General features: G+C 68.0%; 50 protein-coding genes (2 of these 50 only partly in view). 22 read left to right on the top strand and 28 right to left on the bottom strand.

What is annotated here, in order from left to right; translation table 11 throughout:
• From xseA to CCUG20998_RS21670, 4 genes are all read left to right on the top strand, one after another.
• A protein-coding gene (gene xseA, locus CCUG20998_RS21655; RefSeq protein WP_020729817.1) for an exodeoxyribonuclease VII large subunit crosses the window boundary here: on the top strand, window positions 1-1,045 show its 3' portion. Its footprint begins 203 nt before the window's first position; 1,045 of the gene's 1,248 nt are visible here — the last part of the coding sequence; its start codon lies off the left edge, out of view; its stop codon occupies window positions 1,043-1,045.
• Window positions 1,035-1,283: an exodeoxyribonuclease VII small subunit gene (locus CCUG20998_RS21660; protein ID WP_036456138.1), complete on the top strand. Its 249-nt coding sequence runs from the start codon at window positions 1,035-1,037 to the stop codon at window positions 1,281-1,283. Before xseA ends, CCUG20998_RS21660 begins: the two co-directional genes overlap by 11 nt.
• A gap of 54 nt (window positions 1,284-1,337) precedes the next feature.
• A complete protein-coding gene (locus tag CCUG20998_RS21665) occupies window positions 1,338-2,432 on the top strand; it encodes a 3-beta-hydroxysteroid dehydrogenase (protein ID WP_020729815.1) in 1,095 nt (364 codons plus the stop codon).
• Window positions 2,433-2,609: 177 nt separating this feature from the next.
• Complete coding sequence (locus CCUG20998_RS21670; RefSeq protein WP_036456136.1) at window positions 2,610-2,867, top strand: DUF7218 family protein; 258 nt, start codon at window positions 2,610-2,612, stop codon at window positions 2,865-2,867.
• 94 nt (window positions 2,868-2,961) lie between these two features.
• Here the strand turns inward: CCUG20998_RS21670 and CCUG20998_RS21675 are convergent, their stop codons facing one another.
• Window positions 2,962-3,363, bottom strand: a complete 402-nt coding sequence (locus CCUG20998_RS21675; RefSeq protein ID WP_036456483.1) for a heme-binding protein — start codon at window positions 3,361-3,363, stop codon at window positions 2,962-2,964.
• A 691-nt stretch (window positions 3,364-4,054) separates the two neighbouring features.
• On the opposite strand from CCUG20998_RS21675, the gene CCUG20998_RS21685 reads away from it, so the two are divergent.
• The gene (locus CCUG20998_RS21685; protein ID WP_116269140.1) at window positions 4,055-5,620 is read left to right on the top strand and encodes a PE family protein; all 1,566 of its coding nucleotides are present in this window, start codon (window positions 4,055-4,057) and stop codon (window positions 5,618-5,620) included.
• Between the two features lie 269 nt (window positions 5,621-5,889).
• On the opposite strand, the gene CCUG20998_RS21695 is transcribed toward CCUG20998_RS21685, so the two are convergent.
• Window positions 5,890-7,458, bottom strand: coding sequence for a carboxylesterase/lipase family protein (locus CCUG20998_RS21695; RefSeq protein ID WP_036456132.1), 1,569 nt, complete (start codon window positions 7,456-7,458; stop codon window positions 5,890-5,892).
• Between the two features lie 209 nt (window positions 7,459-7,667).
• On the opposite strand from CCUG20998_RS21695, the gene CCUG20998_RS21700 reads away from it, so the two are divergent.
• On the top strand, window positions 7,668-8,825 hold the full coding sequence (locus tag CCUG20998_RS21700; protein ID WP_020729808.1) for an AI-2E family transporter: 1,158 nt from the start codon (window positions 7,668-7,670) through the stop codon (window positions 8,823-8,825).
• Here the strand turns inward: CCUG20998_RS21700 and CCUG20998_RS21705 are convergent.
• Entirely contained in the window at window positions 8,803-9,603 is an 801-nt protein-coding gene (locus tag CCUG20998_RS21705) for a dienelactone hydrolase family protein (RefSeq protein ID WP_012395928.1), read from the bottom strand. The genes CCUG20998_RS21700 and CCUG20998_RS21705 overlap by 23 nt on opposite strands.
• 27 nt (window positions 9,604-9,630) lie before the next feature.
• Window positions 9,631-10,278: a DUF4245 domain-containing protein gene (locus CCUG20998_RS21710; protein ID WP_036456130.1), complete on the bottom strand. Its 648-nt coding sequence runs from the start codon at window positions 10,276-10,278 to the stop codon at window positions 9,631-9,633.
• A gap of 68 nt (window positions 10,279-10,346) precedes the next feature.
• On the opposite strand from CCUG20998_RS21710, the gene glpX reads away from it, so the two are divergent.
• The 3 genes from glpX to CCUG20998_RS21725 all read left to right on the top strand — a co-directional run bounded on the left by glpX (window position 10,347) and on the right by CCUG20998_RS21725 (window position 13,980).
• Window positions 10,347-11,435, top strand: coding sequence for a class II fructose-bisphosphatase (gene glpX, locus CCUG20998_RS21715; protein WP_012395930.1), 1,089 nt, complete (start codon window positions 10,347-10,349; stop codon window positions 11,433-11,435).
• 37 nt (window positions 11,436-11,472) lie between these two features.
• Window positions 11,473-12,903 carry a class II fumarate hydratase gene (locus CCUG20998_RS21720; RefSeq protein WP_012395931.1) on the top strand — a complete coding sequence of 477 codons (1,431 nt, stop codon included), beginning with the start codon at window positions 11,473-11,475 and terminating at the stop codon, window positions 12,901-12,903.
• Window positions 12,904-12,999: 96 nt separating this feature from the next.
• Entirely contained in the window at window positions 13,000-13,980 is a 981-nt protein-coding gene (locus CCUG20998_RS21725) for a DUF3824 domain-containing protein (protein WP_011738560.1), read from the top strand.
• Window positions 13,981-14,009: 29 nt separating this feature from the next.
• Here CCUG20998_RS21725 and CCUG20998_RS21730 read toward each other — a convergent pair whose 3' ends face one another.
• The 5 genes from CCUG20998_RS21730 to glyA all read right to left on the bottom strand — a co-directional run bounded on the left by CCUG20998_RS21730 (window position 14,010) and on the right by glyA (window position 20,238).
• Window positions 14,010-15,458 (bottom strand): adenylate/guanylate cyclase domain-containing protein, encoded by a 1,449-nt coding sequence (locus tag CCUG20998_RS21730; RefSeq protein WP_051155102.1) that lies wholly within the window; start codon window positions 15,456-15,458, stop codon window positions 14,010-14,012.
• 52 nt (window positions 15,459-15,510) lie between these two features.
• A complete protein-coding gene (locus CCUG20998_RS21735) occupies window positions 15,511-16,386 on the bottom strand; it encodes a polysaccharide deacetylase family protein (RefSeq protein WP_020729805.1) in 876 nt (291 codons plus the stop codon).
• A gap of 71 nt (window positions 16,387-16,457) precedes the next feature.
• On the bottom strand, window positions 16,458-17,759 hold the full coding sequence (locus CCUG20998_RS21740) for an RNA 5'-3' helicase PhoH2 (RefSeq protein ID WP_012395935.1): 1,302 nt from the start codon (window positions 17,757-17,759) through the stop codon (window positions 16,458-16,460).
• 314 nt (window positions 17,760-18,073) lie between these two features.
• Window positions 18,074-18,901: an acyl-ACP desaturase gene (locus CCUG20998_RS21745; RefSeq protein WP_011738563.1), complete on the bottom strand. Its 828-nt coding sequence runs from the start codon at window positions 18,899-18,901 to the stop codon at window positions 18,074-18,076.
• A gap of 56 nt (window positions 18,902-18,957) precedes the next feature.
• A complete protein-coding gene (glyA, locus tag CCUG20998_RS21750; RefSeq protein WP_012395937.1) occupies window positions 18,958-20,238 on the bottom strand; it encodes a serine hydroxymethyltransferase in 1,281 nt (426 codons plus the stop codon).
• 161 nt (window positions 20,239-20,399) lie between these two features.
• On the opposite strand from glyA, the gene coaA reads away from it, so the two are divergent.
• Window positions 20,400-21,338, top strand: a complete 939-nt coding sequence (gene coaA, locus CCUG20998_RS21755) for a type I pantothenate kinase (RefSeq protein WP_011738565.1) — start codon at window positions 20,400-20,402, stop codon at window positions 21,336-21,338.
• 49 nt (window positions 21,339-21,387) lie between these two features.
• On the opposite strand, the gene CCUG20998_RS21760 is transcribed toward coaA, so the two are convergent.
• The 4 genes from CCUG20998_RS21760 to CCUG20998_RS21775 all read right to left on the bottom strand — a co-directional run bounded on the left by CCUG20998_RS21760 (window position 21,388) and on the right by CCUG20998_RS21775 (window position 26,106).
• The gene (locus CCUG20998_RS21760; protein WP_116269141.1) at window positions 21,388-22,917 is read right to left on the bottom strand and encodes a PE family protein; all 1,530 of its coding nucleotides are present in this window, start codon (window positions 22,915-22,917) and stop codon (window positions 21,388-21,390) included.
• Between the two features lie 197 nt (window positions 22,918-23,114).
• Window positions 23,115-23,528, bottom strand: coding sequence for a hypothetical protein (locus CCUG20998_RS21765; protein WP_020729802.1), 414 nt, complete (start codon window positions 23,526-23,528; stop codon window positions 23,115-23,117).
• A gap of 189 nt (window positions 23,529-23,717) precedes the next feature.
• Window positions 23,718-25,088 carry a hypothetical protein gene (locus tag CCUG20998_RS21770; RefSeq protein WP_020729801.1) on the bottom strand — a complete coding sequence of 457 codons (1,371 nt, stop codon included), beginning with the start codon at window positions 25,086-25,088 and terminating at the stop codon, window positions 23,718-23,720.
• Window positions 25,089-25,317: 229 nt separating this feature from the next.
• On the bottom strand, window positions 25,318-26,106 hold the full coding sequence (locus CCUG20998_RS21775) for a (2Z,6E)-farnesyl diphosphate synthase (RefSeq protein ID WP_020729799.1): 789 nt from the start codon (window positions 26,104-26,106) through the stop codon (window positions 25,318-25,320).
• A gap of 146 nt (window positions 26,107-26,252) precedes the next feature.
• Here CCUG20998_RS21775 and trhA point away from each other — a divergent pair, with 146 nt between their 5' ends.
• A complete protein-coding gene (gene trhA, locus CCUG20998_RS21780) occupies window positions 26,253-26,993 on the top strand; it encodes a PAQR family membrane homeostasis protein TrhA (RefSeq protein ID WP_036456480.1) in 741 nt (246 codons plus the stop codon).
• Window positions 26,994-27,017: 24 nt separating this feature from the next.
• Here trhA and CCUG20998_RS21785 read toward each other — a convergent pair whose 3' ends face one another.
• The 4 genes from CCUG20998_RS21785 to mca are packed head-to-tail and all read right to left on the bottom strand — an operon-like array spanning window position 27,018 to window position 30,594.
• Window positions 27,018-27,401, bottom strand: coding sequence for a nuclear transport factor 2 family protein (locus tag CCUG20998_RS21785; protein ID WP_036456128.1), 384 nt, complete (start codon window positions 27,399-27,401; stop codon window positions 27,018-27,020).
• Between the two features lie 13 nt (window positions 27,402-27,414).
• Complete coding sequence (locus CCUG20998_RS21790; protein WP_036456126.1) at window positions 27,415-29,439, bottom strand: thioredoxin domain-containing protein; 2,025 nt, start codon at window positions 29,437-29,439, stop codon at window positions 27,415-27,417.
• Window positions 29,426-29,725: a hypothetical protein gene (locus tag CCUG20998_RS21795; protein WP_011738573.1), complete on the bottom strand. Its 300-nt coding sequence runs from the start codon at window positions 29,723-29,725 to the stop codon at window positions 29,426-29,428. Before CCUG20998_RS21795 ends, CCUG20998_RS21790 begins: the two co-directional genes overlap by 14 nt.
• Window positions 29,722-30,594 carry a mycothiol conjugate amidase Mca gene (mca, locus tag CCUG20998_RS21800; protein ID WP_012395944.1) on the bottom strand — a complete coding sequence of 291 codons (873 nt, stop codon included), beginning with the start codon at window positions 30,592-30,594 and terminating at the stop codon, window positions 29,722-29,724. Before mca ends, CCUG20998_RS21795 begins: the two co-directional genes overlap by 4 nt.
• 141 nt (window positions 30,595-30,735) lie before the next feature.
• Here mca and CCUG20998_RS21805 point away from each other — a divergent pair, with 141 nt between their 5' ends.
• Together CCUG20998_RS21805 and greA are read left to right on the top strand one after the other, a co-directional pair.
• Window positions 30,736-31,170, top strand: coding sequence for a DUF4307 domain-containing protein (locus CCUG20998_RS21805; RefSeq protein ID WP_036456124.1), 435 nt, complete (start codon window positions 30,736-30,738; stop codon window positions 31,168-31,170).
• Between the two features lie 231 nt (window positions 31,171-31,401).
• Window positions 31,402-31,896, top strand: a complete 495-nt coding sequence (gene greA, locus CCUG20998_RS21810) for a transcription elongation factor GreA (protein ID WP_011738576.1) — start codon at window positions 31,402-31,404, stop codon at window positions 31,894-31,896.
• Between the two features lie 82 nt (window positions 31,897-31,978).
• Here greA and CCUG20998_RS21815 read toward each other — a convergent pair whose 3' ends face one another.
• The 4 genes from CCUG20998_RS21815 to CCUG20998_RS21830 form a co-directional block, all read right to left on the bottom strand.
• Window positions 31,979-33,145: a cystathionine gamma-synthase gene (locus CCUG20998_RS21815; protein WP_012395946.1), complete on the bottom strand. Its 1,167-nt coding sequence runs from the start codon at window positions 33,143-33,145 to the stop codon at window positions 31,979-31,981.
• 99 nt (window positions 33,146-33,244) lie between these two features.
• A complete protein-coding gene (locus CCUG20998_RS21820; RefSeq protein ID WP_116269142.1) occupies window positions 33,245-34,045 on the bottom strand; it encodes an RDD family protein in 801 nt (266 codons plus the stop codon).
• A 195-nt stretch (window positions 34,046-34,240) separates the two neighbouring features.
• Entirely contained in the window at window positions 34,241-35,635 is a 1,395-nt protein-coding gene (locus tag CCUG20998_RS21825; RefSeq protein WP_020729792.1) for a cystathionine beta-synthase, read from the bottom strand.
• Window positions 35,636-35,693: 58 nt separating this feature from the next.
• Window positions 35,694-36,761, bottom strand: coding sequence for an alpha/beta hydrolase (locus CCUG20998_RS21830; RefSeq protein WP_036450461.1), 1,068 nt, complete (start codon window positions 36,759-36,761; stop codon window positions 35,694-35,696).
• A gap of 245 nt (window positions 36,762-37,006) precedes the next feature.
• Between CCUG20998_RS21830 and CCUG20998_RS21835 the strand changes: the two genes are divergently transcribed.
• Window positions 37,007-37,966, top strand: a complete 960-nt coding sequence (locus CCUG20998_RS21835) for an SGNH/GDSL hydrolase family protein (RefSeq protein WP_020729790.1) — start codon at window positions 37,007-37,009, stop codon at window positions 37,964-37,966.
• A 92-nt stretch (window positions 37,967-38,058) separates the two neighbouring features.
• Complete coding sequence (locus tag CCUG20998_RS21840) at window positions 38,059-39,276, top strand: acetyl-CoA C-acetyltransferase (protein WP_015356919.1); 1,218 nt, start codon at window positions 38,059-38,061, stop codon at window positions 39,274-39,276.
• 180 nt (window positions 39,277-39,456) lie between these two features.
• Here CCUG20998_RS21840 and CCUG20998_RS21845 read toward each other — a convergent pair whose 3' ends face one another.
• Complete coding sequence (locus tag CCUG20998_RS21845) at window positions 39,457-40,299, bottom strand: Bax inhibitor-1/YccA family protein (protein ID WP_020729789.1); 843 nt, start codon at window positions 40,297-40,299, stop codon at window positions 39,457-39,459.
• A 247-nt stretch (window positions 40,300-40,546) separates the two neighbouring features.
• On the opposite strand from CCUG20998_RS21845, the gene CCUG20998_RS21850 reads away from it, so the two are divergent.
• From CCUG20998_RS21850 to CCUG20998_RS21870, 5 genes are all read left to right on the top strand, one after another.
• Window positions 40,547-41,584, top strand: a complete 1,038-nt coding sequence (locus CCUG20998_RS21850) for an enoyl-CoA hydratase/isomerase family protein (RefSeq protein WP_036456477.1) — start codon at window positions 40,547-40,549, stop codon at window positions 41,582-41,584.
• A gap of 11 nt (window positions 41,585-41,595) precedes the next feature.
• The gene (locus CCUG20998_RS21855) at window positions 41,596-42,369 is read left to right on the top strand and encodes an enoyl-CoA hydratase (protein ID WP_020729787.1); all 774 of its coding nucleotides are present in this window, start codon (window positions 41,596-41,598) and stop codon (window positions 42,367-42,369) included.
• A gap of 11 nt (window positions 42,370-42,380) precedes the next feature.
• Window positions 42,381-44,126: an alpha/beta hydrolase gene (locus tag CCUG20998_RS21860; RefSeq protein ID WP_020729786.1), complete on the top strand. Its 1,746-nt coding sequence runs from the start codon at window positions 42,381-42,383 to the stop codon at window positions 44,124-44,126.
• Window positions 44,127-44,377: 251 nt separating this feature from the next.
• Window positions 44,378-47,116 carry a PE family protein gene (locus CCUG20998_RS21865; RefSeq protein WP_116269143.1) on the top strand — a complete coding sequence of 913 codons (2,739 nt, stop codon included), beginning with the start codon at window positions 44,378-44,380 and terminating at the stop codon, window positions 47,114-47,116.
• Window positions 47,117-47,336: 220 nt separating this feature from the next.
• Window positions 47,337-50,075, top strand: coding sequence for a PE family protein (locus CCUG20998_RS21870; RefSeq protein ID WP_116269144.1), 2,739 nt, complete (start codon window positions 47,337-47,339; stop codon window positions 50,073-50,075).
• Window positions 50,076-50,107: 32 nt separating this feature from the next.
• Here the strand turns inward: CCUG20998_RS21870 and CCUG20998_RS21875 are convergent, their stop codons facing one another.
• Both CCUG20998_RS21875 and CCUG20998_RS21880 read right to left on the bottom strand, forming a co-directional pair.
• On the bottom strand, window positions 50,108-50,491 hold the full coding sequence (locus CCUG20998_RS21875; RefSeq protein WP_020729782.1) for a rhodanese-like domain-containing protein: 384 nt from the start codon (window positions 50,489-50,491) through the stop codon (window positions 50,108-50,110).
• Window positions 50,491-51,066: a cysteine dioxygenase gene (locus CCUG20998_RS21880; protein ID WP_011738590.1), complete on the bottom strand. Its 576-nt coding sequence runs from the start codon at window positions 51,064-51,066 to the stop codon at window positions 50,491-50,493. The genes CCUG20998_RS21875 and CCUG20998_RS21880 overlap by 1 nt, the downstream gene beginning before the upstream one ends.
• Before the next feature lie 124 nt (window positions 51,067-51,190).
• Between CCUG20998_RS21880 and CCUG20998_RS21885 the strand changes: the two genes are divergently transcribed.
• Both CCUG20998_RS21885 and CCUG20998_RS21890 read left to right on the top strand, forming a co-directional pair.
• The gene (locus tag CCUG20998_RS21885; RefSeq protein ID WP_172607213.1) at window positions 51,191-51,658 is read left to right on the top strand and encodes a lipoprotein LpqV; all 468 of its coding nucleotides are present in this window, start codon (window positions 51,191-51,193) and stop codon (window positions 51,656-51,658) included.
• Window positions 51,659-51,760: 102 nt separating this feature from the next.
• Window positions 51,761-52,825: a patatin-like phospholipase family protein gene (locus CCUG20998_RS21890; protein ID WP_020729779.1), complete on the top strand. Its 1,065-nt coding sequence runs from the start codon at window positions 51,761-51,763 to the stop codon at window positions 52,823-52,825.
• Here CCUG20998_RS21890 and CCUG20998_RS21895 read toward each other — a convergent pair whose 3' ends face one another.
• The 4 genes from CCUG20998_RS21895 to CCUG20998_RS21910 all read right to left on the bottom strand — a co-directional run.
• Window positions 52,826-53,695 (bottom strand): patatin-like phospholipase family protein, encoded by an 870-nt coding sequence (locus tag CCUG20998_RS21895; RefSeq protein ID WP_020729778.1) that lies wholly within the window; start codon window positions 53,693-53,695, stop codon window positions 52,826-52,828.
• A 23-nt stretch (window positions 53,696-53,718) separates the two neighbouring features.
• Complete coding sequence (locus CCUG20998_RS21900; RefSeq protein ID WP_036450465.1) at window positions 53,719-54,591, bottom strand: class II glutamine amidotransferase; 873 nt, start codon at window positions 54,589-54,591, stop codon at window positions 53,719-53,721.
• Between the two features lie 32 nt (window positions 54,592-54,623).
• Window positions 54,624-55,097 carry an SRPBCC family protein gene (locus tag CCUG20998_RS21905; protein ID WP_020729777.1) on the bottom strand — a complete coding sequence of 158 codons (474 nt, stop codon included), beginning with the start codon at window positions 55,095-55,097 and terminating at the stop codon, window positions 54,624-54,626.
• A 149-nt stretch (window positions 55,098-55,246) separates the two neighbouring features.
• On the bottom strand, window positions 55,247-57,671 hold the 3' portion of the coding sequence (locus tag CCUG20998_RS21910) for a PE family protein (RefSeq protein ID WP_116269145.1). 89 nt of this gene lie beyond the right edge of the window; 2,425 of the gene's 2,514 nt are visible here — the last part of the coding sequence; its start codon lies beyond the right edge, outside the window; its stop codon occupies window positions 55,247-55,249.

The raw sequence follows: 57,671 nt of genomic DNA on the forward strand, positions 1-57,671 counted from the left end.
CCCGCGCGACCTGGTACTGAGCGCACCGGTGAAATTGACCGAAGGCACCCAGGTGGTGGTCTGCGGAAAGCCCTCGTTCTACACCGGGCGTGGCACATTTTCGCTGCGACTCAACGAGATTCGCGCTGTCGGGGTGGGTGAGCTGCTGGCCCGGATCGAACGGCTGCGCCGGCTGCTGGACGCCGAAGGACTCTTCGATCCACGCCTCAAGCGGCCAATTCCTTTCTTGCCCAACACTGTCGGCCTGATCACCGGCAGAGCCAGCGCCGCCGAGCGTGACGTGACGACGGTTGCCGCGACGCGCTGGCCCGCAGTGCGATTCGCCGTCCGCAACACCGCCGTGCAGGGGCCCAATGCCGTCGTTCAGATCGTCGAAGCGCTCCGTGAGCTCGATTCAGACCTGGAAGTCGATGTGATCGTGGTGGCCCGCGGTGGCGGCAGCGTCGAGGATCTCCTGCCGTTTTCCGACGAGACACTGTGCCGCGCGATCGCGGCGTGCCGCACACCCGTGATCAGTGCGGTCGGCCACGAACCCGATAATCCGCTGTGCGACCTGGTCGCCGATCTGCGCGCGGCCACCCCGACCGACGCGGCCAAGAAGGCCGTCCCCGACACTGCCGCCGAGCAACGCCTGGTCGCGGACCTGCGCCAGCGCAGTGCACAAGCGCTGCGCAATTGGGTTTCTCGGGAGCAGCGGGCGTTGACCCAGTTGCGCAGCCGCCCCGTTCTTGCCGACCCGCTCAAGGCGCTGATCACCCGCTCCGATGAAATCCAGCGGGCCCGGTCAGCGCTTCGGCGTGATGTCAGCCGGCTGATCAGCACCGAAACCGAAAACATCGGCCACCTGGGTGCGCGGCTGGCCACCTTGGGTCCGGCGGCCACACTGGCCCGCGGATACGCGGTGGTGCAGACGGTTTCAGCCGCCGGTCAACCAATGGAAGTGCTGCGGTCGGTCGATGGCGCGCCCGCGGGCACCAGACTACGAGTGCGGGTAGGCGACGGTGCCGTTACCGCGGTAAGCGAGGGACGTGTTGATGGAGCTTGACGACCACAGCGGGGAAACCGACTCGGTTACACCCATTAGCCAGCTCGGCTACGAGGCGTGTCGCGACGAACTGATCGAAGTCGTGCGCCTCCTCGAACAGGGCGGACTGGACCTCGATACGTCGCTGAAGCTATGGGAAAGAGGCGAGGTACTCGCAAAAAGGTGCGAGGAACACTTAGCTGGCGCACGTCAGCGGGTGGCCGATGCGCTGGCCGCCAGCGAGGCCGAGCAGGACTGATCTTGGCCAGTATTGGGTATCGAACCATATTCCAAACTGGAACACGTTTTAGTTATGCTTCGGCCCATGGGTGATGCATCGCTGACAACCGAACTCGGCCGTGTCCTGGTTACCGGTGGCTCAGGATTTGTCGGGTCCAACCTGGTGACCACGCTGCTCGACCGTGGACATCACGTGCGTTCGTTCGACCGCGCGCCCTCGCCACTGCCCCCGCATCCGCAGTTGGAGGTGCTACAGGGGGACATCACCGACGCGGCCACCTGCGCCACAGCGGTCGACGGTGTCGACACGGTCTTTCACACCGCGGCCATCATCGAGCTGATGGGCGGCGCATCGGTGACCGACGAGTACCGCAAGCGCAGTTTCTCGGTCAACGTCGGCGGTACCGAGAATCTGGTGCGCGAGGGGCAGCAGGCCGGGGTGAAGCGGTTCGTCTACACCTCCTCGAACAGCGTGGTGATGGGCGGGCAAATCATCGCCGGCGGCGACGAAAAGCTGCCCTACACCAATCGGTTCAATGACCTCTACACCGAAACCAAGGTGGTTGCAGAGAAATTCGTGTTGTCGCAGAACGGCAACAATGAAATGCTCACCTGCGCAATCCGTCCTAGTGGAATCTGGGGAACGGGCGATCAGCTGATGTTCCGCAAGTTGTTCGAAAGCGTGATCAAGGGCCACGTCAAGGTGCTGGTTGGGCCCAAGTCAGCACTGCTGGATAACTCCTACGTAGACAACCTGATTCACGGTTTCATTCTGGCGGCCCAGCATTTGGTGCCCGGCGGCAGCGCACCCGGTCAGGCCTACTTCATCAACGACGCAGAGCCGATCAACATGTTCGAGTTCGCCCGGCCCGTGGTGGAAGCGTGCGGGGAAAAATGGCCCCGAGTAAGGGTTTCCGGCCCGATGGTGCACCGGGCGATGACTGGTTGGCAACGACTGCACTTCCGGTTCGGATTGCCCGCGCCGCTGCTGGAGCCACTGGCCGTGGAACGGCTGTACCTGGACAACTATTTCTCAGTCGACAAGGCCCGCCGCGACCTCGGTTATGAACCCAAGTTCACCACCGAACAGGCGCTCAAAGAATGCCTGCCCTATTACGTGGACCTGTTCCGCCAGATGAAAAGCGAAGTCAAAGCCGGCGGCCGGTGAATTAGCCTGCGGCCAGCAAGTCACGGTAACGCCGGTGGGCGCGACCGTGGTGATGATTCACCAGAGGCGGGCTGACTAACCACCACGTGATCGATCGACACCAACCCGGCACCGGTTTGACCACCGTCAGGCTCGGGCATCCTCGGATGGGAGTCCCATCATGCCAAGGAGGTGATCATGCCGAACCCCTCGATCAAGAACGAGAAGCTATACCAGGATCTGCGTAAAGAAGGCAGCTCCAAGGAAAAGGCAGCGCGGATTTCCAATGCGGCAGCTGCCCAGGGTACTTCCTCGGTGGGCCGTAAAGGCGGCAAGGCCGGGCCCTATCCGGACTGGACGGTGCCAGAACTGAAGAAACGAGCCAAAGAGCTTGGCATGTCCAGGTATTCGAGCCTGACAAAAGACGAGTTGATCAGCAAGCTGCGCAACCACTGAGCCCCATCGGTGCCGTGCGCCGACACACGTAGCGCCCGGATGGTGGCAGGTGCTCTCCGCACGGAGGGGCACCTGCCATCGTTGAGCACCCGGATCAACCAGCCATGAATTCGTGGTAGGCCGATTCGAGATCCGGCGGCAGCGCCGCCACATCGCATTGGCGCTCGGTATCACCGACTGGCGCCAGAATGGCACGCAGGTCGTGGTACTCCTGCGGATGCGCCGTGAAATAGCTGCGCAGGCTGGCAGCTGCTGGTGCATACGGTTGCCCATAGGCAGCCATGACTACCTGGTTGGCGCCTTCGTGGGCCGCCAAATATTGGCGCGCCGAAGCGGTCACCGACGACACGGTGGCAGATACGCCTTGCGGACTGCAGTCAGGAGCTGCGACCGCTTGGGGCGCACCCATGAATCCGATGGCTAGTTCCCCGATGAGGCAACCCGCGCTGATGGACACCACTTGCCGGCGCGCACGTATACCGATGATTTTCTTCATCATTTGATTCCTTCGGATTGGCGAATCAATCGTTGAAGGTTCCCGAATACCCAGGATCCAAAGTAGCGGAGGAATTTGGTCCAGGTCGGTGACCGGGTTCGCTCATTCGGCCGCTTCCCGGTGATCTGCCGGGCAAGCGTGGTGACTGTGCGAAGCAAGCGACCAGAGTGACGCGCGAAGCCTGAAAATCTCGGAAAAGACGGATCGGTTCTTATCGAATCGTGACACGGACCGTGACCAAACCGTAGTCATCGGCGCTGGCGGAAACGCATCGATCCACGACGGCTACGGACACAGGTCGACAAGTTCTGGTCGACCAGGCCCCAAGGGGATGGTCCAGGTAACGACCTGGGTATCGCTTCAAAAGCGAGGCCGCTGTTGCCCGGCATGCCGGGGTGGCCCGGTGCCGGTATCGTCAGCCGGCACCCCCGACCCGGTCTCCGAATTACCCGTTCCAACTCAACATCTGCCTGCGCCGCATCGCGGTCACCCGGATTCGCCTCGGCGGCCCCGCCTCACACGCCGCCTCGCCAACACCGTCTTCGCTCATCGGCACACCGACCGACAAAATCCGTCAAACCACTTGCCAACCGGTAGCGGCCTGGCATAAGAGAAATTCATAGTAGGAAGCAACAAGATGCGGTGTGTTTTCCGGCCGTCATTTCTGGTTGTTCCGCATGGGAGGCGCCCAGTGTCGTTTGTGATCGCTGAGCCCGAGCTGCTCGCTGCCACCGCTACCCACCTGTCCTCGCTCAGGACGACACTCGTTGCAGCCAACGCAGCTGCGGCAGTTCCGACCACGGGGCTCCTGGCTGCAGCCGATGACGAGGTGTCGGTGGCCATCGCCGCAGGTTTTCGCGCGTACGGCCAGGCATATCAAGCGCTGAGCGCTCAAGCCGCGGATGTTCATGCGCGATTCGTACAAGCGTTGGCTGCTGGCGCCGATCGGTATGCCAGCGCCGAAGCCGCCAACGCCGGGCAGCAACTGCTCGACATCGTCAATGCCCCCACCCAGGCATTGATTGGCCGCCCGCTGATCGGCAATGGCACCAACGGAGCACCCGGAACCGGCCAAGATGGCGGGCCGGGCGGACTATTGATCGGCAACGGCGGGTCCGGGGGCTCCGGCGCTGCGGGCACCAACGGCGGCAACGGTGGCGCCGCAGGATTGTTGGGCGCCGGTGGTGCCGGTGGTGTGGGCGGCTTCGGGCTACCTGGGGGTGCGGGCGGCAACGGCGGAGCAGGCGGAGCCGGCGGCCTGTTCGGCAATGGCGGCAACGGCGGCACCGGCGGGGGCTCCTTGGACGGCAACGGCGGCAGCGGCGGGGCAGGCGGCGCGGGCGGTTTCTTGGGTTCGGGCGGCAAAGGCGGCGTCGGAGGCGTCAGCGCGCACCAGGTCGGCGGCACCGGTGGTCCCGGTGGGACCGGTGGACTACTGGGCGCGGGCGGCGCCGGTGGTGATGGCGGGCAAGCCGATGACGCCATCGGCGGAACCGGAGGCACCGGCGGAAGCGGCGGCACGCTCTACGGATCCGGCGGGCTCGGCGGCAACGGCGGCAACGGCGGCCACCAGGGGGGCCTGGGTGGAGCGGGTGGCTCGGGCGGGCTGTTCGGCGACGGCGGCTCCGGCGGCGACGGCGGAACCGGCGGCACCAATGGCGCAGCCGGTGGAGCAGGCGGTCGTGGCGGCTTGCTCTATGGATCCGGTGGCGACGGTGGTGACGGCGGCAACGGGCAACCGGCCGATGGCGGCGCGGGCGGCGCGGGCGGCGCCGGCGGCCTGCTGGGCGCCGGCGGTAACGGTGGCGACGGCGGGGTTGGCCACGACAACGGCGGGGCAGGCGGCGCCGGCGGCCGAGCCGGCCCGCTAGTCGGAGCGGGGGGCAACGGGGGCGACGGTGGCGCCGCGGGTCTCCACGGTGGCCAGGGAGGGAGCGGCGGCAACGCGGGCATCCTGCTCGGCAATGGCGGTGCCGGCGGCACCGGCGGCTGGGGCGGCTTCAGCGTGCCTGGTCAGGGCGGGACCGGTGGAGCCGGAGGACATGCTGGGCTGATCGGCAACGGGGGAAACGGTGGCGCCGGCGGGATCACCTCGGTCGCCGGTGGCACCGGCGGCGACGGGGGCAAAGGTGGCGATGCATGGGTGATCGGCAACGGCGGCAATGGCGGCAGCGGCGGCACCGGCACCCAACCGGGTGGCCCGGGTGTGGGGGGATCCGGGGGTTCACTGATCGGCCAGCATGGGTTGAACGGGTAGCGAACGACACGGGGACCCCGCACGACACCTCGGCATCACCAGTCCGACCGTCCAGCGATGGCTCGACCGGTCCCGCTCGCGCGGCAGCCGCGCGGCGCCCGAGAGGACAACCGGCACGCCGACCGTCACCACCACGTCAAGATTTGTGACGCCGCATTGGGTGTCTTCGGCCCTCATTGCGCACACCGCGCGGCAAAGAACCGAGCAGCGTCCCGCCTTCGTCGTCTGCCCACCTTTGACGAACGTGAAACAGACACCCCATCGTCCGCCTACCGGAAACCCACGACCTCCCGGCCCCAGGCGGCGCGAATGGGTGCGTCGATATCGCGCGCAACCCTGTCGGACTTGTCGATGACCAGGCAAGCGCGGTCGCCGTCCTGGTAAGCCGGCCAGTCCGGTTCACCGGCGGGGCCCGCGGGATTGGCCTGGGTAGCAAAGTTGATCCACCGGGTCCGCATCCTCTTGGAGACGGCCCTGGCGGTCTTCGCGCCACCGAGTCGCAAGGTGGGGTCCTGCGGTCCCCCGAGATTGCCCCAAACGTAGGGCAGCTCGGTCGCGTGAGCAGCCCGCACCAGCAGCAGCTTCAGCAGCGGCGTGGAGTAGTCGAAGCGGTACAGGTACACCGGCGCCACCCTGCTGTGGCCCTCGGCCAGCCATACCGATGGCATCCGAAAGCCGACGTCGGTGGCGATGCTGAGCGGCCTGGCCCTGCGCCGCAGCCGGGAATAGGCCAGGCCGATCTCCTCTTCGGTCGGCAACTGCAGGTCGGGCTGCTCGGCGGCGATCTGGGTGAACATGGACGTGATCGCGCGTGGCGTGATCGGCATTAGCGGCGATCGCATCAGCCGGAACAGCGCGGCTTCATGCTTGTTGGTGCCGACCAGCAATGGGACCGGGTGCGAGCGGCCTTCCTGAGCGACCTTCACCGGATAGTCGGTGAGCACATCGCCGTCGACGATCGGGACGAACGCCAACGTGCCGGGGTTACGCACCGGCACTTCGTTGAACACTTCTGTCGAGGCGGCAACGATCGCCGCGGTGGGCAGCTGCGTCAGTTTGTCCACGTCGCTGGCGGCGATTCCCAGCTTGTCGAGCAGGTGCACCGCGACACGCTGCGCCCTTTCCCGGTCGTATACCGAGGTAGCCGGCGAGCTTTGGGCGATCGCGCGGGAGAACAAGCCCCGAGCCGCCGGGGTCACCAGCAGCGTCGTCACCAGACCCGCACCGGCGGATTCACCGAACAGCGTGATGTTGGCGGGATCGCCGCCGAACGCCGCGATGTTCTCGCGTACCCAATGCAATGCAGCCAGCACATCGCGCAGCCCGACGTTGGAATCAAAACTCCGTCCGGCATGGCTCAACGACGACAGGTCCAGGAAGCCCAGGGCACCGAGCCGGTAGTTCACCGTCACCACGATGACCTCACCGCTGCTGGCCAACCTCCGGCCGTCATAGAGGGCCTGACTTGCCGAGCCCAGCATGTATGCGCCACCGTGCAGCCACACCATCACCGGTTTCCCGGCACCGGGTGCGGTGTTCGCCGGCGCCCAGATGTTCAGCCGTAGACAGTCTTCGTCCTGCGGCGCGCCGAGGTCGATGGGCATGTTGGCCAGCACCGGCTGAGGGCAGACCGGCCCGAAAGCGGTGGCATCGGCGATCTCGGTCCATGGTTGGGGTGGCTGCGGGGCCCGGAACCGCAGCTCGCCCACGGGCGGCGCGCCATACCGGATGCCCTTCCACGATTTAGTCCGGACCTCGCTACCGGCCGCTGCAATGCCGTCTTCGGCGCCCCGGACCGGCCCATAGGCGGTTTCGACCACATAGCCGTCACTCGCCATTCGTCTGATGTCACTGGCCATAATTGTGAAAACTCCTGTTCCCCTTGGCTCAGGTTAACGACTGGCAATCGCACAGCTGCCGAATGGGCCACACCCAGCGGTCAATGGCACCGGAGTGCTCATGGCGCACGGGACAAGCGCCCGAACAACAACACTGTCTGCGGCTAAGGTTGCGCTCAACATCGACGCGGAGGGCGGGCCCCGGTCCAGTGAACACCGAATTCACGCTCAGTCAGAAACGCGCTCTGGCGATTGTCACGCTGGCCGCCCTGCTGTTCGGCGCCTACTTCCTGCGCAGCTATTTCGTGCTGATTGTGGTGGCCGCCGTCGGCGCATATCTGTTCACACCACTGTTCAATTGGTTCAACAAGCGGCTGAACGCGGGCCTGTCGGCGACCCTCACCCTGTTGACGGCACTGGTGGTGGTCATCGTCCCGGTTGGGCTGCTGGTCGGCCTGGCGGTCGTCCAGATTGCCCGGATGGTGGAGAACATTGCCGGCTGGGTCAAGACAACCGACCTGAGCAGCCTCGGCGACAAGGCCCTGCAACTGGTCAATGAGCTCCTGGCCCGAGTGCCGTTCTTGCATGTCACCGTGACGGCGGAGGCACTGCGCAAAATGATGATCTCGGTGGCGCAAAACGTCGGCCAGTGGCTGCTGCACTTTCTGCAGAATGCGGCCGGCAGCCTGGCCGGCGCGGTTACCTCGGGGATCATCTTTCTGTACGTGTTCATGGCACTGCTGCTCAACCGCGAGAAGCTGCGGACACTGATCGGTCAGCTCAACCCGCTGGGTGAAGAAGTCACAGATTTGTACTTGCGCAAGATGGGCTCGATGGTGCGCGGCACCGTGATCGGTCAGTTCGTCATCGCGCTGTGTCAAGGTGTTGCCGGTGCCGCGTCCATCTACGTCGCCGGATTTCACCACGGGTTCTTCATTTTCGCGATCCTGCTCACCGCAATGTCCATCATTCCGCTCGGCGGCGGAATTGTGACAATTCCATTCGGTATCGGGATGGCGTTCTATGGCAATATCGGCGGCGGCGCGTTCGTCGTCTTGTGGCACTTGCTGGTGGTCACCAATATCGACAACTTCTTGCGACCGATTCTGGTTCCACGCGATGCCCGGCTCAATTCGGCGCTCATGCTGATGTCGGTATTCGCCGGCATCGGCATGTTCGGCCCGTGGGGGATCATCATCGGTCCGGTGCTGATGATCCTCATCGTCACCACGATCGACGTCTACCTGGCCGTGTACAAGGGCGTCGAGCTCAAGGACCGCAGCGCCAAGCCCGCCCGCCGCAACTGGTTGCCCCGCAGAACCGGGAATGCGCCGACAAACGCGGCTACTGACTCAACCGCTCAGTGAGGAACTCGACCACGCGCTTACGGGCCTCATACGCCGGATGGCCGTCCACCTCACGAACCTCTTCGGTGAGTACCGAATGCGCCATCCGGCCAAAGCCGTCCGGGTTGCCCGGGCCGGAATCGATCTCGATCACCTCAAACGCGTCACCCAGACGCGCCTTGAGCGTGCTGAACCGCTCACGCGGCGCCGTCTTGTCCTCGCTGAAGCGCAAACCGATGGCGCACAGCCCCTCATTCGCACAACGATCGGCGACCACCTGGAGCTCGGACTCACTTAGCCCGGGGTCACTGCGCTGCGCGGACGTCAGCGGCAGCGGCACCGACGGCTGACTGAGCACCGGGGCGAGCACGCTGTCATCGACGGCGGCGGCCAACGCAAAACCGCCGGTGAAGCATTGCCCGATCACCCCCACCCCCTTGCCCGGTGTGGACGCGTTGAGATCACGCGCCAGCGCGCGCAGAAAGATCGATACCGGCCGCTCCTTGTTGGTGGCCATCGCCGCGAACTCCTTGGCCACACATCCGCGGGAGATTTCGAGCGCCACATAACCGATCGACACCGCCTTGCCCGGCTTGCCGAACAACGACGGAATGGCCACCGTGAATCCGTTGTCCACCAGGTGGTTTCCCAGCGCCAGTACGCCGGGATGGATGCCCGGCATCTCCGGGATCAGCACCACTCCGGGGCCTGAGCCTTTGCGAAAGACGTCGTGGGTGTAGCCGCCGCCGGTGAACGGTGCCGCCGACCATCCGGCCAAGTCCGCTTCGGGTCCGCTCACGATCAGTCCCTTCTGCCGGCTTGCCGGCTAATTCTTGGTCGGCAGCGGCGCCTGCGATTGCGTAGCCAGCGCCAGCGTACGGAACTCGTCGGCGCTTCCGGCGCCGGTGATTGCGACCTGGGCGGGACCCTCCGGGCTGGTAAGCCGGGTGGTCCACACCGGCTCGGTGGAGCCGTTGCTATCGGTGCCTTCGTAGACAACCCAGCTGGTGTCGACCACATCCACAGTGCCGGTCGGATACATGTCCGGATGGATCGATCGGACCAGCTTGTCCTCGTCGGCATTGCTCTGGGTCAGGCTCAGGTACATCCCCGATGGGCTGATGTATCCCACCTTCGAGGTGGTCGCGCGCAGCAGCTGACCGTTGGCCGGATCGGTGCGCCCATTCTCGATGCCGCCACGACCGCCCGAGTTGGCTTTCCATCCATCCGGCAGGACGGGCAGCCGAATCGGGAATCCCAGGGCGGCCGCGTCGGCCTTCAGAGCCGCCGCGGCGTCGTAGGACGGGACATTTCCTCGATTGGTCGCGCCCGGTTGGAAGGAACACATCCCTACCAGGCCTGCCAGCAGGATGCAGCCAACCACCAGCGGGGCAAGCGACCAGAACATGTCGCGCCCATCCTGCAGCAACCGTGGTTTGGCCGGCTTCGGGCCCGGCTGCGGCTCACCAGTCACCTGGCCAGTATCGCAGGCCAGTATCCCAGCTCCAGCCCGGTGATCTGCTTCTGGGACAATCACCAACCATGACAGCTCAGGGATCCGGTTCGTCGCCAACCGCGGTCGCGGGGCGCGACCCATCGCTGCCACGGCCGCCACGTGGCGAAGCCCCCGACCGCAACCTGGCGATGGAACTCGTGCGAGTCACCGAGGCCGGTGCCATGGCCGCGGGCCGCTGGGTGGGGCGCGGCGACAAGGAGGGTGGCGACGCCGCCGCTGTCGACGCGATTCGCGAGCTGGTGAACTCGGTGTCGATGCGTGGCGTCGTGGTCATCGGCGAGGGCGAGAAAGACGACGCCCCGATGTTGTACAACGGCGAAGACGTCGGAAATGGCGACGGGCCAGAGTGCGACTTCGCTGTCGACCCGATTGATGGCACCACACTGATGAGCAAGGGCATGCCCAACGCCATCTCGGTGCTGGCGGTAGCCGATCGCGGTGCGATGTTCGATCCGTCGGCGGTGTTCTACATGAACAAGATCGCCGTCGGCCCCGAGGCCGCGCACGTGCTCGACATCACCGCACCCATTGCCGAGAACGTTCGGGCGGTGGCCCGGGTCAAGGCATTGTCGGCGCGGGACATGACGGTATGCATCCTGGACCGGCCGCGACACGCCCAGTTGATCGAGGACGTTCGGGCCACCGGCGCCCGGATCCGGCTGATCACCGATGGCGACGTCGCCGGCGCCATCTCGGCATGCCGACCGGAATCGGGCACCGACATGCTGGCCGGGATCGGCGGCACGCCGGAGGGCATCATCGCCGCCGCCGCGATTCGCTGCATGGGCGGAGCCATCCAGGCGCAACTGGCCCCCAAGGACGAGGCCGAGCGTCGCAAGGCGCTCGACGCCGGCTACGACCTCGATCAGGTGCTGACCACCGAGGACTTGGTGTCCGGGGAAAACGTCTTCTTCTGTGCCACCGGGGTCACCGACGGTGACCTGCTCAAGGGTGTTCGCTACTACCCGGGCGGCTGCACCACGCAGTCGATCGTGATGCGGTCCAAGTCGGGCACCGTGCGGATGATCGAGGCCTACCACCGACTTTCCAAACTCAACGAATACTCGGCGATCGACTTCACCGGCGACAGCACCGCCGCCTATCCCCTGCCGTAACACCCCTCCCGCAAACCCGACCAGCAAGGACCCGCCAATGGCCCACAGCGCCCACGACGATGCCGACAACGACACCGAATACCGCATCGAGCACGACACCATGGGCGAGGTCCGGGTGCCGGCAAAGGCACTATGGCGCGCCCAAACCCAGCGGGCGGTGGAAAACTTCCCCATCTCGGGCCGCGGTCTCGAGCGCGCCCAGATCCGCGCCTTGGGCCTGCTCAAGGGCGCTTGCGCGCAGGTGAACATGGACCTCGGGCTGCTGGCACCGGAGAAGGCCGAAGCGATCATCGCTGCCGCCGCCGAGATCGCCGACGGCCAACACGACGACCAGTTCCCGATCGATGTCTTCCAGACCGGCTCGGGCACCAGCTCCAACATGAACACCAACGAGGTGATCGCCAGCATCGCCGGCGCCAATGGCGTAGCGGTACACCCCAACGACGACGTCAACATGTCGCAGTCGTCGAACGACACCTTCCCAACCGCCACTCACATCGCGGCCACCGAGGCCGCCGTCAGCCACCTCATCCCCGCCCTGGAGATCTTGCAGGACGCCCTGGCCACAAAGGCTCTCGAGTGGCAGTCGGTGGTCAAGTCGGGCCGGACCCACTTGATGGACGCGGTTCCGGTCACGCTGGGCCAGGAGTTCAGCGGGTATGCCCGCCAGATCGAGGCCGGCATCGAGCGCGTCCGCGCCACGTTGCCCCGACTCGGCGAACTGGCCATCGGCGGTACCGCGGTCGGTACCGGACTCAACGCCCCCGAGGGCTTCGGCGTCAAGGTGGTGTCGGTGCTGGTGTCCCAGACCGGGCTGCCCCAATTGCGAACGGCGGCGAACTCTTTCGAAGCCCAAGCCGCACGGGACGGATTGGTCGAGGCCTCCGGGGCGCTGCGCACCATCGCGGTGTCGCTGACCAAGATTGCCAACGACATCCGCTGGATGGGCTCCGGTCCGTTGACCGGTTTGGCCGAAATCCAGCTGCCGGACCTGCAGCCCGGCAGCTCCATCATGCCGGGCAAGGTGAATCCGGTTCTCCCCGAGGCTGTTACGCAGGTCGCGGCACAGGTGATCGGCAACGACGCGGCGGTGGCCTGGGGCGGCGCCAATGGCGCCTTCGAGCTCAACGTCTACATCCCGATGATGGCCCGCAACATCCTCGAGTCATTCACGTTGCTGACCAACGTCTCAAAGCTGTTCGCGCAGCGCTGCATTGCCGGGTTGACCGCCAACGCCGAGCACCTGCGTGAACTCGCGGAGTCCTCACCGTCGATCGTGACACCGCTGAACTCGGCGATCGGCTACGAGGAGGCGGCCGCGGTCGCCAAGCAAGCGCTCAAGGAACGCAAGACGATCCGCCAGACCGTCATCGACCGCGGCTTGATCGGCGACAAGCTCTCGCTCGAGGAACTCGACCGCCGTCTCGACGTGCTTGCGATGGCCAAGGTCGAAGCGACCGACGACTAGGCCGACCTAGGTCCGTGCCGGGCGACTGGCTACGCCCGCGCGGTTGCGCGACCCCCTCAACCGAGGCGGTTCAAGGAAACGAGGATGGTTAGGCGTATGACGACTCCTCCCGGTGGGCCCTATGGCCAGGATCCGGCCGGCTACAACCCGTATGGTCAGGCCCCCTACGGGTACGGCCAGCCCCAGGCCGGCGGCCAATACCCGTACCCACCGACCGGGCCGTACACCAACCCGCAGGGCGGTGCGCCTTCCTACGGGCCGGGCACCTATCCACCCCAGCAATTCCCCCAGGCCGGTCAGCCGTATGGCACCGGCCCCGGCTGGCCGACCGGGCCGTATTCACCCGGACCGCCGCCGAAAGGACCGGGCTCGAAGGCGCCGTGGCTGATCATCGCCGGTGTCGCCGTGCTGGGCGTACTGGCGCTGGTAGTGGTGCTGGTCTTTACGCTCGGCGGCAACAAATCGAACAACGCCGGCCCCTCGGGCACCCCCGCCACCAGCGGCGCTTCGACTTCGGAGCCGGACAACTCCGAGCAGAACGCGACCGGCTGCACCCCCAACGTGTCCGCCGGTGAGCGGCCACTCGGGGAGATCATCAGTGCCGGCAAGTTGTCATTCCCGATCAGCGCGGCACCGGGCTGGTCGGTATTCGGCGACGATCAGAGCCCCAACCTGATTGGAGCGTTGGGGGTCGGCCAGGAGGTACCCGACGCCAGCCAGTGGATGATGCAGGCCGAGGTCGCCGTCACCAACTTCGTGGCCAGCATGGACGTCAGCGAGCAGGCGTCGAAGCTGATGCAATGTGTGGTCGACGGCCCCGGCTACGTGCAGTCGTCGCCCACCCTGGGCCCCACCAAGAAGTCGTCGACCACCGTCGACGGGGTCAAGGCGGCTCGAGTTGACGCCGACATCACGATCGCCGACACCTCACGCAACGTGAAGGGTGACTCCGTGGTCATCATCGCCGTCGACACCAAACCGGTCACCATCTTCCTGGGCGCCACACCCATCGGCGATGCCGCCTCGGCGGCCACGATCAGCAAGGTCATTGCGGCACTCAAGGTCGACAAGTCCTGAAGACCGACAAGTAACGAGCCGAATCCGCGCTAGCCGGCCTCGGCCGGGGCACAGACGTGCGTGGCTTCGGAGCGGCCGCGCAGCACCGTGGAATAGCACTGGATCCAGCGACGGCACTCGGCCTCATGGGCGCGGTCAAGCGCCGCCGCCGAACACAGAATCCGCCGCTCGGAGGTCTTGGCGAGGTCGGCCAGCCGTGCGGCCTCATTGACCGCGTCGCCGATGACCGTGTATTCGTAGCGGTTTTCCGCACCGATGTTGCCGGCAAAAACCCGGCCCGCCGAAACACCGACACCGAAATCCACCGCCGGTAGGCCACGCAGCTGGGTGCCCAACGCGCGCGCCGTCGCCAGCGCGGCCGACGCCGGATCACCGGTTCGCAGCGGCGCTCCGAAGACGGCCAGCGCGGCGTCACCTTCGAATTTGTTGATCAGCCCCTGATGCTCATCGACGGCGTCGACGACTATCCGGAAGAAGTCGTTGAGCACTTCGGCTACCTCTTGCGGCGGGCGGTTTTCGGCCAGCTGCGTGGAGCCCACCAGGTCGATGTAGAGAACCGCCGCCTCCACCACTTCGCCCGGCGACCCGGAGCCCTCTTCGAGGGCGCGGCGTGCGACATCGGTGCCGACATGGCGGCCGAACAGGTCCCGGAGGCGTTCCCGCTCTTCCAGGCCGGCCACCATGCGGTTGAACCCCGTTTGCAGGCGCCCAATTTGGGAGCGCTCGTAGGAGCCCACGTAGGTGCCGATGTGGCCGTGTTCGACCTGCCCCATGGCATCGACGATCTCATCGAGTGGATCGGAGATGGATCGCGAGGTCAGGATCATCGTTGGCAGCCCGAGCAGCAGGGCGGCCAACGATACGACCAGGATCGGCACATCCAGCGACGCGGACTGTTCAATGACCCAGCCGTAGGACCGCAACACGATGAAGGTCCCGATGACCCCGATGGGCAAGGCGCTGCACAGGAACCAGAGCAGGACCAGCCGGGCGAACACGCCGGGGACCGCCAGTCGCGGCTGGCCGCCCCGGGTGGCCACCCCCACGATGGGCCGCAGGGTGCGTTGCGCCAGCAGCAGGCCGGTGCCCGCGGCGGCGGGTCCCCCGAGCACCACACCGAGCAGAATCGGCAGCAGGATCTTGGTGCCGTCCGCGTGGTTGAGCAACATCAGGACTGCGCCGGATGCGGCCCAGGCTCCGACCAGGATCAGCGACTGGCGACCACCGAGCCGCAGCGCGGCTTCTCGCTGCGCCTTGGTGGGCGGGTGCCCCGGGACGAACCACTGCAGAGTGGGGGCCAGGGTCAGTGCTCCGGCAACCGCGACGCTGATGATCCCCAGCACCACCAGTACCGACACCACCGGCAGGTTTCGTTGGGCGAAGTCGACGTAGGTGTGACCGCGCAGTGGGATCAAGATCGCAGATGCATCAACGACGGCGATGAAGTAGGCCAGGGCGAGGTCGAACGCGTATTGCAGTAAAAGCCTGCGGGCGGTCTTCGGCTGCGCTTGGCCTGCCGAAGCGCTGGTGCTAGGCACCGTTATTGGGCCCGCCTGAGTTCTGACCCGCTATGTCGGTGATCGGGAAGTTCGGCATCGGTTTGGGCGACGGGGTGTTGGGCAACGGCGGGATGTCGCTGGGCGGAATGTCGCGCAGTTCGTCGACGGGCGGGCCGTTGTCGCGGCTGCCGTAGCTGCTGCCGGGCGCCCGCGGCCCGAGCAGCTCGCTGACCGTCACCAGGCGATAGCCATTGGCCTTGAGCACCGGAATGAACTGGTAGACCAGGTCGACGGTGCTCGAGTAGGTGTCATGAAACAACACCACCGAACCCGGCTTGATCTGCCTCATCAGCATGTAGCGCGTGGCCGCGGTGTTGGAGTCGTTGGCCCAGTCGAAGGGGATGACATCCCAGAGGATTTCGGCTTGGCCGTATTTTGCGGCGGTCTGGCGCACCGCCGCGTTGGACAGTCCCCCGGCGGGACGATAGAGCGTGGGTGTGCGACCCGTCGCGGCTTTGATCGCGTCGTTGGCCCGGGAAAACTGGCCGGCGATGTCCGCTTCGGGGATGGTCGTCATGTTGGGGTGTTCCCAGGTGTGGCTGCCGATCTCCATGCCCGCTTCGGCGATGCGTTTCGCTGCCGCGGGGTTGGCCGCCACCTTGTTGCCGATCAGGAAGAACGTGGCCTTGGCGTCGTTGTCCTTCAGGATTTGCAGCAGGCGATCCGTGAACGGGCCTGGACCGTCATCGAAGGTCAGCGCGACACATTTGACCACCGCGCAACTCTGGTCATCGGCACGCGTGACATGGCCGGTCAGGCTGCCGATCACCAGCACGGCCACCGCCGCAACGACCCCGACGACCATCCGCCAATACCGCCAGGCCTGGTTGTCGGGTCGTTTGCGCACCTTGGCAGCCTACCTGGCGCTGGGCACTCGATCCCGCCATCGCGGGGTCTCGCGCCCTGGTCAGGGGCCGATCAGTGCGGCCCGGCGATCTCTTCGAGCATCTCGGTGACCAGCGCGGCGATCGGGGACCGTTCACTACGCAGCAGCGTGATGTGCGCGAACAGCGGGTGTCCCTTGAGTTTCTCGATCACCGCGACAATGCCGTCGTGGCGGCCGACTCGTAGGTTGTCGCGCTGCGCGATGTCGTGCGTCAACACCACCCGGGACCCGGTACCCAGCCGCGACAGCACGGTCAAGAGCACGTTGCGTTCCAGCGATTGGGCTTCGTCGACGATGACGAACGAGTCATGCAACGAGCGGCCCCGGATGTGAGTGAGCGGCAGCACCTCGAGCATGCCCCGGGAGAGAACCTCCTCGAGCACCGCCGGGCTGGCCAAACCTTCGAGCGTGTCGAAGACGGCTTGGGCCCATGGCCCCATCTTGTCGCTCTCGCTGCCGGGCAGGTAGCCAAGCTCCTGACCGCCCACCGCATAGAGCGGGCGGAAGACGACCACCTTGCGGTGAGTGCGGCGCTCAAGCACCGCTTCCAGGCCGGCACACAGCGCCAGCGCCGACTTTCCGGTCCCGGCTTTGCCGCCCATCGACACGATGCCCACCGACTCGTCGAGCAGCAGGTCCAGCGCTACCCGCTGTTCGGCCGAGCGACCCCGCAAACCGAAAACCTCGCGGTCACCGCGGACTAGCTGCACGCGTTTGGCCGCGGTGACCCGGCCCAGCGCATGTGAACTTCCGCCCAGCAGCCGGACCCCGGTGTGGCAGGGCAGATCGCGGGCTTCGGCCAGGTCGATCTCTCCGTCGGCGAATAGGGCATCGATATCCCCTGCAGCCGTTTCGATTTCGTGCATCCCGGACCAGCCGGAGGCTACGACGTCCTGCGCGTGGTACTCGTCAGCCGCCAAGCCCACCGCAGCGGCCTTGACCCGAAGCGGAATGTCCTTGCTGACCAACGTAACTCGTCTGCCCTCGGCGGCAAGGTTGGCCGCGCAACTCAAGATGCGAGAGTCGTTGCTGTCGGTACGGAATCCCGCGGGCAGCACCGATGGGTCGGTGTGGTTGAGCTCGACGTGCAACGAACCACCTTGTTTACCAACCGGAATGGGCTGATCCAGCCGCCCGTGTTCCAGTCGAAGGTCGTCGAACAACCGCAATGCCTGCCGGGCGAACCAACCCAACTCATGGTGATGCCGCTTGGCTTCGAGCTCACTGATTACCACCAGTGGAACCACCACTTCGTGCTCGGCGAACCGGCTGCAGGCCCAGGGGTCGGACAGCAACACGGAGGTGTCCAGCACGTAAGTCCGAATATCGGTCACAGAGCGCTCCTCGAGCGATTGCCGCTCGGGCGGACCCGCACGAGCGTGTCGACGCGGGCCGCGGCACCAGGACCGGGGCCGGTCCTGCCGTTGTAGTGACGGAAGGTGCCGCCCTGGCAGCTGAGCAAGTCGCTGACCATCACCTGCGACGCTACTCCGGTGAGCACACCCACGCAGGGCAGGCGCGCCGAGGCAAGCACACCTTGACGACGACGGACCGCGCGGTCGCGCCGCGCAGGAGCTGAGCGGTCAAGCCCAACAGACGAAAACGATGCACTGCGCCAGGCGCAGTGCATCGTTTTGTCGAAGTCGATCTAGCCCGTCACGAACTGCTTGAGCGCAGGCTCCTCAGCCAATCCCCATTCGGTGATGCGGCCCGAAACAACCTGCTTGAGCTGGTCCGCGCCAAAGATTCCGGCCTCGGCAACGTCGCGCAGTTTGTCCTGGTAGGCGTCGATGTCGGCACCGGGGGCCTGCAGATCGCCGGCCCGGGCGGCAATCGCGGCGATCGTCTCGTCGCGGCGGGTGGCCAGGCAGTGGTCCACAAGATTGGCAAAGAACAACTCGTGACGCGCTTCGTCACGGCCGATCCGGTCGATCATGCCGGCCAGGACGGGTTCCTCGATCTGGGCAGCGAGGTTGCGGCAGAAGGCGACCAGGGAGCGCTCGTAGAAGGCCATGTACACGAGAGTTTCGACCTGCGTGTACTTCTCGGCCCGGTACCCCTTCATCACGTACTGGACGCGGACATCTTCGTTGAGGACCGGGTCGACCTCGCGAGTCACCACCAGGTATTCGCGCAGAGCGATGGCGTGCAGGTGCTCCTCAGCTGTCCATCTGCCCAGCCAACGGCCCCACCAGTCCTCGAGAATGAAGTGCTCGACGAGTTCGCGGTGACGGCCGGCCAGGTTGTCCTTGAGGATCAACAGGATCTCGCAGGCATCGGTGATCAGCCTGGGCAGCGTCGTCTGGGAGGGATCCCAGTCACGTCCACCGAGGAAGGCGAAGTTCTCGCCCTGGTCGAAGGGTACGAAGTCGTGGGCGAACCAAATGTCCTCGGTGTCGAGGTGGCGAGCCATGTTCTGTTCGACCACGGGCTCAAGTTCGAGGGTCAGCGCATTAGCGACAGGTTTCTGTGCCATGCGGTAACTGTAACCCTCATACACAGGATAATTAAAATCGACCCACCGTGTCGCCGTCAGCGATCTACGAGATTCCACTCCTCGAGCCCCTCGTAGAGGGGAAAGTCCCTGGCCAGACGGGTTACCCTGGCCCGCAGCGCGGCCACATCGGCCGAGCGTCCCGCCGCGAGGACGCCCGCGATCACGTCGGCGACCTCACTGAATTCGGCGTCGCCGAACCCGCGGGTGGCCAATGCGGGAGTCCCGATCCGCAAGCCCGAGGTCACCATCGGTGGCCGCGGATCGTTGGGGACAGCGTTGCGGTTGACCGTGATTCCCGCCTCGTGCAGCAGGTCTTCGGCCGCCTGGCCATCGAGCGGGGAATCACGCAAATCGACCAGTACCAGGTGAACGTCGGTGCCGCCGCTGACCACCGAGACCCCCGCCTTGGCGACGTCGGAAGCCATCAACCGATCGGCGACGATCCGGGCACCCGCCAGCGTGCGCCGCTGCCGATCGGCGAATTCGGGCGTACCGGCGATCTTGAGTGCCACCGCCTTGCCCGCGATGACATGCATGAGCGGACCGCCCTGCTGGCCAGGGAAAACCGCCGAATTGATGGCCTTGGCGAACTCCTGCTTGCCCAGGATCATGCCCGACCGGCCGCCACCGAGCGTCTTGTGGATTGTGGTGGAAACCACATCCGCATGCGGCACCGGGGACGGATGCAGTCCGGCAGCCACCAACCCGGCGAAGTGGGCCATGTCGACAAACAACTGGGCGCCAACCTCATCGGCGATGGAGCGGAAGGCCGCGAAGTCGAGCACCCGCGGGTAGGCCGACCAGCCGGCGATGATCACCTTCGGACGGAACTCGAGCGCCTTGGCCCGCACCGCGTCCATGTCGATCAGATGCGTCGTCGGGTCGACGCCGTAGAAGCCGTTCTCGTACAACTTGCCGGAGAAGTTCAGCCGCATGCCGTGGGTCAGGTGGCCCCCGTTGGCCAGATCCAGCCCCAGCAGCCGCTCCCCCGGCGACATGAGCGCATGCAACACCGCGGCGTTGGCCTGGGCGCCCGAATGCGGCTGCACGTTGGCGAAATCGGCGCCGAACAGCGCCTTAGCCCGGTCGCGGGCAATGTTTTCCACCACATCGACGTGCTCGCAACCGCCGTAGTAACGCCGGCCCGGCAGACCCTCGGCGTACTTGTTGGTCAAGACGCTGCCCTGGGCTTGCAATACCGCTCGCGGGACGAAGTTCTCCGAGGCGATCATCTCCAGCGTGTCCCGCTGCCTACCGAGTTCCTTGCCCAGCAGCGCTGCGATGTCGGGGTCGACCTCAGCGAGCGGAGCCTCCATCACAGAAGCATTTCTCGGCGCGGATTTCGGGGCGGAAGTGCGAGCGTCAGGTGCGGCAGTCACGGCCGCCAGTGTATCCAGTGGTGCCGTTGCGGGCCCGATCTCCCAGTACCGCTGGCCCCAGGCGACAAGCATGCCCTCGCCCCTGTAAGACTTATGCCATGTCACGGCTTAGCGAGCCGAGCCCCTATGTGGAGTTCGACCGAAGGCAGTGGCGCGCGCTGCGAATGTCGACACCGCTGGCTCTCACCGAAGCCGAACTGATCGGCCTGCGCGGCCTCGGGGAACAGATCGACCTGCTCGAGGTCGAAGAGGTCTTCCTGCCCCTGGCCCGGTTGCTTCATCTTCAGGTCGCGGCCCGTCAACGACTGTTCGCCGCTACCGCGGAATTCCTGGGTGAGCCACAGCAGAACCCTGACCGGCCGGTGCCGTTCATCATCGGCGTGGCCGGCAGCGTGGCAGTCGGCAAGTCGACCACCGCCCGCGTGCTTCAGGCGCTCTTGGCGCGCTGGGATCACCATCCCCGGGTGGACCTGGTCACCACAGACGGATTTCTCTACCCCAACGCCGAGTTGGAGCGACGAAATCTGATGCACCGCAAGGGATTTCCAGAAAGCTACAACCGCAGGGCGCTGATGCGGTTCGTCACGTCGGTGAAGTCCGGGTCGGACTATGCCTGCGCACCGGTGTATTCACACCTGCACTACAACATCATCCCCGGAGCCAAACAAGTCGTCCGCCATCCCGACATCTTGATCTTGGAGGGACTCAACGTACTTCAGACGGGCCCGACGCTGATGGTGTCGGATCTGTTCGATTTCTCGCTGTATGTGGACGCCCGAATCGAAGACATCGAGCAGTGGTACGTGTCGCGGTTCCTGGCCATGCGCAGCACCGCGTTTGCCAACCCGGAGTCACACTTCCACCACTACTCGGCGCTGCCCGACCCGGAAGCGGTGGTCGCCGCGCGCGAGATCTGGCGAACGATCAACCGACCCAACCTTGTTGAAAACATCCTGCCGACTCGGCCGCGGGCAACATTGGTGCTGCGCAAGGATGCCGACCATTCCATCAAGCGGCTGCGGCTACGCAAACTGTAGGCCGCGGCGCCGGTGGGTTGATCCGGCGCCGAGTCAGCCCGGGGCCTGACTAAAGGCCACTCGCCCCATCCGCACCCCACAGTGACCCGCCGGTGCCTCCGGCACCGCCGCTGCCCGCCGACCCGTCGGCAAAGCCGGACCCGCCGGTGCCGGCCGCGCCGCGCTCACCGCCGGCGCCGCCATTGCCGATGTGCTGGGCGTCGCCGCCGGCGCCGCCATCACCGCCGTCACCCCCATCGCCGCCGATGTATTGGTCGTGAGTCGTTCCGCCTGGGCCGCCGCTACCGCCGGACCCGCCCGCACCGCCGTCGCCGTATAACCAGCCACCGGTGCCACCACCGCCGCCGTTGCCGCCGTTGCCGCCGGTGCCCCCGCTGCCGCCGAACCCGTTCGGGTATCCCGAGATGCCAGCGCCGCCGGTACCGGCAGCCCCACCGGCCCCTCCAGCCCCCCACATGCCGGCGGAGCCGCCCAGGCCGCCGTCGCCCGCCTGGCCGCCATTGCCGCCGCCTCGGGGAGCATTGCCGGAGGTGACATAACCGCCACCGTCCCCGCCATTGCCGCCGGCGCCGCCGGCCCCACCGTTGCCCAACAACGCTCCGCCGGCTCCGCCGACCCCGGCGTCACCGCCGGCCCCCCCGTCCCCGCCGGTGGACTGTGTGCCGCCCAGGAAGTCGGCCGTGCCTCCCGTTCCCCCGCCCCCGCCGCTGCCGCCGGAGCCGCCATTGCCGACCAGCCCAGCCGCACCGCCGCTCCCGCCGCGGCCGCCACCACCGCCCGGGTCGGGGAATTCGCCACCGCCGGCTCCCACACCCCCGTGCCCGCCGCTCCCGCCGGAGCCACCGTCTCCGCACAACCACCCGCCGCGTCCACCGGTGCCGCCGGCACCGCCGAGCGCGCCGACGCCGCCGGTGCCACCGACACCGCCCGCACCGCCGGCACCGAACAAGAAGGCGTTGCCCCCGCCGCCCCCATTCGCCCCGACACCGCCGGCGCCGCCGGCACCGCCATTGCCATATAGCCAGCCACCGACACCACCGGTGCCGCCGGGCGCCAGCGCCCCGCCGCTGCCCCCGGTCCCGCCGCTGCCGAGCAGCCCCGCATCGCCGCCGTTACCGCCGGCGGCCCCACCGGTGGTGCTGTTCCAGCCGTTGCCACCGTTGCCGATCAACAATCCGCCCGCGCCTCCGTTGGGATTGGCGGCGGTGCCGTTGGTGCCGTTGCCGATCAGCGGACGGCCCAACAGCGCCTGGGTGGGCGCATTGATCAACCCCAGCAGATCCTGCAGCGGTGACACGTTTGCCGCCTCGGCGGCCGCATAGGCGCCGCTGGCTCCGCGCAACCCCTCGAGGAACTGCTGGTGAAACGCCGCGACCTGCCCGCCGAGTGACTGATAGGCCTGGGCGTGCCCGGCAAATAGCGAGGCCACCGCCGCCGAAACGTCGTCTGCACCGGCGGCCAGCACCCCCATCGTCGGGGCAGCGGCGGCCGCGTTGGCCGCAGTGAGGGCCGAACCGATGCTCGACAGTTCCGTTGTGGCGTGCGCCATCAGGTCTGGGGCGGCTATCAAATATGACATCACTGTCCTCTAGAGGTTTACCCCCGCCGAACAGCCGGATCGTATCTCGGATCACCCATCGATCCGGGCCGATTTGAGCATTCCAACCTCATCGTCAGTCACCGCCGGCTCCCCCCGGGCCGCGGCCGCCCGACATGGCTGGTGCGGGGCACCCACCTCAGCTATCGGGGGTGCCCCGCACCAGCGGGAAGGGGAGTTCAGGCCGTGATACGACGCACTCCCAGGTACTGCAGCCCGGCAAATGCCGCTGTGAACACGCCGCTGGCCAGTGTCGCGGCCACCCCGATGCCAGTCATCGGCACTAGTTCGGCGGCGACGATCGCGCCCACGGTGTAGACGAGGTTGCCGACGACCACCCCTATCCCGGCGCGACGCAGGTTGGGTATCGCGGCGAGGCCGAACACCAACAGGCCGTAGAGCACGAAGAAGGCACCGATGCTGTATTCCTGAGCGGATGTCAGGCCGGTCAGCGACGAGATCGGGTCGGCGGCCGCGGCGAGGGCCAGGCCCATGAGTCCGGTCAATGTGGCGTCCGCGCGCATCGCGAAACGCAGCAGTGCGTCCGTCGAATCGGAGAGGGGCCGAGTTGTCGGGCCCGAGATTGCGGTCATTGCATTACTCCTTGGGACTGTGCGAGAAGGCGGTCGGTGGAACAGTTTTGAGACTGCCGCCTGCGCACTGCCAGATCGACGCATGGCACTGCCAACTGCTGCCATAGGCCCAGTGACCAGGTCGTTTTCCCCGCTGTCAGGCAGTTGCGGGCAGTGCCGTCAACGCCCGCCGGGCGGGGGCCGGCAAGACTAGTCGCTGGCCACCGTGATGCGCCCGCGCAAATCGGCCGCGATCAGCCGAGCGGCCGCGTTCTGCCAGTTGTGCAGTGACCGCTGCGGGACCTCGGTCACCAGCCATTGCCAGGCCTGCCGGGCGATGGGATCCAAACCCGCCGCGGTGGCATTCTGCGCGTAGGCGCGCACACCGACGACGTAGGGAAAGTACAGCGAGTTGTAATAACGCCACTGTTCGGTGGTTCCGAAATCACCATCCTCACGCGGCTTGAGTCGCTTGATGCCGTCGGCCAGGACGGCCTTGAGTTCGTTGGCCCGTTCCAGCGGCTGGTCGGGAACCCCACGGGTGGCCAGCCGCCGATCAATCACGGGCAACGCGGTCAACGGGCTGGCGACGAGCTTGGCCAGGTCACCGTAGTGCCCCAGCGCTCTGCGGGTCAGCCTGACAAAGGTCTCGTCATCGATGCCGGCAAGCGGATCCGCCGACCGCAGCGGTAGCGCCGCACCGGTGTGGCGCAGTGCCGCGCGGTCGGCGCGTAGTGCCGGCGATTTCGAAAACGCCAGCCGGTCCAGTACCCCGGCCATTGGGTCGGCCAACACCTGCACGGCGATGGCGATCGACAGGCTGGTGAACAGCAGCACCGTCAGCACGGTCGAAGCGGTGGGCTCATCGCGGATCAAGGCCAACCCGATCAGCGCCTGACCGCCCAACACACCCGCGACCGCCATCGCACCCGCAAACGAGCGCAGCATGTCCGCGCGCAATGCCTGGCCTTCGTCGAAGGCGTCCCATACCGCCACGGCCACACCGAGCAACAACACGTCGAATCCCGTTGAGGCCAGGGCCAGCCAGCTGGGCACCAGCCCCAGCGGAATCACCAGGATGGCATTGCCCAGCGCGAAGAACAGCGTCGCGACGATGACCACGCCGACCACCGGCATCGGCTGCGCCGGCCGCACCAACACGGCCACCATGGCGCCCAGCGTTGCCGCCGAGATCACCGCAAACATCAGCCAGTGACCGGGCCGCAGCGGCCCTGCCACGCTGCCCGCGATGGCCGCACCCAGCAGGGCCAGCGCGCCGACGGCCGCGATCAGCAGCAACTCGGCCTTGCGTGCCCAAGGGCGCTCGGGCGCCACCGACAACTCGAGCAGAACGCCGAACCATGCCACGCCCGGCACGGCGACCAGGTAGATCTCCAGCTGACCGAGCAACTGGGCGTGGGCCATGCTGGTGTTGCGTACCGCATCCAACGCCAAGACAAGGGCAAACCCGCATAGCCCAATGGCGGCCAATACCAGCACCGGCTTGCGCGGGTCGCGGGCCAGCAGGTAGAGCCCCAGCCAACCGCTGAGCGTGAACACCACCGCCGACAGCGCAGCCATGCGCCCAGTGTTCCACGCCACGGCCTCGCCGTACCGCCGATGCGGCCTCGCCGGTGGCCACGCCGGCGGAGAAGGAAGCGATGGTTGAACCAGATCATGAGCTCCTGCTGGTTGTCCCCCGGTTCTGCCCCAATTGCAGTCGGAGGTTGGCGCCCACCGAGCCGGTGCCGCAGCGCCAGCCCTCCTAGATCGAGGGGTATCCCAGCGGTGGGCTCAGCACCGCACGCGATTACTTGCCGTACCGGCGATGGCGCATGCTGTAGTCGCGCAATGCACGCAGAAAATCGACCCGCCGAAACGCTGGCCAGTGCGCCTCGGTGAACCACATCTCCGAGTAGGCGCTCTGCCATAACAGAAACCCGGACAGCCGCTGCTCGCCGGACGTGCGGATGACCAGATCAGGGTCGGGTTGCCCCGAGGTGTAGAGGTTCTCCGAAATGCCCTCAACGCTCACCGCGTCGATAAGCTCCTCGGCGGTCGCACCGTTGGCGAGTTCCTTGCTCAGCAGCGCCCGCACCGCGTCGACGATCTCGCGACGCCCGCCGTAGCCGACTGCCACGTTCACATGGAACTGGGCGGTGGCCGGCGTGGATTCCACGGCCTCGCGCAGCCGGCGCGCCGGTTCATCGCCGAGCAGCTCCAAGTCGCCGACGGTACGCACACTCCAGCGGTTGGCCGGGGCACAGATCTCTTCGACGACGTCGGTGATGATCTCGATCAGCGCCGCCAGCTCGTCGGGGTCGCGCTGCAGGTTTTCAGTGGACAGCAGGTAGACGGTGGTCATCTCGATGCCGGCTTCCTGGCACCACCGCAACATCTCGGCGATCTTGGCGGCACCCATCCGGTAGCCGTAGCTGACGTCGTCGTAACCCGCATCGCGGGCCCAACGGCGATTGCCGTCGCACAGCACCGCGATGTGCCGCGGCAACTCGGAGCTCGTGGCTGCCAGGCCTTGCCGCAGCCGCAGCTCATACAGCCGATACAACGGCTCCTTGAGCCGCGGCGGGATGATCTCCACGAGGATCCAGACTACTGTGACGCGCACCAAATTCCGGCCTTGATTCGCCGCAAGATCACGCCAAGTCGCAAGCCCGCTCACGCTCGGGGCGACTACTGTGATCGGTGACCAATATCCGGCAATCACCAGACGGGGCAATGGGCGAAATGAGCAGCCAGGCCAGCATGGCCAGCACCGCAGAACCCGAACCACAGGGTCTAGCCGTTCCCAACGCTGCGCATCACCTCGTCGAGGGGGTCGCACGGGCGCTCACCAAGCCGCGGTTCCGCGGCTGGATCCACGTCTATTCGGCCGGCACCGCTGTTTTGGCGGGCGCATCGCTGGTTGCGGTCTCCTGGGCGGTGGGCTCCACCGAAGCCGGCCTGGCCACGCTGGCCTACATTGCGGCCACCGTGGTGATGTTCACCGTCAGCGCCACCTATCACCGAGTCAACTGGACGTCCGCGACCACGCACAAGTGGATGAAGCGGGCCGATCACTCGATGATCTTCGTGTTCATCGCCGGCAGCTACACCCCGTTCGCCCTGCTGGCATTGCCGGGCCATGACGGGCGAGTGGTGTTATCGATCGTGTGGGGCGGTGCGATCGCCGGGATTCTGCTCAAGATGTGCTGGCCGACCGCGCCGCGCTGGGTCGGTGTCCCGCTCTACCTGCTGCTGGGTTGGGTCGCGGTCTGGTACACCGCCACGATTCTGCACAACGCCGGGGTGACGGCGCTGGTGCTGCTGTTTGTCGGCGGCGCCCTGTACAGCATCGGCGGCATTCTCTACGCCGTGCGCTGGCCGGATCCGTGGCCTTCGACGTTCGGCTACCACGAGTTCTTCCACGCCTGCACCGCGGTCGCGGCGATCTGCCACTACATCGCGATGTGGTTCGTGGTGTTCTGAGCGCTGCAGCAGCGCCTCACGTCGCTACAGATGGGTCACGTCGGCCGCTGACCAATACGCCTTCATCGCGGCCACTTTGCCGGAGCGATCGAACACCATGACCTCGATGGGCTCCACCCGCATCTTGCTGTCGCCGCTGGTCACGGTCAGCCGGAACTGAAAAGCCGCCTCGTTGCCGCACACCCGCAGCGACACCAACTCACACTCGCGCGTCAGGCCCGCGATCGCCGAATAGAAGCCGTGGATGGCTCGCGTACCGATGTGCACCTCTCCCCCGACCGGATCCTCGAGGGTCGCGTCGTCGGCGTAGAAGCCGACCAGATCGTCGGCGCCGCCGTCGGCCAGCACCGACATGTATCGGTTGACCGTTTCGGTAATCGCTTGGGACCTCTCAGCGGAATTCGGCATGTGACGCACGCTACTACCCGGGCACTGGCAGAGCTGCGGCCAGTTCGTCGGTACCGGTCACCGGCAGGTCGCAGACCCGTCCCCGGCAGACATAGGCGGCGTCCGCGCCCGCCACCCGATCCCGTCCGATCAGCAACGGTGCCGAGTCCAGCCGACCGCCGACGACGATGGCTCCGCCCGGCGCCAGCCGGCGGGCGGCGGCCAGTAGCTCTGATTGTGGATCGTCGCAGGCAACCGCGATCTGCAGCGGTCCCCGCACCGCCGCCTCCGCGACGGACAGCCAGTGCCCGGCCGACCTCGGGGCGCGTGCCAGCAAGACCGAATGTTGGCGCAACGTTTCCGTGGCGGCTTGCAGGTAGCGCGGGGCGCGGTCGTCGGCGACCAGGTGTGCGGCGGTCAGCAGGGCTTCGGCGATCGAAGACGCGCCCGAAGGCGTGGCCCCGTCGAGCGGGTCGCCCGGGCGCAGCATCAGCCGCTCGGCGTCGTCGGCGTTGTCGAACCAGCGACCGGGCCGCTGCGGATCGCCGAAGTGCGCCAATGCGGTATCCAGCAAATCGCAGGCCGAGGTCAGCCAACCCGGTTCGGAAGTCAACTGATAGAGCGCCAACAGGCCGGTGGCCAGCATGGCATGGTCCTCGAGGATGGCCGCGCTGTCGCCGACCACACCGCCCAGGCTGGCGCGGCGCAACCGGCCGTCGACCACGTGCAAGTCCAGCAACACGCGTGCGCATCGCCGCGCGGCTTGCGCCAATTCGGGCTGCTGCAGGGCAATGCTGGCCTCGACCAGCGCCGTGATCGCCAACCCGTTCCAGGAGGTGACGACCTTGTCATCGCGACCGGGTTGCGCGCGCCCGCGCCGGGCCGCCGACAGTGCGCTGCTGACCCGCTGCAGCCGCTCGCCGTCGTGCGGATCCGAGGGCAGCTGCAACACCGACGCGCCGTGTTCGAAGGTGCCGGCCGCGGTCACCGCGTAAACCTCTGCGGCCCAACGGCCGTCATCCTCACCTAGGAGCTCGATCAGCTGTTCGGGAGTCCAGACATAGGTCGAACCCTCGCGGCCGTCGGTGTCGGCATCCAGCGAGGAGGTGAACATGCCGCCAGCGGCCAGCCCGTCGAGCAGAAACCCCGCGGTCTGGGCCGCGACGCGGCGCGCCAACTCATCACCGGTCCGCCGGGCCCAGTGCGCATAAGCCCGCAACAGCAGCGCGTTGTCGTACAACATCTTCTCGAAATGCGGTACCACCCAGGCCTTGTCGACGCTGTATCGGGCGAAGCCGCCGGCAAGTTGGTCATAGATGCCGCCGCGGGCCATCGCGGCGCCGGTGCGCGACACCGCAGCCAGTGCGGCCGGGGAGCCGGTGCGCTCGTAGTGCCGCAGCAACGCTTCCAGCAGCCCCGACGGCGGGAACTTGGGCGCGGTGCCCCAGCCACCATGAACCGTGTCCTGCTCACCCAAGACGACCGCGACGGCATGGTCACACAGCTCCGGCGCCACGTCGGGACCGCCGCCGGGCGGTCCGGACGCCATCGAACGCAACTCACCGGCAATGTGGTCGGAGGCCTCCTCCACCTCGCCGCGACGTTCCCGCCAGGTCTCCGATACGGCCGAAAGCAGCTGCAGAAAACCGGCTTTCGGGTAGTAGGTGCCGCAGTAGAAGGGCCGCCCATCAGGGGTCAGGAAGCACGTCATCGGCCAGCCGCCCTGCCCGGTGAGGGCAACAGTGGCGTTCATGTAGACCGCGTCGATATCGGGCCGTTCCTCGCGATCCACCTTGATGTTGACGAAGCCCGCGTTCATCACCGCCGCCACTTCGGCGTCCTCGAACGATTCATGGGCCATGACGTGACACCAGTGACATGCGGCGTATCCGATCGACAACAGAATCGGCACGTCGCGCGCGGCGGCGTCAGCCAGCGCCTGCGGTGTCCATTGCTGCCAATGCACGGGGTTGTCGGCGTGCTGGCGCAGGTACGGACTGGTGGCCTGCGCGAGGGTATTGGTTCCGGAGAAACCGGCCGATGAATCAGCCGGGGTCATCGGCCGGCCCCGGCGATCGCGTGGTGGCGCCACCGTCCGCGGCGGGCGGTTCCTCGACGTCCACCACATCCGTGCCCTCGTCGGCCGCCTGATCCGGCTCGGGGTGCGCACGATCGAAGGATTCCGGGACCTTCCTGAGTTGCCGGTTCATCGATCGCAGCAGAAACAACGTGGCGATGACCAAGACCACGACGACGAGCAGCCCCAACGGACTGGCCTTGCCGAAATCGGGTCCGGTATTGCGCGGTGCATCGTCTGCAATCACAGTGAGCAGAAACTGGTTCATTGGCTCGACTCGATTCCGGCGAACAACTCGGTCTCAGGCAGACCGATGGGGATGCGCGAGCGGGCCAACTCGAATTCCTCGGTCGGCCAGAGTTCGCGCTGCCACGACAGCGGCGCCGCGAAGAATTCGGCGTTGGGGTCGATCTGGGTCGCATGCGCCCGCAAGGCGTCGTCGCGTTGGGCGAAATAGCCCGAGCACTCAACGCGGGTGGTGACTCGGTTGGCAAACGGATCGTGGTCGGGATGCCAGTGCTCGAGCCACTTGCCGAACGGACCTTCCTGGCCGCGCTTGATGAACTCGTCTTGCAGAATCCGCATGCGCTCACGCAGGAAGCCGTGGATGTAGTAGAGCTTGGACACCGTCCAGGGCTCACCGGCATCCGGGAACCGCAGATAGTCGGCAGCGGCCTCGTAGGCGCCGATGGAGACCTGGTGGCAGCGGATGTGGTCGGGGTGCGGGTAGCCGCCGTTCTCGTCGTAGGTCGTCATCACGTGGGGCCGGAATTCCCGCACCACACGTACCAGCGCTTCGATGGAATCTTCCAAGGGCACCAGGGCGAAACATCCCTCGGGCAGCGGGGGCGGCGGATCCCCCTTCGGCAGTCCGGAGTCGACGAACCCCAGCCAGGTGTGCTCCACACCGAGAATCTCGGCCGCCTTCGCCATCTCGTCGCGGCGAATTTCGGAGATGTGCCCGTGCACGTCGGGCAGATCCATCGCCGGGTTGAGAATCTCGCCACGCTCGCCCCCGGTCAACGTCACCACCAGCACGCGATGACCCTCATCCGCGTACCGGGCAAGAGTGGCGGCGCCCTTACTGGACTCGTCGTCGGGGTGGGCATGCACCGCCATCAACCGCAGTTTGCTCACGTGCTCCCTTGTCCGTCTGCTGGTCGGGCCGTCTGCTCGCCGGCCGATTGCGCCACTATAATTTCAGTTCTCAATCGTTCCATCTTGTCGTCCGGCGCCTGACGCCCGCCCACAGCCCTTCCCCGATCCGCCAAGCCAGGCATGAATCCAGCACCCATATCCCGTCCCGAAGCCCGCTATGGGCGGTCTCGACTCTCCGGTAGGTCGCGGCGCTACATCCTCATCGCTCTGGCGGTGTTGGTGGTGGTGGCCGGGACCGCGCTTGCCGTGATCGGCTACCAGCGGATCGTCACCAACGCCGTTACCGGCAAATTGGCCGGCTACCGCGTGATCGATGAGCAGACGGCATCGGTGACGATCAGCGTGACGCGGTCAGACCCGTCACGGCCGGTCGATTGCATCGTGCGCGTCCGGGCCAAGGACGGTAGCGAGACCGGCCGGCGAGAGGTGCTGGTGCCGCCCTCGGACCAAACCACCGTGCAGGTGACGACGACCCTGAAATCGAGCAAGCCGCCGTTGATGGCGGACGTATACGGTTGCGGCACAGATGTGCCCGCTTACTTGCGCTCACCTTGACCGCGCAACAAACCCCGAACTGCGCATATGCAGTCACCAACTGTTAGCGCGGTGGTAACATGGCTAGATACACGGTCCTGACCGGGACCGTGTATTGCTGCATTAATGGCCGTGAGCAGAAGCGGAGTGGCAGCGACCGGGGTGGGGGCCCGCGTACGCCCGATACCGGGTTGATGCGGGATCAGCAACTTGCGCGCATGCGCCAAAAGACAACACAAGGAGCGCCACGAGATGACGGATACTCAGGTGACCTGGTTAACCCAGGAGTCACATGACCGACTCAAGGCCGAGCTCGATCACTTGATCGCCAATCGTCCGATCATCGCCGCCGAAATCAATGACCGCCGCGAAGAGGGCGACCTGCGCGAGAACGGCGGCTACCACGCCGCCCGCGAAGAGCAGGGCCAGCAAGAGGCCCGCATCCGCCAGCTGCAGGACCTGCTCAACAACGCCAAGGTCGGCGAAGCGCCCAAGCAGTCCGGTATCGCCCTGCCCGGTTCCGTGGTGAAGGTCTACTACAACGGCGACCAGTCCGATAGCGAGACATTCCTCATCGCCACCCGCCAAGAAGGCGTCAACGACGGCAAGCTCGAGGTGTACTCGCCGAATTCCCCGCTCGGTGGCGCCCTGATCGACGCCAAGGTCGGCGAGACCCGTAGCTACACGGTGCCCAACGGCAGCGTCATCGAGGTCACGCTGATCAGCGCCGAGCCCTACCACTCCTGACCTGACGAGCAGACACAGAATCGCACCCAGCGCGCGCTGCGCGTGCGATTCTGTGTCTGCTCGCGGGCTGCTCGCGCCGGGGTTAGCCCAGCGCCTGTTTGAGGTCGTCGAGGAGATCGGCAACGTCTTCGATACCGACCGACAGCCGCACCAGGTCATCGGGCACTTCTAGCTGCGAACCCGCGGTCGATGCGTGAGTCATCGCGCTGGGATGCTCGATCAGCGACTCCACACCGCCTAGCGATTCGGCCAGGATGAAGATGTTCGTCTTGGCACACAGCTGTTCGGCGGCGGTGCGGCCGGCTCGCATCCGCACCGAAACCATGCCGCCAAACCCGCGCATCTGCCGCGCCGCCACGGCATGGCCGGGGTGACTGGGCAACCCGGGGTACAACACGGTGCTGATCGCGGGATGTTCGGCGAGGAATTCCGCCACGGCAGCGGCATTTTCACTGTGCCGCTGCATGCGCAGGACCAGGGTTTTCAGGCCGCGCATGGTCAGGTACGCGTCGAACGGGCCCGGCACCGCGCCCGCCCCGTTCTGCAAGAAGGCAAAAGACTGGTCCAGCTCTTCGTCATTGGTCACCAGTGCGCCACCCACCACATCGGAGTGACCACCGATGTACTTGGTGGTGGAGTGCAGCACCACGTCGGCGCCCAGTGATAGCGGCTGCTGCAGCGCCGGAGATGCGAAGGTGTTGTCCACCAGAACTTTCGCCGAGCTGTCCGCACCCAGCTGGGCGATGCCGGCGATGTCGGCGATCGACAGCAGCGGATTGGTCGGTGTTTCCACCCAAATCAGTCGGGTGGTTGGTCTTATCGCCGCACGCACCGCATCCAGATCCGCCAGGGCTACCGGCGTGTACTCGACGTTCCACCCGGTGAAGACCTTGTCAATCAACCGGAAGGTGCCGCCGTAGGCGTCGTCGGGGATGACGACATGGTCACCCGGTCGCAGCATTGCCCGCAGCGCGCAGTCGGCGGCGGCCATGCCGGAACTGAACGCACGCCCGAACGCCGCGTCTTCAACCGCGGCAAGCGCGGCTTCCAAGGCGGTGCGAGTCGGATTGCCGGTTCGCGCATACTCATAGCCGCCCCGCAGACCGCCGACACCGTCCTGGGCGAAGGTGCTGCTGGCATAGATCGGAGCGTTGACGGCTCCGGTCGCCGGGTCCGGGCGATAGCCGGAATGAATGGCTCGTGTTGCGAGTCCGGCGAACCGGTGCTGCGCCTTGTGATCGTCCTTCATCGGTGACCAGCCTAATAGCGAACGCCACCCCGGCCGTAATCGCACGGCCGAGGTGGCGCTTTGCTAATCACTCACTGACACAAGTGAGTTGCGTTGCACTCAGAGCGGTAGGCAAACCGTCGTCATGATCTTGTCGGCAAGCGTCTGCCGCTTGGCGTCCCACAGCGGGAACAGGAACCCGATGTAGCAGATGATCGCGTCGACGATGTGCGCGAGCTGGCGCACCACCGACATTCCGAAGCCCAACGGCTCCCCCGTGGTTTCGCTGACCACCTTGAACTTCATGATCGACTTGCCGATGCTCGAACCGGTGGTGCCTTGGCGGTAGCCGTAGTCCCACACCAGGTAGGCCAACCCCACCAGGGACAACAACCATTGCGCCAGCTGACCGATCATCGACGGCTGGGATACGCAGTACTGGCCGATGTCGTACTGACTGATGTCGGTCACGCACGACGAGGTCGTGGTCACCATCATGATCAGCCAGCCAATGCCGGAAACCACAACGTAGGGCGCGAAGTCGATGAGCGCGGCCAGCACGCGAGTGATCCACGGCGTGTAGGACTCCGCCGGCAGTGCACGAATCGCCGGCCCAGGTGGGGGCGGTGCGTATCCACCCGCCGACGGTGGTGGCGGCGGGTAGCCACCTTCCAGCGGTGGTGGTGGCGGAGGCGGCGGATAAGCGCTGCCGCCGGGCGCCGACGGCGGCGGCGGTGGCGGCGGATAGCCGCTGGTGCTGGGCGACGGGGGCGGTGGCGGCGGCGGGTAGCCGCCCCCACTGGGCGCCGAGGGAGGCGGTGGTGCTTGGTACCCACCAGCGGGCGGCTCCGACCCACCGGAGGATCCGGGAGGCGGAGGCGGTGGGGGGTAAGACCCGCCGGGAGGCGGCTGATCGGTCATGGGCAACCTTCCACTCGGAATTAGCTGAAGTAGGCGGCCTTACAGTACCTGAGGTTGGCGGTCTGCGTAGAGATCAGGCTAGAGCTGCGCCCGAGCCGCGATTCGCGCCATTACCAGCATGGTTGGGCACCGTCGGGGAGGTAGCTACCAGCCGAGTTTGTTCCTAGCCGGGCTAAGTTGTGGCGCCGCGGCGGACTAGCGCCGCAACGCCCCTTCGGAAAGGAATCCCAACAAGTCATACCGGGTGATGACCCCGACCGGCTTGCCCTCCTCGACGACCATCAAGGCATCCCAGTCCCGCAATGCCTTGCCTGCCGCACCGACCAATTCACCGGCGCCGATCAACTTCAGCGGCGGGCTCATGTGCTGGGAGACGGCGTCGGCCAGCTTGGCCTTGCCCGAGAATACGGCCGAGAGCAGTTCGCGTTCGGACACGCTGCCGGCAACTTCACCGGCCATCACCGGCGGCTCGGCGCCGACCACCGGCATCTGCGACACCCCATATTCCCGCAGGATTCCGATGGCATCGCGCACCGTCTCGGAGGGGTGGGTGTGGACCAGAGCTGGCAATGCACCGGACTTGCGCCGCAACACATCACCGACCGTGGACGCATCGGTCCTGCCGTCGAGGCGGCTGCGCAAGAAACCGTATGACGACATCCACGCGTCGTTGAAGATCTTCGACATGTAACCGCGCCCGCCGTCGGGCAGCAGCACGACAACCAGCGCGTCGGGCCCTGCTTGTTCGGCGACCCGCAGGGCGGCCACCACCGCCATCCCGCAGGATCCGCCCACCAGCATCGCCTCTTCTCGGGCCAGCCGCCGGGTCATGTCAAAGGAGTCGGAGTCCGACACCGCGATGATCTCGTCGGGCACCGTGGCGTCGTAGGCCGCCGGCCAGAAGTCCTCGCCCACCCCCTCGACCAGGTAGGGCCGCCCGGTCCCGCCGGAATACACCGACCCCTCCGGGTCGGCGCCGATGACGCGGACCTTGCCGCCCGACACCTCCTTGAGGTAGCGCCCCGCGCCGCTGATCGTTCCACCGGTGCCGATGCCGGCAACGAAATGTGTGATCTTGCCGTCGGTATCGGCCCAGATCTCCGGGCCGGTGGTCGCGTAGTGGCTGGCCGGGCCTTCGGGGTTGGCGTACTGGTCGGGCTTCCACGCACCGTCGATTTCTCTGACCAGCCGGTCAGAGACGCTGTAGTAGCTGTCCGGATCCTCCGGCGGCACCGCCGTCGGGCACACCACGACCTCAGCGCCGTAGGCCCGCAAGACGTTTCGTTTGTCCTCGCTGACCTTGTCGGGGCAGACGAATACGCACTTGTAGCCACGGTGCTGGGCGACCAGGGCCAGACCCACCCCGGTATTGCCCGACGTCGGCTCGACGATGGTGCCGCCGGGGCGCAGCGCGCCGCTGGCCTCGGCCGCGTCGATCATCTTGATCGCGATCCGGTCCTTGGAGCTGCCGCCAGGGTTGAGATATTCGACCTTCGCCGCCACCGTGCCGATCCCGGCCGGAACGACCGCGTTCAGGCGAACCAGTGGTGTGCCGCCGATGAGATCACTGATGTGCTGGGCGATCCGCATGGGCTTCATCGTGTCAGGCCGGTCCCGGCGAACCACACTCCGGGTACGGCGCAACCCCCTAGCCGGTTGCCTCGCGGATGTAGTCGCCGATCTGACGCAGGGAGCGGGTCGCCTCGGGCAACAACGGCCCGGCGACCTGAAAGTCGTGCACCTGTCCCGGCCAGACACGCACCTCGGCGGGCACCCCGACCGCCGCCAACTTGCGCGCCGCCAGCTGGGCGTCGTGCAACAGCACCTCGGATCCCGACACGTGAATCAGGGTCCGCGGCAGCCCCGGCCGGATGTGCTCGAGCGGCTCGTAGAGTTCCTCGGGTTTGCCGTCGACTTTGTTTTTAGCGGCCGCGCTAGCAACCAATTCACCAAGCGCGTCGAAAGCCTTCGGCGGGAACATCGCATCCCGCTTAATGTTGGGATGAGCCTTTTTCTGCTCCTTTGCTAGCTGCAGCAGTGGCGAGATCGCGACAAGGGCGGCCGGCTCCTCGCCTTCGTCCTGCAGCCGCTGCGCGAGAGTCAGCGCGAGATAGCCGCCGGCGGAGTCTCCGGCCAACACGATCTGTTCCGGGTCGTACCCCAACAACCTCAGCCAGCGGTAGCCGTCGTGGCAGTCATCGAGCGCCATACCGATCGAGTGTTTGGGCATCAGCCGATAGTTGACGATCAGAACGGGCGCGTCAGCAAACTTTGAGAGCAGCTCGACCAACCGGCCGTGCGAGTTTGCTCCACAGGTCAGGAAGGCGCCGCCGTGGAGATAGAGGACCACGCGCCGGGTCCCGTCGGCGGGCAGCACGCCCGGCGCCCGAACCAGTTGCGCTGCCGCATTTGGCAAGCTCACCGCGGCCCTCACGGTGGCAGACGCCGGGACCAAAGCCTTCGCGGCGTGATCGATGAGGCCCCATGGCCAAGGTAGATGCGGCACGTGGCTACCGACCGCCAGCACCGGCCGAATGGTCAGCCGCGAGGCAAGCGTCGCGACCCGCGCAGCAACGCTCGGGCCCGACTCGACAACCTCGACCGGAGCGCCATCACTGATGGCGAATCTGCGTGCCTCGAGTCTACGTGTCTTGAGTACGTCTCGTGGGCGAATGGCATGGATAGGGTTACTGGGGACCCTGCTAGGTGCGGTCATGCGCAACACTTCCTACGTCGTTGTAGTCCGATAAGGCATGTGATGGAGCGGCCAAGCGTTCGGATTGAACCTGCTCCCCCGAGCGATTTGCCAACTCCTCCGACTTAGCTTGACAGCTTACTTCTTAAACAACGCTTAATGAGTCTGATTCGATACCACAATTGATCCACAACGTAATTCACCTGTTTTGTCAGGTAGACCCGCAAACAGAGAAGCCGATCTAAACTGATCGCGTGGGCATACGCGTGCCGCGGCGTTCGACGATCGCTCTGGCCACAGCGGGTGCACTCGCCTCGACAGGTACGGCCTATCTGGGCGCACGCAACTTGCTGGTCGGCCAGGCTACGCACGCGCGCACCATCATCCCCAAAGCCTGGGACGTACCTCCCCGTGCCGATGGGGTCTACTCCCGCGGCGGTGGGCCGGTGCAGCGCTGGCGCCGCGGAACCCCCTTTGACCTACACCTGATGATGTTCGGCGACTCCACGGCGTGCGGATACGGCTGTGGCAGCCCCGAGGAAGTGCCGGGCGTGGTGATGGCACGCAAGCTCGCCGAGCAGACCGGCAAGCGGGTGCGGTTGAGCACCAAAGCCCTGGTCGGCGCCACCTCAAAAGGCGTGTGCGGTCAGGTCGACGCGATGTTTGTGGCCGGACCGCCACCGGACGCCGCGGTCATCATCATCGGCGCCAACGACATAACAGCACTCAACGGGATCGGCCCCTCCGCGGAACGGCTTGGCTCGGTGGTACGCAAGCTGCGCGCCCGCGGCGCAATCGTGGTGGTCGGCACGTGCCCGGACTTCAGTGTCATCACCGCAATACCGCAACCGTTGCGGTCCCTGGCTCACACGCGAGGAAGCCAGCTCGCCCGCGCTCAGACCGCCGCCGTCAAGGCGGCCGGCGGGGTCCCGGTTCCGCTCGCCAATCTGCTGGCACGCCAATTCCGGGCCGAACCCGAACGGATGTTCTCCGCCGACCGATATCACCCATCCGCAACGGCGTACGCCCTGGCGGCCGATCAGCTGCTCCTCAGTCTGCGCGATGCGTTACGCGAAAAGATCGGGAGCGCAATGCTTCCCGTGCCGTCGCGGCCTAGCTTCCGCACCAGCAGCCAGGAGCGTTCCCGGGGCGCCATCGTCACCCGGCTGTGGCGGCGGCCGGTCCCGGTGGTTGGTGGACCCGTCCCGATCCCGGCTAGCGGCTAGTCGGGCAACGGGCCGCTGCACGACCCGAATCGTCACCAGGCTCGTCGTCAGGCTAGATTCGGCTTCGCCACACCCCAATGGAGGGAGCTGTTATGCCAGAAGCCGTCATCGTCTCAACAGCCCGCTCGCCGATCGGCCGCGCCATGAAAGGGTCGCTGGTCAGCATGCGCCCCGACGACTTGGCCGTGCAGATGGTGCGCGCCGCGTTGGACAAAGTGCCCGCGCTGAACCCGCACCAGATCGACGATCTGATCATGGGCTGCGGCCTCCCGGGAGGTGAGTCCGGCTTCAACATCGGGCGCGTCGTCGCCGTGGCGCTGGGCTACGACTTCCTGCCGGGGACCACGGTCAACCGGTACTGCTCGTCTTCGCTGCAGACCACCCGGATGGCGTTTCATGCGATCAAGGCCGGCGAGGGCGACGCGTTCATCTCCGCGGGCGTAGAGACCGTGTCCCGGTTCGGCAAGGGCAACTCCGACTCGCTGCCCGACACCAAGAACCCCCTCTTCGATGAGGCCCAGGAACGCACCGCCGCCGCGGCCGCGGGTGCCGAGGAGTGGCATGACCCGCGCGCTGACGGAAATCTGCCTGACGTCTATATCGCCATGGGTCAGACCGCTGAAAACGTCGCGATCATTTCGGGCATCAGCCGCGAAGACCAAGACCACTGGGGTGTGCGCAGCCAAAACCGTGCCGAAGAGGCGATCAAGAGCGGCTTTTTCGAACGGGAGATCTCCCCGGTGACGCTTCCCGACGGCACCACAGTCAGCACCGATGATGGCCCGCGCGCGGGTACCACCTACGAAAAGGTCAGCCAGCTCAAGCCGGTGTTTCGGCCCAACGGCACGGTGACCGCCGGCAACGCCTGTCCACTCAACGACGGCGCCGCGGCAGTGGTGATCACCAGCGACACCAAGGCCAAGGAGCTGGGCCTGACGCCGTTGGCGCGCATCGTGTCCACCGGCGTGAGCGGTCTGTCCCCGGAGATCATGGGCCTTGGCCCCATCGAGGCCTGCAAGAAGGCGCTGCAGCGGGCGGGTATGTCCATCAGCGACATCGACTTGGTCGAGATCAATGAAGCGTTCGCGGTGCAGGTGCTGGGTTCGGCCCGGGAGTTGGGCATCGACGAGGACAAGCTGAACGTCTCTGGCGGAGCGATCGCCCTGGGACACCCGTTCGGCATGACCGGCGCCCGTATCACCACCACCTTGCTCAACAATCTGCAGACCCACGACAAGACGTTCGGCCTGGAGACCATGTGCGTCGGTGGCGGCCAGGGCATGGCCATGGTGATCGAGCGGCTGAGCTAGCGCCTCAGGCACCGACGTCGAGCGTGCGCCCAGGGCGGTGAGTGTGCGCCCTGGGCTGTGAAACTCGGGTCAGCCCGCCACCAGCACACACTCGGGGCCACCACCGCACACCCAAGAGACACCAAGCGGACACACGAAAAAGCCGGCACATATGTGCCGGCTTTTCGCGTCGAGCCGAGACTAGTCGTTCTGCAGATAACTCAGCAGACGCAGGATCTCGATGTAGAGCCAGACCAGCGTCACGGTCAGGCCCAGCGCGATACCCCACGCCGCCTTCTCCGGCGCTCCGGCGCGGATCATCTGGTCAGCGGCGTCAAAGTCGATCAGGAAGCTGAACGCCGCGATACCGATGACCACCAGTGAGAACAGGATCGCCAGCGGTCCACCGCTGCGCAGGCCCAAGCCCTCGCCGCCGCCGACTCCGAACATCCCCAGCAGGAAGTTGCCGAGCATGAGGGCCAGCGCGCCGAACATGGCGGCCACGATCATGCGAGTGAACCGAGGCGTGACTCGGATAGCCCCGGTTTTGTAGACGACCAACATCCCGAAGAACACGCCGAGCGTGCCCAGGACCGCCTCCCCGATGAGCACTCCCGCGTTGGCGGACCCCACCGTGTAGGCGGCCAAAACGAACGAAACGGCGCCAAGGAACAGACCCTCCAGCGCGGCGTAGCTGAGCACGATCGCCGGGTTGTCTTGTTTGCGGCCGAAGGTCGCGACCAGCACCAGCGCCAGCCCGCCGAGCGCGCCGACCAAGGTCAGCGGCATCGCCAGAGCGATGTTCTGGGCAACCAGGAAGTAGGAAACGACGGCCGTTGCGGACAGCATGGCCAGCGTCAGGCCAGTCTTGGTCACGACGTCGTCGATGGTCAGTGGCCGGGCCGTCCCAGCGTCACGAGTCTCCTGGTAGGGAGTCATGTAGGGGTCGGCGGCATATCCCGCCCCTGCTCCCGTACCGAATTGCGCGTATCCGCCCCGCTGCTTCGGCAGCGAGCGGAATACCGGGTTACTTGTTTCCCGCACCGTCGGATCCTCTCTTATGGCTATGGGTTCGAGCTGTGCGAACAACTGCTCAACGATCAGTGGCCCGCGCGGGTTCCCAACGCACCTGCCGGTTTTCTGTTTTCCGGACTCGTGCCCAACCGCGCCGATGTCGTCCGGCTAACGATAAACCTTAGCCCCGGGGCCACCCAGGAGCGAGTCACGATCTAGATTGCTGGTCAAACTCTTGGACGATTCCCTGGAGGGGAGATCTAGCGTGACCGAAGCCGTGACCGGCGAGTCCGACGAAGTTCTGACCCGCGTCGACGGCGGTGTCGGCTTTATTACCCTCAACCGCCCCAAAGCGATCAACTCGCTGAACCAGACAATGGTGGACCTGCTGAGCACGGTGCTTACCCGCTGGGAGCGCGATGGCGAAGTACGCGCGGTGGTGGTCTCCGGAGCCGGCGAACGCGGATTGTGTGCCGGCGGTGATGTGGTGGCCGTCTATCACAGCGCCCGCCAGGACGGGGCCGAAGCGCGGCGGTTCTGGCGCGACGAGTATCTGATGAACGGCCAGATCGGCCGGTTCAGCAAGCCATACGTGGCCTTGATGGACGGCATCGTGATGGGCGGCGGCGTGGGCGTGAGCGCCCACGGCGACATCCGGGTGGTGACCGATACCTCCAAGGTCGCGATGCCCGAGGTCGGTATCGGGTTCATTCCCGACGTCGGCGGGGCGTACCTGCTCTCGCGGGCCCCCGGCGCCCTGGGGTTGCACGCGGCACTCACCGGAGCACCCTTCTCCGGTGCCGACGCCATCGCACTGGGGTTCGCCGACCACTTCGTGCCGCACGCCGAACTCGACGCCTTCAGCGCGGCCATCGCCTCCGACGGAATCGAGAGCGCACTGGCCCACCACGCCGTCGAACCTCCGCCCAGCGGCCTCGCCGCCCAACGCGGCTGGATCGACGAGTGCTACGCGGGTGACACGGTCGCCGACATCATCGCCGCGCTGCGCGGCCACGATGCCGGCCCAGCCAACGACGCCGCCAATGTGATTGCCAGCCGCTCCCCCATCGCACTGTCGGTGACGTTGGAGGCGGTGCGTCGCGCGGCCAAGCTGGAAACGCTCGAAGACGTCTTGATCCAGGATTATCGGGTGTCCTCGGCGTCGTTGCGCTCGCACGACCTGGTGGAGGGCATCCGCGCACAGTTGATCGACAAAGACCGCAATCCGAAATGGTCGCCGGCGACGTTCGCCGAGATCACCGAGTCTGACGTCGCAGCGTATTTCGCGCCGGTCGACGACGACTTGAGTTTCTAGAAAGGCAGGTCATGAGCTACGAAACCATCCTGGTCGAGCGCGACCAGCGAGTCGGCATCATCACCCTGAACCGGCCACAGGCCCTCAACGCGCTCAACAGCCAGGTGATGAACGAAGTCACCAGCGCTGCAGCCGAGCTGGACAACGATCCCGGCGTCGGGGCGATCATCATCACCGGCTCAGCCAAGGCATTTGCCGCCGGAGCCGACATCAAGGAAATGGCGGACCTGACGTTTTCCGAAGCGTTCGACGCCGACTTCTTCGCCGCCTGGGGCAAACTGGCCGCCGTACGCACCCCGACCATCGCCGCGGTGGCCGGGTACGCGCTCGGTGGCGGTTGCGAGGTAGCCATGATGTGCGACTTGATCATCGCCGCCGACACCGCGAAGTTCGGCCAACCCGAGATCAAACTCGGTGTCCTGCCGGGGATGGGCGGCTCACAGCGGTTGACCCGGGCGATCGGCAAGGCCAAGGCCATGGACCTGATCCTGACCGGACGCACCATCGACGCCGCCGAAGCGGAGCGCAGTGGTCTGGTTTCACGGGTGGTGCCGGCCGACGACCTGCTCACCGAGGCAAAGGCGGTGGCCACCACCATTTCGCAGATGTCGCGGTCAGCGGCCCGGATGGCCAAGGAAGCCGTGAACCGCGCTTTCGAAGTAACCCTGGCCGAAGGACTTCTCTACGAACGTCGCCTCATCCACTCCGCCTTCGCGACAGCCGATCAATCCGAAGGGATGGCGGCATTCATCGAGAAGCGCCCGCCCAATTTCACCCACCGATAGGTGACGCACCGATGAGCGACATGGATTCCGCAACCAGGACCGACGCCAGCGACGAAGCGGCACCGGCGGCCGACGAGTCGGTTGAGACTTCCGGCAGCGGGGAAACCGCCGCACCGAAGACGACTCGCAACGCCTGGTGGGTTCGCCACTACACCTTTACCGGCAGCGCAGTCGGCTTGATTTTCCTGTGGTTTTCCATGACGCCGTCGCTGCTGCCCCGCGGCCCACTGTTTCAGGGGCTGGTCAGCGGCATCTCCGGGGCCATCGGATACGGCCTGGGTGTTTTCGCCGTCTGGCTGGTCCGGTACATGCGCTCGCAAGACGACAGCCCACCGCCGCCCCGCTGGGTGTGGCCGCCGCTCATCGCGGTCGGCGGGGTTGGCATCGTGCTCATGGCGATCTGGTTCCACTTCTGGCAGGACGACGTGCGCGACCTGATGGGCGTTGTACACCTGAAGTGGTACGACTACCCGTTGACCGCGGTGGTATCGCTGATCGTGCTGTTCGCGTTCGTCGAAGTCGGTCAGTTCATCCGCCGGCTGTTCAGTTTTCTGGTTCGCCAGCTCGACCGGATCGCACCATTTCGCCTGTCGGCGACCATCGTGGTGGTGCTGCTGGTAACTCTGACGATCACGGTGCTCAACGGTGTGGTGCTCAAGTTCGCGATGCATTCCATGAACAGCACCTTCGCCTCGGTCAACGACGAGTTGGATCCCAATAGCGCACCGCCGAATACCGCACTGCGATCCGGAGGACCGCAGTCATTGGTTTCGTGGGAATCCCTGGGGCATCAAGGCCGGGTCTTCGTCGAGGGTGGGCCAAGCCGGGCCGATCTCACCGCGTTCAACGGTTCCCCCGCCACCGAGCCGATCCGGGCCTATGCCGGGTTGAACTCGGCGAACGGGATCATCGCGACCGCGGAGCTGGCGGCGCGGGAGTTGCAGCGCACCGGTGGTCTGCAGCGCGCGGTGGTCGCGGTCGCCACGACCACCGGAACCGGCTGGATCAACGAGGCGGAAGCCTCCGCGCTCGAGTACATGTACAACGGCAATACCGCGATCGTGAGCATGCAGTATTCCTATCTGCCGAGCTGGCTGTCGTTCCTGGTGGACAAGGAGAACGCCCGGCAGGCCGGCCAGGCCCTGTTCGAGGCCGTGGACAAGCTGATCCGGCAGATGCCGGAGTTTCAGCGCCCCAAGCTCGTCGTATTCGGCGAGAGTTTGGGTTCCTTCGGCGGCGAAGCACCGTTCATGAACCTCAACAACATCCTCGCCCGCACCGACGGGGCGTTGTTCAGCGGACCGACGTTCAACAACACCGTCTGGACCGAGCTGACCGCCAACCGCGATCCCGGTTCCCCAGAGTGGTTGCCCATCTACGACGACGGCTACAACGTGCGGTTCATCGCCCGCGCCAGTGATCTGCAGCGCCCGGACGCGCCGTGGGGCAAACCGCGGGTGGTGTATCTGCAGCACGCCTCCGACCCCATCGCGTGGTGGACGCCGGACCTGCTCTTCAGCGAGCCGGACTGGCTACGCGAGAAACGCGGCTATGACGTACTGCCCCAAACGCGGTGGATCCCGTTGGTGACCTTCCTGCAAGTGTCTGCGGACATGGCGGTGGCTGTGGACGTTCCCGACGGGCATGGACACCGCTACGTCAGCAACGTCGCCAACGGCTGGGCCGCGGTCTTGTCGCCGCCGGGCTGGACCCCCGAGAAAACCGAGCGGCTACGACCGCTGCTGCGCGCCAACTAGCGGCTCCGGCGTAGGACGCCGATCGGACCGTCCCAGCATCGTCTCGCGGTGAGACGCGACCAGTGGCCGCAGGGTGTCGTTGCCGCTGGTCGCACCACCCGTGGTGAGACAACCGCACGCCCGGGGTTAGAGGGTCCCCACTCAACTTTTCACGATGCCGCCCATTCCGCACATACGGCCCTGACCTGCAGATTAACGTGGCCCAGTTCGTCTGGGACTTCTCCGCAATGGGTTGATTAGGTGGGTGGGCTGTGTCGTTTGTGAATGTGACTTCCGAGGCGGTCGCTGCGGCGGCGTCGGATTTGACGGGGATCGGGTCGGTACTTGGTGAGGCCAATGCGGTCGCGGCGAGGGCGACGACGACGGTGCTGGCCGCGGGCGCCGATGAGGTGTCGGCGGCGATCGCCGCGCTGTTTTCCTTCCACGGTCAGAGCTATCAGACACTCGGCGCGCAAGCCGAGGCGTTTCATGCCCAGTTTGCGCAGCTGATGGCCAACGGCGCGGGGACCTACGCCAGCGCCGAGGCCGCCAACGCCGCGCCATTTCAGGGTCTGCTCGGCGCCGTCAATGCGCCCGTGCAAACCCTGACCGGACGGCCGCTGATCGGCAACGGCGCCAACGGCGCCCCCGGTACCGGAGCCAACGGTGGCGCGGGCGGCTGGCTGATCGGTAACGGCGGGGCCGGGGGCTCGGGTGCGCCCGGGCTAAACGGCGGTGCCGGCGGGGCGGCCGGGTTGATTGGTACCGGAGGCGCCGGCGGGGCCGGCGGGAGTTCATCGACGGTCAACGGTGGAGTCGGCGGAACCGGCGGGGCCGGCGGTTGGCTGTTCGGCAATGGCGGCGCGGGCGGTGCGGGTGGCGCCAGCGCGATCCCGCTCGGCCCGGACCTCATCGGCAACGGTGGCGCCGGAGGGGCCGGCGGGTCCGGCGGGTTGTTCGGTGCTGGCGGGCTGGGCGGGGCCGGCGGGTTCGGCGGTAGCGCCGGTGGCGCCGGCGGCCAGGGCGGGGCCGGCGGGCTGCTGTCCGGTTTGGTTGGTGCCGGCGGCGGCCACGGCGGTACCGGCGGGTCGGGTGGACTCGGCGGTGCTGGCGGGGCCGGCGGCAACGCCGGGTTGCTGGCCGGCACGGGCGGGTCCGGCGGCACTGGCGGATACGGCGGCGGTGCTGGTGGGGCCGGCGGTGAAGCTGGCCTGCTGTTCGGCAACGGTGGAGCCGGCGGGGCCGGTGCTACGGGCGGCGGAAATACTGGCGGGAACGGCGGGGACGGCGGCAACGCGGGCATGCTGTTCTCCAACGGCGGAGCCGGCGGCGCCGGGGGCACCAGCGAACTTGCCGACGGGGGCGCCGGCGGTGCGGGTGGTAACGGCGGGTGGCTGCTCTCCAACGGCGGGGTCGGCGGGGCCGGCGGGGCCGGGGCGGATGCGGTAGGCCCTCCGTTCGGCGTACCCGCTGGTAGCGGAGGCGGCGGTGGCGCCGGCGGTGCGGGTGGCGTGTTCTTCGGAAACGGCGGCGCTGGCGGCTCCGGCGGTACCGGCGGCGACGGCGGCGGTATCGGCGGGGCAGGTGGTGCGGCCGGCAACGGGGTACTGATCGGCAACGGCGGCAACGGCGGTATCGGCGGGGCCGGCTTGACTCCGGGCGCCAACGGCATCGGCGGGACCAGCGGGCTGGTACTGGGTCTGGACGGCTTCAACGCCCCAGCGAGCACCTCCCCCCTGCACACCCTGCAACAACAAGCACTCAACGCCATCAACGCACCCATCGAGGCCGCGACTGGGCGCCCGCTCATCGGCAACGGCACCCCCGGTGCAGCCGGCAGCGGAGCCGACGGAACCGCCGGCGGATGGCTGCTCGGCGACGGCGGCGCCGGCGGATCCAGCGCGGTGGGTTCCGGCCTCGACGGTGGAGCGGGCGGGGCCGCCGGGCTGTGGGGCACCGGCGGGACCGGCGGGGCCGGGGGGTCCGGCGGAACCGACGCCATCAGCGGCATTGCCGGTGGTGACGGTGGTGCCGGCGGGGCCGGCGGGTGGCTGTCAGGCACTGGCGGGGCCGGAGGGTCCGGTGGGGCCGGCGGCGACGGCGGTGTCCTTGGATCAGGCGATGGCGGCGCCGGCGGGGCTGGCGGGTCCGGTGGGGACGGCGGGTTGCTGGGCGCCGGCGGAACCGGTGGAACTGGCGCGATCGGAGGATTCAGCGGGCTATTGGAGTCCGGTGACGGCGGTGCCGGCGGGGCTGGCGGTGCCGGCGGGGCTGGCGGGCTGCTGGGCGGCCTGGTCGGCGCCGGCGGCGGCGACGGTGGGGCCGGCGGCACCGGCGGATTTCACGGGGATGCCGTGGCGGGAACTGCTGGGGCCGGCGGGACCGGTGGAGCTGGCGGCGACGCCGGACTACTCGGCGGGCCCGGCGGGGCTGGTGGCACCGGCGGGGCCGGCGGTCTCAACATCGACGCTGGCGGGGTCTTGGGTGCGCCCGGAAATGGCGGCGCCGGCGGGGCCGGCGGCAACGCCGGAACGCTGTTCGGCAGTGGCGGAGTCGGCGGTGACGGCGGCAGTGGCCCCGGCAATGGTGGAGACGGTGGCGGGGGCGGCAACGCCGGTCTGTTGTTCTCCGACGCCGGTGGCGGCGGGTTCGGCGGGTTCGGCCTGGTCGGCGGCGGCGGAACCGGTGGGTCTGGTGGCGATGCCGGCTGGCTGGGCAGCGGCGGGGCCGGCGGAGCCGGTGGAATCAGCGTCAACGGCGACGCGGGCGCCGGCGGGGCCGGTGGTACCAGCGGCCAGCTATTGGGCGACGGCGGCGCCGGCGGCGCGGGCGGTGAGGCCGAGCTGGCCGCAGGTGGCGCTGGAGGATCCGGCGGGGTTGGCGGCGACGCGGTGCTGATCGGCGCGGGCGGCAACGGCGGCAACGGCGGACCGGGCACCACCCAGGGCGACCCGGGATCCGGCGGAACCGGCGGGCTGCTCGGCGTGGACGGGCTCAACGGCTTGTCCTGAGGCCGCGCGGCGGTACGCGCCGCAATCCGGGATGCAGCGCCGAGCCCGGGCGGCTCCAAACCCCAATGGGCCGATGTAATCCCCCACGACCGTCACGATTCGTGCTGATCAATTCGGTGGAAACACCGCGTTCCTCATTCCCATTGTGGTCGACTTTGCCCAGCACAGGTGTTGGCGAGCGCCGGTCGGGTAGTCGGTCGACGCGGTTGGGAGGTTTCCCGTGTCGTATGTGATCGCAGTGCCGGAGCTGGTGGCCGGTGCGGCATCGGAGCTGGCCGGGGTGGGCTCGACACTGAGCACCGCCACCACGGCCGCGGCCGCTCAGACGACAGGGGTGCTGGCCGCCGCCGGAGATGAGGTCTCCGCGGCGATCGCGGCGGTGTTTTCCGCCCACGGCCAGAGCTATCAAACCCTCAGCGCACAAGCCGAGACGTTTCATGCCCAGTTCGTGCAGGCGCTGAGCGCCGGCGCGAGCGCCTACACCCAGGCCGAGGCCGCCAGCGCCTCACCGCTGGCGGGTCTGCTGGCCGCGATCAACGCACCGGTGCAGTCGCTGACGGGGCGCCCGCTGATCGGCAACGGCGCCAACGGAACCCCCGGGACGGGGGCCGATGGAGCCCCGGGCGGCTGGCTACTCGGTGACGGCGGCGCCGGCGGCTCGGGTGCGCCCGGGCTAAACGGCGGCGCCGGCGGGGCCGCGGGCCTATTGGGTTCCGGGGGTGCCGGCGGCGCCGGCGGCAGCTCGACATCCGCCAACGGGGGTGCCGGTGGTGCCGGCGGGGCCGGCGGCTGGCTCTCGGGCAACGCCGGAGTCGGCGGGGCCGGCGGGGCCTCGACCGTCGCCAACGGTGGTGCCGGCGGCGCCGGTGGTGCCGGCGGGTTGTTGGGCGGCGGCGGGCTCGGCGGGGCCGGCGGGGCCAGCACTAGCGCTACCGCCAGCGGCGGGGCCGGCGGCCAAGGCGGGGCGGCCGGGCTGCTGTCCGGGTTCGTCGGCGCCGATGGAGGCCACGGCGGCGCCGGCGGCCAGGGCTCCGCCGGCGGGACCGGCGGCACCGGCGGCGACGGCGGGGCCGGCGGGCCGCTGGCCGGAGCCGGTGGCTCCGGCGGCACCGGGGGTAGAGGTAATGCGGGCGGCGCAGGTGGGGCCGGCGGCAACGCGGGCCTGCTGTTCGGTGATGGCGGCGTCGGCGGCACCGGCGGCACCAGCGGTCAGGACGTAGGTGGGGTCGGCGGCGATGGCGGTAGCGCGGGGTTGCTGTTCTCCAACGGTGGTGCCGGCGGCGCCGGCGGCGCCGGCACGATCTTGCTATCCGGTGACGGTGGGGCTGGTGGGAACGGCGGCAACGGTGGGTGGCTGTTCTCCAATGGCGGTGTCGGCGGGACCGGCGGGGCTGGGGCGCCTGCGGCGCTCTCGCTCGGCGTTCCCGCCGGGAGCGGCGGTGCGGGTGGAGCTGGCGGCACCGGCGGCCTACTGCTCGGAAACGGTGGCGCCGGCGGCGCCGGCGGCACCAGCGGCAATGGCGGCGGCACCGGCGGGGCAGGTGGTGCCGCCGGTAGCGGGGTGTTGATCGGCAACGGCGGCAACGGCGGTATCGGCGGGGCCGGCTCGACTCCGGGCGGTAACGGGGTGGGCGGGACCAGCGGGCTGCTGCTGGGGCTGGACGGCTTCAACGCCCCGACCAGCACCTCACCAATTCACACCCTGCAACAACAGGCCCTCAATGCGATCAACGCACCCATCCAGGCCGCGACCGGACGCCCGCTGATCGGCAACGGCACCCCCGGGGACGCTGGTAGCGGAACCGACGGAACACCCGGCGGATGGCTACTCGGCGACGGCGGCGCCGGCGGATCCGGCGGCACCGGCCTCGACGGCGGCGATGGCGGGGCCGCCGGGCTGATGGGCACCGGCGGCACCGGCGGCGCCGGTGGATGGGGTGGAACCGATGAAGTCACCGGCGGAACCGGCGGCGCCGGCGGCACCGGCGGCGCAGGCGGGTGGCTCTCGGGCAGCGGCGGGATCGGCGGTGGGGGCGGCGCCGGCGGGTACGGCGGCGCCACCATCCCGGGCAACGGGGGTGCCGGGGGCGCCGCCGGCGCGGGCGGCGCCGGTGGGTTGTTCGGCGGCGGTGGCACCGGCGGGGCCGGCGGAACCGGCGGACCGGGCGGAGTCGGCGCAATCGTCGGCTTTCCCACCGCCGGCGATGGGGGCGGTGGCGGGGCCGGCGGGGCCGGCGGGGCTGGCGGGCTGCTCGGCGGCCTAGTCGGCGCTGGCGGCGGCGACGGCGGCGCCGGCGGCCACGGTGGGATTGGGTTCGGAGGATCCGGCGGGTCCGGCGGAGGCGGCGGGGTCGGCGGCAACGCCGGACTCCTCGGCGGCCCCGGCGGGTCAGGCGGGGCCGCAGGACCCGCGCTTTTCGGGAGCGGGGTTGCTGGAACTGCCGGAACTGCCGGAGTCGGCGGCGCCGGCGGCAATGCCGGGCTGCTGTTCGGCAGCGGCGGCGCCGGCGGCGACGGCGGATTCGGCCCCGGGGCCGGCGGGACCGGCGGCCGGGGCGGCAACGCCGGGCTGCTGTTCTCCAGCGCCGGAGCCGGCGGATTCGGCGGATACGGCACTACCGGCGGCGGCACCGGCGGTGCCGGCGGCGACGCCGGCTGGTTGGGCTGCGGCGGGGCCGGCGGCGCCGGCGGAATCACCATCGGTGGCACTGGCGCCACCGGCGGGGCCGGCGGCACCGGCGGTCAGCTGCTGGGCGCCGGCGGGGCAGGCGGCGCCGGCGGCCAAACCGACCCGCTCGGAGGCAGCAGCGGCGGATCCGGCGGAGTTGGCGGCAACGCCGTGCTGATCGGCACCGGCGGCAACGGCGGCAACGGCGGAGCCGGCACCGCCAAGGGCACCCCCGGAACCGGCGGAACCGGCGGGCTGATCGGTGTCGACGGGCTCAGCGGGGCGTCGTAACCGACCACGACCGCATTAGACCCCGCAGGCTCCTAGCCGCTCAGCGCGGTCAGCACCCCGGCGGCCACCAGCGCGTGATAGCCACCCACCACGTCGGTTGACCGGTGCAACCCGAGGTCCAGCAGCGCCGCCGCCGCGAGGCTCGAGGTGTACCCCTCCGAACACAGGATCACCCACTCGACATCGTCATCGACCGCCTGCGGCAACCGCGCGTCGCTGGTGGGATCGCAGCGCCATTCCAAGACGTTGCGTTCGATCACCAACGCCGCGGGCACCTCGCCCTCCCGGGCACGCTGGGCGTGCGGACGGATGTCGACCAGCACCGCACCGCGGCGCAGCGCGTCCGGCACCTGGTCGGCGGGCAGCCGCAGATAGCGGTTGCGGGCGTCGTCGAGTATCCGGTCGATTCGGCTCATCAGGGCTTCTCGGGGTGGTCGGTCAATTCGGTGCGCTTGCGGCGCAACGTATTGCGGTCGGTGACTTCGTAGTAAGACATGGCCGTCAGCGGCGGCGAATACGCGTGCACGCTCAACGTGGGCGGCAGCGGCGCCGCGATCGGCTCGGCGGCCGGGCGCGGCGCCCAAACCACGTCGTGCACCCAGCCCAGCGGGAATCCGGCCTGATCCCCGGCGTCAAGGCGGCGGCGGCGCAACCGCGTGCCGTCCCACCGAAATTCATTGAGCGATCCGGACAGCACGGTCAGCGCCCCGAGCGAGCCGCCATGGTCGTGCAATTCCGTCGCGTGACCGGGCACCCAGCTGATCAGCCAAACGTCGAGTTCGTCGTCGCCATGGACGCGGGTGAACCAGCGCCCGTCGTCGGGCACGCCCCCCTCCGGCAACAGGTGATCGCAGCGACCGCTGAGCACGTCATCGGCGACCTGGTCGGTCGCGTGCAACAGGTCGGGCACCCGAAGCCGCGTGGGTCCCGGTGCCGGGGACGTGACGGTCTGGGGGCGAGAAGACGTGACAGAGGACTGGCGAAGAGGCATGGCCACGGAAGGAGTTCTCCAGAGTGTGAAGTGGATCGGGCAAGCGGCGGCACGTCAGGGCCGACAACACTCCAAACATCCGAGGCACTTCATCACGCCGCACAGTGTTGCATAAATTGGCACCATGCGCCCACACCGTCTCTTTTCCCGACCGCGCCACCAGTGCTGGGAGGTGTGCGCACCACTCATCGTCGCGGCGGGCGTCTCGGCCCTCGCGAGCTGCTCCACCGATCCCAGCAACGGCACGGCCACCACGTCATCCGGGCCGTCCGCCAAGACCAGCGCACCGCCGGTTAGTTCGCTGGCACCCGGCGCCGTCGGCGTCTCACCGACCGGCGTGACGACTCGCGTCGACGTCCCCGCAGAGTCGACCGAAGAGGAATATTTCCAGGCCTGCCATGCCGCGAAGGTGTGGATGGACGCCCAACCGGCCACCGAGCAGCCGCGGATCGAGCCCTACCTGGCCATGGTTCAGGCATCCGAATCCGGCGTTGCCGGCACCTGGAATATGCGGTGGGCGGATCTGAGCCTGCCGCGCCAGGCGGCGGTGATCGTCGCGGCGGCGGCGGCCGCCAACAACGAATGCGGATAGCGGCCGCTACCGCCGATCCGAAGCGCTGCGCAATTGCGATCAGCGATGCACGAAACTCCCGTCCGATTCGATCCCCTCGGGTAGGCCGCGCAGAATGAAGGGATGACCGGGCCAATCGCCGTGCGCACGCACGGATCATCGCCGACCCGGGTGGCCTTGGCGCTCGGCAGCGGCGGCGCGCGCGGCTATGCGCACATCGGGGTGATCGAGGCGTTGCGCGAGCGGGGCTATGAGATCGCCGGGATCGCCGGTTCGTCGATGGGCGCCGTGGTCGGCGGACTGCAGGCGGCCGGGCGCCTCGGGGAGTTCGGCGACTGGGCCAAGTCCCTGAATCAGCGCACCATTCTGCGGCTGCTCGATCCGTCGATCACCGCGGCCGGAGTGCTGCGAGCCGAGAAAATTCTGGATGCCGTACGCGACATCCTCGGGCCGGTCACCATCGAACAACTGCCGGTCCCCTACACGGCGGTGGCGACCGACATTCTGGCGGGCAAGTCGGTCTGGTTTCAGCGCGGCCCGCTCGACGAAGCCATTCGCGCTTCCATCGCCATCCCGGGAATCATCGCCCCCCACGAGGTCGACGGCCGTTTGCTCGCCGACGGCGGCATCCTGGATCCGCTGCCCATGGCACCGATCGCCGGGGTCAACGCCGACCTGACCATTGCGGTGAGCCTCAACGGCAGCGAAAGCGGCCCCAGCCGAGAAAGCGAGCCCGGTGTCACCACCGAGTGGTTGAACCGCATGGTGCGCACCACCTCCTCGATATTCGACGCCACGGCCGCCCGGTCGCTGCTGGACCGGCCGACGCGGGCGGTGCTGAACCGCTTCGGCGCCGGGTCCCCGGACCAGGACTCCTGGCCGGAAGACGCCCAGATCGAGGCCCCCGTGCCGGAGCGCGATGACGGCGGCTACACACCCGGACTGCCCAAGATGGGCAGTTTTGAGGTGATGAACCGGACCATCGACATCGCCCAGTCCGCACTGGCGCGCCATACGCTGGCGGCCTACCCCGCCGATCTGTTGATCGAGGTGCCGCGCTCGACCTGCCGCAGCCTGGAATTTCATCGGGCAAGCGAGGTGATCGCGGTGGGCCGGGCGCTGGCTAACCGCGCCCTGGATGCACTCGAGTCCGCGGACCAACCCGCGACGCCGGCCATCGAGGGCTGATCACAGCCCCAGAAACGCTGCGACGGCGGACGCCTCGCGCCGACCCTGCGCACGTCCAGCCAGAGCCGAGGCCTTGCGGCAACGCGGATCCAGCGGATTTGCCCCGAAGGCGGCCAGCGAGTCGTCGTCAGCAAAGACGCCCAGCGACCTCCCGGCGAATTCCGCCACCTCCGCGGCGGACCCGCCGCCGAACGGCGACGGCGCGTCGGCCCCCGTGGGCACCAACACCACCGCCACACCGCAATCGTCGGCCACACCGAGGTTGACCAGACTGGCCACCCCGCCATCCATGTAGCGCCGGCCCGCAATGGTCACCGGCGGCCACGCCCCCGGAACCGCGCAACTGGCCGCCACCGCATCGACGAGTTCGACCCCGGAGTCACGATCGAATGCCACCAGCTCGCCGGTGGACACATCGATCGCGGTGACCCGCAGCGCGCGGTCCGGCCAATCGTGGCAGGGCAGGCGCGCAGCGATCACCTCGCGGCGGACGGACTCGGACACGGTTTCGGTGGCCAGCGCCACCGCCCCGATTCGCTGCAGTCGCTGCCGTATCTTGTCGACGCCGGGGATTCGCGGCTTGCGCAGGGCGTCCAGGAAAAGTTCAGTGATGACGTCGATATCGACGCCCGGATCGAGCTCGGCCGACTGCTCGGCGATCTGCCGGTCGAACAGCGCATCGAGGCTGGTGCCGCTGCTGATCTGCGCGGCCACCGCCGAACCGGCCGAGGTACCCACCAGCACATCCGAATCCAACAGCAACCGTGCCGCCGCCGGCGACTCGTCGGCGATGCCGAGCAGAACACCTGTCTCCCAGGCGATTCCCGCCAGTCCTCCGCCAGCCAACACCAGTGCGCGTTTGGGTGCCACGCCCAGTCAGTCTGCCAGCCCACTCAGGCCGGCGGGTGCAGCGCCTCTTGGACCTCCGGACCCAAGTCGGCGAGCCGCAGCCGATGCCGGGGTGGGTCGGGCAGCGCCAGGCTTCGGGTGATCCGCAGGTCGGCGTCGACGTGTACCAGCTCCCCCGGGTCCAGCAGGCGCCAGCGCGGGTCGTCGTCCATCGGCTGGCTGGCGAACACCACCGACGGCCGGGTGCGCAGGTGCTCGGAACGCGCGCGAATCCGCTTGGTGCGCAAGTGGAACTCGCGCCTGGGGGCCGGCGCACCATTACGCCGGTCCAGGATGTAGAGGTTGTGCGACTCCGGGTATCGCAGCGCCCACATCCCGGTGGCGGTGCTGAGCAAGACATTGACCGCATAGATCGGCACGTTGGCGGCCAGCCACCCCATCGCGTCGAGCAGACCGGCGGACACGTCGCCGTCATGGGTGCGGATCGCGGCCGTGATCAGCGCGAAAACCCGCTCGGAGTCGGTCTGCCCCTGCACCAGACCGGCGGTGCCCACCTCCCGCAACCGGGTGTCGAGCAATTCGAGATCCCCCAGCGTCCCGTTGTGCGCGAAGATCCGGCCGTCCTGCAGAAACGGGTGGGTGTTGACCACCGAGTGCGATCCGGCGGTGGCATAGCGAACGTGAGCGATGAAGGTCGTGCCCGTCATCTCGTGCGCCTCGGCGGCAAAGTCGGCGTCCTGCCACGCCGCTATCGGCTGCTTGTGCAGCTCGGGCCGGCCCCGGTCGTCGAACACGCCCAGACCCGTCCCGTCGGGGTTTCGCTTGCTTTGGGCAGCGAGGCTATCCGGGGCGTTCAGCAACCAAAACGTGGCGGTGACGCAGTCCCGTCCCGCGTGCAGGCCAAAGAGTCGGCACATGACGTCGACGGTAGCTGGAGCTAGACGCGTGCTCAGCGCGTCAGCAGCGCGGACAGGTTACGTAGCGCCCGGCGGGCGTAGCCCTTCCACAACATCCCGAACACCGGTAGCGCCGGCGCGGCCAACGCAGACTTCGGATGAATGGTCCAGCGCCAGGTGATCTCGGTACCGCCGTCCGCCGGAGTGAAGATCCATGCACCCACCACCTGGCCGACCAGCAACGCCATCGGGCCTTTGATGTCGGAGAGCCGGTAGCCGAATGATCGGGGCGAGTCGAGGCTGGTCAACTCCTCGTGCACACTGCCGCCGCCGACCATGAAAAGTTTGCGAGTCTGGCCCGCGGCGTCCCAAGCACCGGTTTGGTCGCGGACCTCTTTGATCGGCGGGATGGGCCCATACCAGTGGTTGAAGACTTCCGGCAGCGGCGCCGGCAGCGTGCCGCGGAACGCTTGGTCACCGGGGACCGGGATGACCAGCGATTGCTCGACGACGATAGGTGTTGCCATTGGTAGTCGGGGTCACCGGGCCCGATTGGCCGGCTTGCCCCTGCCCCCCTTCGCTGCGTCGGGTCGGCCGTGACGTGATCGATGAACTTCCGACTCTACGCAGGGCGGCGCTGCACCGCCGATCCCGCGGCGCCGCTGTCCTTGCCCGGCTACAGCGCGCTGCTGGCGCCGGAGCCGCCGGCCTTGCCTTCCGCCCCGTGCTCACCTGGGCTGCCGCCGGAGGCGCTGGGGGCGCCGCCGCCACCGCCCTGGCCGCCGCCGCCACCGCCCCCGTTGGATCCGCCGTCCCCGGCGCCTTCCCCACCGTTGCCGCCGTCACCACCGGTGCCACCGTCGCCACCGTCGCCGCCGCCGTCGCCGCCGGTGCCACCGACACCGCCAGTTCCCCCGGTGCTGCCGTTGCCGCCGTTGCCGCCGCCGGTGCCGAAGAAGCCGCCTTCACCGCCGTGCCCACCGTCACCACCGGCACCGCCCTGGCCGCCGACGCCGCCGGTACCCCCGCCGCTGCCTCCGGTGCCGCCCTGGCCACCGGTGCCGGCGCTGCCGCCGTGCCCACCGCCGCCGCCGGTGCCGCCCGGGCCAGACGCGCCACCGGCCCCGCCCGTACCGGCTGCGCCGCCGGCTCCGCCGACGCCGCCGCGACCCCCGTCACTCCCGCCTTCGCCGCCACCGCCGCCTTCGCCGCCGATGCCGCCCTTGCCGCCGCCACCCGCCGCACCACCGTCGCCAACATTGCCGCCGGCCCCGCCCGTGCCGGCGGCACCACCAGCTCCCCCGGTACCGCCGACGCCGCCGCCGTCACCACCGACTCCGCCGACACCGCCCTTGCCGCCGCTGCCGCCTTGGGCGCCGACACCCCCGGTGCCGGAATCCCCATCGTCAGCACCGGCACCGCCCGTTCCGCCGCCACCACCGGCTCCGCCGGTGCCACCGGCACCCCCGCCGACACCGAGGAAGCCATCGCCACCGTTGCCGCCGGCGCCGCCGTCGCCGCCGGTGCCACCCTGCTGGGCCGCGATGGCCGGTTCGGTGGGGCTGCCCACCTTGCCGATACTGCCGACGTTGCCGTCACCACCGGCGCCGCCTTGTCCGCCCGCACCACCAAGTCCGTTGCCGCCCGCCGCGCCGCCGTCGGTTCCGGCGCCAGCAGCGCCCGCGTGTCCGCCGGTGCCCCCCGCCCCCCCGTCGGCGCCGTCGCCGCCGGTGCCGGTGTTCTGCCCGCCCGCCCCGCCCACTCCCCCGACACCGCCAGTGCCACCGTTGCCGCCTTGGCCGCCGCCCACACCGCCGATACCAGCACCGCCGGCGCCGCCCTGGCCGCCGCCGCCGCCATCGCCACCCTTGCCACCGTCGGTGGGGGTAGCCGAGTCGGTGCCAGCGGTGCCAGCACCACCGGCACCGCCCACACCGCCGGCACCGCCCGCTCCAGCGGAGCCACCTACCCCGCCGGCGCCGCCGCCGATGCCGCCGGTACCTCCGTCGCCGCCGCCGTAGCCGACGCCGCTGCCCGTCGAATCGACGTCCCCGACCCCACCGCTACCCCCGACGCCACCGCCACCACCGGCCCCCGCGTGACCGGCCGTGCCCAGCAAACCGGCCGCACCACCAGCCCCCGAAGCGCCCCCGTCACCACCCAGACCGCCGTCCCCACCAGCGCTATTCGCACCCGCGCCGCCGACACCACCGGCCCCGCCGGTGCCGCCATCCCCACCGGCTCCGCCCGCGCCGAGCAGGAAGTGATGAGCTCCACCGGCACCGCCGACCCCACCAACACCGCCGGTGAAACCCATCTCACCGGCGGCGCCGGTGTCACCGGTGCCGCCGCCCCCGCCGGCGCCACCCCTTCCACCGACCCCACCGAACAAGGAGTTGTTGGCCCCGCCGACACCGCCGGCTCCGCCAGCGCCCCCGTCCGTGCCGAAACTGACGCCGGTGCCACCCTCGCCGCCCGCACCACCGGCCCCGGGCCCAAACCACCAGCCCGTTGAGCTGCCACCGTTGCCGCCGATCCCCCCAGCGCCCCCACCGGCACCACCGACACCACCGGCGCCGCCCACCCCGCCCGCACCAAACAACCACCCGCCGCTACCACCGGCCCCGCCGTTGCCGCCCACGCCACCGGCCGCCCCCGCACCACCGGCTCCACCGGCACCACCGTTACCGAACAGCCCCGCCGAACCCCCGGCCCCGCCCGTACCGCCGACCGCACCCGACCCACCATTGCCGCCGTTGCCGATCAGGATCCCGCCGGCCCCGCCGGCCGCCCCGGTCCCCGCCGCGCCGTTGGCGCCGTTGCCGATCAGTGCCCGCCCGAACAACGCCATGGTGGGCGCGTTGATCAGACCCAGCAGATCTGTTTCCAAGGACTGCAACGATGACGCACCGGCGGCCTCGGCGGCGCCGTAGGCGCCCGCTCCCGCACGCAATGCCTGGACAAACCGCTCGTGAAATTCCGCCGCCTGCACGCCGAACGCCTGGTAGTCGCGGCCGTAAGCACCGAAAACCCGCGCGATGGCCAGCGACACCTCATCTCCCGCTGCCGCCATCAGATCGGTTGTCGAGGCCGCCGCCGCG

The sequence above is a fragment of the Mycobacterium marinum genome, assembly GCF_003391395.1.
GTDB lineage: Bacteria > Actinomycetota > Actinomycetes > Mycobacteriales > Mycobacteriaceae > Mycobacterium > Mycobacterium marinum.

Excerpts from the sequence above, each read along its gene's own strand:
- CCUG20998_RS21785 (WP_036456128.1), bottom strand. The coding sequence starts at position 27,401 with ATGCCGAATTCCGCTGAGAGGTCCCAAGCGATTACCGAAACGGTCAAC.
- CCUG20998_RS21725 (WP_011738560.1), top strand. The coding sequence starts at position 13,000 with ATGACGACTCCTCCCGGTGGGCCCTATGGCCAGGATCCGGCCGGCTAC.
- CCUG20998_RS21770 (WP_020729801.1), bottom strand. The coding sequence starts at position 25,088 with ATGGCTGCGCTGTCGGCGGTGGTGTTCACGCTCAGCGGTTGGCTGGGG.
- CCUG20998_RS21795 (WP_011738573.1), bottom strand. The coding sequence starts at position 29,725 with ATGAACCAGTTTCTGCTCACTGTGATTGCAGACGATGCACCGCGCAAT.
- CCUG20998_RS21890 (WP_020729779.1), top strand. The coding sequence starts at position 51,761 with ATGACCGGGCCAATCGCCGTGCGCACGCACGGATCATCGCCGACCCGG.
- CCUG20998_RS21880 (WP_011738590.1), bottom strand. The coding sequence starts at position 51,066 with ATGCCTCTTCGCCAGTCCTCTGTCACGTCTTCTCGCCCCCAGACCGTC.
- CCUG20998_RS21665 (WP_020729815.1), top strand. The coding sequence starts at position 1,338 with ATGCTTCGGCCCATGGGTGATGCATCGCTGACAACCGAACTCGGCCGT.
- CCUG20998_RS21720 (WP_012395931.1), top strand. The coding sequence starts at position 11,473 with ATGGCCCACAGCGCCCACGACGATGCCGACAACGACACCGAATACCGC.
- CCUG20998_RS21675 (WP_036456483.1), bottom strand. The coding sequence starts at position 3,363 with ATGAAGAAAATCATCGGTATACGTGCGCGCCGGCAAGTGGTGTCCATC.
- coaA (WP_011738565.1), top strand. The coding sequence starts at position 20,400 with ATGTCACGGCTTAGCGAGCCGAGCCCCTATGTGGAGTTCGACCGAAGG.
- CCUG20998_RS21820 (WP_116269142.1), bottom strand. The coding sequence starts at position 34,045 with ATGACCGATCAGCCGCCTCCCGGCGGGTCTTACCCCCCACCGCCTCCG.
- CCUG20998_RS21745 (WP_011738563.1), bottom strand. The coding sequence starts at position 18,901 with ATGGCACAGAAACCTGTCGCTAATGCGCTGACCCTCGAACTTGAGCCC.
- CCUG20998_RS21830 (WP_036450461.1), bottom strand. The coding sequence starts at position 36,761 with ATGACCGCACCTAGCAGGGTCCCCAGTAACCCTATCCATGCCATTCGC.
- greA (WP_011738576.1), top strand. The coding sequence starts at position 31,402 with ATGACGGATACTCAGGTGACCTGGTTAACCCAGGAGTCACATGACCGA.
- CCUG20998_RS21840 (WP_015356919.1), top strand. The coding sequence starts at position 38,059 with ATGCCAGAAGCCGTCATCGTCTCAACAGCCCGCTCGCCGATCGGCCGC.
- CCUG20998_RS21760 (WP_116269141.1), bottom strand. The coding sequence starts at position 22,917 with ATGTCATATTTGATAGCCGCCCCAGACCTGATGGCGCACGCCACAACG.
- CCUG20998_RS21885 (WP_172607213.1), top strand. The coding sequence starts at position 51,191 with ATGCGCCCACACCGTCTCTTTTCCCGACCGCGCCACCAGTGCTGGGAG.
- CCUG20998_RS21855 (WP_020729787.1), top strand. The coding sequence starts at position 41,596 with ATGAGCTACGAAACCATCCTGGTCGAGCGCGACCAGCGAGTCGGCATC.
- CCUG20998_RS21905 (WP_020729777.1), bottom strand. The coding sequence starts at position 55,097 with ATGGCAACACCTATCGTCGTCGAGCAATCGCTGGTCATCCCGGTCCCC.
- CCUG20998_RS21805 (WP_036456124.1), top strand. The coding sequence starts at position 30,736 with ATGAATCCAGCACCCATATCCCGTCCCGAAGCCCGCTATGGGCGGTCT.
- CCUG20998_RS21695 (WP_036456132.1), bottom strand. The coding sequence starts at position 7,458 with ATGGCGAGTGACGGCTATGTGGTCGAAACCGCCTATGGGCCGGTCCGG.
- glyA (WP_012395937.1), bottom strand. The coding sequence starts at position 20,238 with ATGGAGGCTCCGCTCGCTGAGGTCGACCCCGACATCGCAGCGCTGCTG.
- CCUG20998_RS21765 (WP_020729802.1), bottom strand. The coding sequence starts at position 23,528 with ATGACCGCAATCTCGGGCCCGACAACTCGGCCCCTCTCCGATTCGACG.
- CCUG20998_RS21660 (WP_036456138.1), top strand. The coding sequence starts at position 1,035 with ATGGAGCTTGACGACCACAGCGGGGAAACCGACTCGGTTACACCCATT.
- CCUG20998_RS21825 (WP_020729792.1), bottom strand. The coding sequence starts at position 35,635 with ATGCGGATCGCCCAGCACATCAGTGATCTCATCGGCGGCACACCACTG.
- CCUG20998_RS21875 (WP_020729782.1), bottom strand. The coding sequence starts at position 50,491 with ATGAGCCGAATCGACCGGATACTCGACGACGCCCGCAACCGCTATCTG.
- CCUG20998_RS21815 (WP_012395946.1), bottom strand. The coding sequence starts at position 33,145 with ATGAAGGACGATCACAAGGCGCAGCACCGGTTCGCCGGACTCGCAACA.
- CCUG20998_RS21900 (WP_036450465.1), bottom strand. The coding sequence starts at position 54,591 with ATGTGCCGACTCTTTGGCCTGCACGCGGGACGGGACTGCGTCACCGCC.
- trhA (WP_036456480.1), top strand. The coding sequence starts at position 26,253 with ATGAGCAGCCAGGCCAGCATGGCCAGCACCGCAGAACCCGAACCACAG.
- glpX (WP_012395930.1), top strand. The coding sequence starts at position 10,347 with ATGACAGCTCAGGGATCCGGTTCGTCGCCAACCGCGGTCGCGGGGCGC.
- CCUG20998_RS21860 (WP_020729786.1), top strand. The coding sequence starts at position 42,381 with ATGAGCGACATGGATTCCGCAACCAGGACCGACGCCAGCGACGAAGCG.
- CCUG20998_RS21790 (WP_036456126.1), bottom strand. The coding sequence starts at position 29,439 with ATGACCCCGGCTGATTCATCGGCCGGTTTCTCCGGAACCAATACCCTC.
- CCUG20998_RS21670 (WP_036456136.1), top strand. The coding sequence starts at position 2,610 with ATGCCGAACCCCTCGATCAAGAACGAGAAGCTATACCAGGATCTGCGT.